This window comes from Parahaliea mediterranea (assembly GCF_003402235.1).
Lineage (GTDB): Bacteria > Pseudomonadota > Gammaproteobacteria > Pseudomonadales > Halieaceae > Parahaliea > Parahaliea mediterranea.
Genome location: NZ_QEWO01000001.1, coordinates 1,255,894 through 1,309,432, shown reverse-complemented (window position 1 = coordinate 1,309,432; position 53,539 = coordinate 1,255,894). Strand labels below are relative to the sequence as shown.

General features: G+C 64.4%; 42 protein-coding genes (1 of these 42 cut by a window edge). 17 read left to right on the top strand and 25 right to left on the bottom strand.

Features of this window, described 5'->3' with window-relative positions; translation table 11 throughout:
• Window positions 1–636 (top strand): peptide-methionine (S)-S-oxide reductase MsrA (msrA, locus tag DDZ17_RS05515; protein ID WP_116364993.1); only part of this gene is annotated, 636 nt, incomplete at its 5' end.
• Between the two features lie 52 nt (window positions 637–688).
• Here the strand turns inward: msrA and DDZ17_RS05510 are convergent.
• The 5 genes from DDZ17_RS05510 to DDZ17_RS05490 all read right to left on the bottom strand — a co-directional run bounded on the left by DDZ17_RS05510 (window position 689) and on the right by DDZ17_RS05490 (window position 12,440).
• Window positions 689–3,835 (bottom strand): HD domain-containing phosphohydrolase, encoded by a 3,147-nt coding sequence (locus DDZ17_RS05510; RefSeq protein ID WP_116364892.1) that lies wholly within the window; start codon window positions 3,833–3,835, stop codon window positions 689–691.
• Entirely contained in the window at window positions 3,835–5,235 is a 1,401-nt protein-coding gene (locus DDZ17_RS05505; protein ID WP_116364891.1) for a carbohydrate porin, read from the bottom strand. The genes DDZ17_RS05510 and DDZ17_RS05505 overlap by 1 nt, the downstream gene beginning before the upstream one ends.
• A complete protein-coding gene (locus tag DDZ17_RS05500) occupies window positions 5,225–8,350 on the bottom strand; it encodes an HD domain-containing phosphohydrolase (RefSeq protein ID WP_206613445.1) in 3,126 nt (1,041 codons plus the stop codon). Before DDZ17_RS05500 ends, DDZ17_RS05505 begins: the two co-directional genes overlap by 11 nt.
• Window positions 8,351–8,612: 262 nt before the next feature.
• The gene (locus tag DDZ17_RS05495; RefSeq protein ID WP_116364889.1) at window positions 8,613–10,952 is read right to left on the bottom strand and encodes an Ig-like domain-containing protein; all 2,340 of its coding nucleotides are present in this window, start codon (window positions 10,950–10,952) and stop codon (window positions 8,613–8,615) included.
• 264 nt (window positions 10,953–11,216) lie between these two features.
• Window positions 11,217–12,440 (bottom strand): Nramp family divalent metal transporter, encoded by a 1,224-nt coding sequence (locus DDZ17_RS05490; RefSeq protein ID WP_116364992.1) that lies wholly within the window; start codon window positions 12,438–12,440, stop codon window positions 11,217–11,219.
• Window positions 12,441–12,575: 135 nt separating this feature from the next.
• Between DDZ17_RS05490 and DDZ17_RS05485 the strand changes: the two genes are divergently transcribed.
• The 4 genes from DDZ17_RS05485 to DDZ17_RS05470 are packed head-to-tail and all read left to right on the top strand — an operon-like array spanning window position 12,576 to window position 15,166.
• Window positions 12,576–13,436 carry a glycosyltransferase gene (locus DDZ17_RS05485; RefSeq protein ID WP_116364888.1) on the top strand — a complete coding sequence of 287 codons (861 nt, stop codon included), beginning with the start codon at window positions 12,576–12,578 and terminating at the stop codon, window positions 13,434–13,436.
• A 50-nt stretch (window positions 13,437–13,486) separates the two neighbouring features.
• Window positions 13,487–14,251 carry a hypothetical protein gene (locus DDZ17_RS22255; protein WP_157976466.1) on the top strand — a complete coding sequence of 255 codons (765 nt, stop codon included), beginning with the start codon at window positions 13,487–13,489 and terminating at the stop codon, window positions 14,249–14,251.
• Window positions 14,248–14,751: a ribosomal protein S18-alanine N-acetyltransferase gene (gene rimI / locus DDZ17_RS22250; RefSeq protein WP_157976465.1), complete on the top strand. Its 504-nt coding sequence runs from the start codon at window positions 14,248–14,250 to the stop codon at window positions 14,749–14,751. Before DDZ17_RS22255 ends, rimI begins: the two co-directional genes overlap by 4 nt.
• A gap of 13 nt (window positions 14,752–14,764) precedes the next feature.
• A complete protein-coding gene (locus DDZ17_RS05470; protein ID WP_116364885.1) occupies window positions 14,765–15,166 on the top strand; it encodes a hypothetical protein in 402 nt (133 codons plus the stop codon).
• Between the two features lie 74 nt (window positions 15,167–15,240).
• On the opposite strand, the gene DDZ17_RS05465 is transcribed toward DDZ17_RS05470, so the two are convergent.
• The 7 genes from DDZ17_RS05465 to metG all read right to left on the bottom strand — a co-directional run bounded on the left by DDZ17_RS05465 (window position 15,241) and on the right by metG (window position 23,137).
• The gene (locus DDZ17_RS05465) at window positions 15,241–15,954 is read right to left on the bottom strand and encodes an electron transport complex subunit E (protein WP_116364884.1); all 714 of its coding nucleotides are present in this window, start codon (window positions 15,952–15,954) and stop codon (window positions 15,241–15,243) included.
• Window positions 15,954–16,616, bottom strand: a complete 663-nt coding sequence (gene rsxG / locus DDZ17_RS05460) for an electron transport complex subunit RsxG (protein ID WP_116364883.1) — start codon at window positions 16,614–16,616, stop codon at window positions 15,954–15,956. Before rsxG ends, DDZ17_RS05465 begins: the two co-directional genes overlap by 1 nt.
• Window positions 16,616–17,659 (bottom strand): electron transport complex subunit RsxD, encoded by a 1,044-nt coding sequence (gene rsxD, locus DDZ17_RS05455; RefSeq protein ID WP_116364882.1) that lies wholly within the window; start codon window positions 17,657–17,659, stop codon window positions 16,616–16,618. The genes rsxG and rsxD overlap by 1 nt, the downstream gene beginning before the upstream one ends.
• On the bottom strand, window positions 17,659–19,710 hold the full coding sequence (gene rsxC, locus DDZ17_RS05450) for an electron transport complex subunit RsxC (RefSeq protein WP_116364881.1): 2,052 nt from the start codon (window positions 19,708–19,710) through the stop codon (window positions 17,659–17,661). Before rsxC ends, rsxD begins: the two co-directional genes overlap by 1 nt.
• Window positions 19,707–20,318, bottom strand: coding sequence for an electron transport complex subunit RsxB (gene rsxB / locus DDZ17_RS05445; protein ID WP_116364880.1), 612 nt, complete (start codon window positions 20,316–20,318; stop codon window positions 19,707–19,709). The genes rsxC and rsxB overlap by 4 nt, the downstream gene beginning before the upstream one ends.
• A gap of 28 nt (window positions 20,319–20,346) precedes the next feature.
• Entirely contained in the window at window positions 20,347–20,925 is a 579-nt protein-coding gene (rsxA, locus tag DDZ17_RS05440) for an electron transport complex subunit RsxA (RefSeq protein ID WP_116364879.1), read from the bottom strand.
• A gap of 145 nt (window positions 20,926–21,070) precedes the next feature.
• Complete coding sequence (gene metG / locus DDZ17_RS05435; protein WP_116364878.1) at window positions 21,071–23,137, bottom strand: methionine--tRNA ligase; 2,067 nt, start codon at window positions 23,135–23,137, stop codon at window positions 21,071–21,073.
• A 223-nt stretch (window positions 23,138–23,360) separates the two neighbouring features.
• Here metG and apbC point away from each other — a divergent pair, with 223 nt between their 5' ends.
• Both apbC and dcd read left to right on the top strand, forming a co-directional pair.
• On the top strand, window positions 23,361–24,179 hold the full coding sequence (apbC, locus tag DDZ17_RS05430) for an iron-sulfur cluster carrier protein ApbC (protein WP_116364991.1): 819 nt from the start codon (window positions 23,361–23,363) through the stop codon (window positions 24,177–24,179).
• Between the two features lie 18 nt (window positions 24,180–24,197).
• A complete protein-coding gene (gene dcd / locus DDZ17_RS05425; RefSeq protein WP_116364877.1) occupies window positions 24,198–24,764 on the top strand; it encodes a dCTP deaminase in 567 nt (188 codons plus the stop codon).
• A gap of 82 nt (window positions 24,765–24,846) precedes the next feature.
• On the opposite strand, the gene DDZ17_RS05420 is transcribed toward dcd, so the two are convergent.
• Genes DDZ17_RS05420 through purM form a run of 3 tightly spaced genes read right to left on the bottom strand, consistent with a single transcriptional unit; the run spans window position 24,847 to window position 27,300 of the window.
• A complete protein-coding gene (locus tag DDZ17_RS05420; protein ID WP_241505791.1) occupies window positions 24,847–25,572 on the bottom strand; it encodes a DUF3108 domain-containing protein in 726 nt (241 codons plus the stop codon).
• Window position 25,573: 1 nt separating this feature from the next.
• Complete coding sequence (purN, locus tag DDZ17_RS05415) at window positions 25,574–26,260, bottom strand: phosphoribosylglycinamide formyltransferase (RefSeq protein ID WP_116364875.1); 687 nt, start codon at window positions 26,258–26,260, stop codon at window positions 25,574–25,576.
• Window positions 26,257–27,300: a phosphoribosylformylglycinamidine cyclo-ligase gene (gene purM / locus DDZ17_RS05410; RefSeq protein ID WP_116364874.1), complete on the bottom strand. Its 1,044-nt coding sequence runs from the start codon at window positions 27,298–27,300 to the stop codon at window positions 26,257–26,259. The genes purN and purM overlap by 4 nt, the downstream gene beginning before the upstream one ends.
• A 176-nt stretch (window positions 27,301–27,476) precedes the next feature.
• On the opposite strand from purM, the gene DDZ17_RS05405 reads away from it, so the two are divergent.
• From DDZ17_RS05405 to DDZ17_RS05390, 4 genes are all read left to right on the top strand, one after another.
• The gene (locus tag DDZ17_RS05405) at window positions 27,477–28,538 is read left to right on the top strand and encodes a DUF2066 domain-containing protein (RefSeq protein WP_157976464.1); all 1,062 of its coding nucleotides are present in this window, start codon (window positions 27,477–27,479) and stop codon (window positions 28,536–28,538) included.
• Window positions 28,523–29,605 carry an AI-2E family transporter gene (locus DDZ17_RS05400; protein WP_116364872.1) on the top strand — a complete coding sequence of 361 codons (1,083 nt, stop codon included), beginning with the start codon at window positions 28,523–28,525 and terminating at the stop codon, window positions 29,603–29,605. Before DDZ17_RS05405 ends, DDZ17_RS05400 begins: the two co-directional genes overlap by 16 nt.
• An 8-nt stretch (window positions 29,606–29,613) precedes the next feature.
• Window positions 29,614–30,315, top strand: coding sequence for a DnaA regulatory inactivator Hda (gene hda / locus DDZ17_RS05395; RefSeq protein WP_116364871.1), 702 nt, complete (start codon window positions 29,614–29,616; stop codon window positions 30,313–30,315).
• A gap of 171 nt (window positions 30,316–30,486) precedes the next feature.
• Window positions 30,487–31,509 carry an OmpA family protein gene (locus DDZ17_RS05390; RefSeq protein ID WP_116364870.1) on the top strand — a complete coding sequence of 341 codons (1,023 nt, stop codon included), beginning with the start codon at window positions 30,487–30,489 and terminating at the stop codon, window positions 31,507–31,509.
• Between the two features lie 7 nt (window positions 31,510–31,516).
• Here the strand turns inward: DDZ17_RS05390 and DDZ17_RS05385 are convergent, their stop codons facing one another.
• Genes DDZ17_RS05385 through DDZ17_RS05375 form a run of 3 tightly spaced genes read right to left on the bottom strand, consistent with a single transcriptional unit; the run spans window position 31,517 to window position 33,937 of the window.
• Window positions 31,517–32,302, bottom strand: a complete 786-nt coding sequence (locus DDZ17_RS05385) for an amidohydrolase (protein WP_116364869.1) — start codon at window positions 32,300–32,302, stop codon at window positions 31,517–31,519.
• Window positions 32,290–33,435: a methionine aminotransferase gene (locus tag DDZ17_RS05380; protein WP_116364868.1), complete on the bottom strand. Its 1,146-nt coding sequence runs from the start codon at window positions 33,433–33,435 to the stop codon at window positions 32,290–32,292. Before DDZ17_RS05380 ends, DDZ17_RS05385 begins: the two co-directional genes overlap by 13 nt.
• 25 nt (window positions 33,436–33,460) lie before the next feature.
• Window positions 33,461–33,937 carry an Lrp/AsnC family transcriptional regulator gene (locus DDZ17_RS05375; RefSeq protein ID WP_116364867.1) on the bottom strand — a complete coding sequence of 159 codons (477 nt, stop codon included), beginning with the start codon at window positions 33,935–33,937 and terminating at the stop codon, window positions 33,461–33,463.
• 125 nt (window positions 33,938–34,062) lie between these two features.
• Between DDZ17_RS05375 and DDZ17_RS05370 the strand changes: the two genes are divergently transcribed.
• Together DDZ17_RS05370 and DDZ17_RS05365 are read left to right on the top strand one after the other, a co-directional pair.
• Window positions 34,063–37,563, top strand: coding sequence for an indolepyruvate ferredoxin oxidoreductase family protein (locus DDZ17_RS05370; RefSeq protein WP_116364866.1), 3,501 nt, complete (start codon window positions 34,063–34,065; stop codon window positions 37,561–37,563).
• A gap of 45 nt (window positions 37,564–37,608) precedes the next feature.
• Window positions 37,609–38,679, top strand: a complete 1,071-nt coding sequence (locus tag DDZ17_RS05365; RefSeq protein WP_116364865.1) for a Glu/Leu/Phe/Val family dehydrogenase — start codon at window positions 37,609–37,611, stop codon at window positions 38,677–38,679.
• A gap of 14 nt (window positions 38,680–38,693) precedes the next feature.
• Here the strand turns inward: DDZ17_RS05365 and DDZ17_RS05360 are convergent, their stop codons facing one another.
• From DDZ17_RS05360 to DDZ17_RS05345, 4 genes are all read right to left on the bottom strand, one after another.
• Window positions 38,694–39,500, bottom strand: coding sequence for a queuosine precursor transporter (locus tag DDZ17_RS05360; protein ID WP_241505790.1), 807 nt, complete (start codon window positions 39,498–39,500; stop codon window positions 38,694–38,696).
• Between the two features lies 1 nt (window position 39,501).
• Complete coding sequence (locus DDZ17_RS05355) at window positions 39,502–40,203, bottom strand: SDR family oxidoreductase (RefSeq protein ID WP_116364864.1); 702 nt, start codon at window positions 40,201–40,203, stop codon at window positions 39,502–39,504.
• A gap of 57 nt (window positions 40,204–40,260) precedes the next feature.
• On the bottom strand, window positions 40,261–41,385 hold the full coding sequence (locus DDZ17_RS05350; RefSeq protein ID WP_116364863.1) for a Rieske 2Fe-2S domain-containing protein: 1,125 nt from the start codon (window positions 41,383–41,385) through the stop codon (window positions 40,261–40,263).
• Between the two features lie 111 nt (window positions 41,386–41,496).
• The gene (locus DDZ17_RS05345) at window positions 41,497–42,666 is read right to left on the bottom strand and encodes a hypothetical protein (protein ID WP_116364862.1); all 1,170 of its coding nucleotides are present in this window, start codon (window positions 42,664–42,666) and stop codon (window positions 41,497–41,499) included.
• A 193-nt stretch (window positions 42,667–42,859) separates the two neighbouring features.
• Here DDZ17_RS05345 and DDZ17_RS05340 point away from each other — a divergent pair, with 193 nt between their 5' ends.
• A complete protein-coding gene (locus tag DDZ17_RS05340; protein ID WP_116364861.1) occupies window positions 42,860–43,342 on the top strand; it encodes a 6-pyruvoyl trahydropterin synthase family protein in 483 nt (160 codons plus the stop codon).
• Between the two features lie 9 nt (window positions 43,343–43,351).
• Here the strand turns inward: DDZ17_RS05340 and prlC are convergent, their stop codons facing one another.
• Window positions 43,352–45,385 carry an oligopeptidase A gene (prlC, locus tag DDZ17_RS05335; protein ID WP_116364860.1) on the bottom strand — a complete coding sequence of 678 codons (2,034 nt, stop codon included), beginning with the start codon at window positions 45,383–45,385 and terminating at the stop codon, window positions 43,352–43,354.
• Window positions 45,386–45,447: 62 nt separating this feature from the next.
• Here prlC and DDZ17_RS05330 point away from each other — a divergent pair, with 62 nt between their 5' ends.
• Entirely contained in the window at window positions 45,448–47,502 is a 2,055-nt protein-coding gene (locus tag DDZ17_RS05330) for a S9 family peptidase (protein ID WP_241505789.1), read from the top strand.
• Window positions 47,503–47,562: 60 nt separating this feature from the next.
• Here the strand turns inward: DDZ17_RS05330 and DDZ17_RS05325 are convergent, their stop codons facing one another.
• On the bottom strand, window positions 47,563–48,882 hold the full coding sequence (locus DDZ17_RS05325; RefSeq protein ID WP_170150155.1) for a DEAD/DEAH box helicase: 1,320 nt from the start codon (window positions 48,880–48,882) through the stop codon (window positions 47,563–47,565).
• A gap of 137 nt (window positions 48,883–49,019) precedes the next feature.
• Here DDZ17_RS05325 and DDZ17_RS05320 point away from each other — a divergent pair, with 137 nt between their 5' ends.
• Together DDZ17_RS05320 and DDZ17_RS05315 are read left to right on the top strand one after the other, a co-directional pair.
• Window positions 49,020–50,933, top strand: a complete 1,914-nt coding sequence (locus DDZ17_RS05320; protein WP_157976463.1) for a metallophosphoesterase — start codon at window positions 49,020–49,022, stop codon at window positions 50,931–50,933.
• A gap of 64 nt (window positions 50,934–50,997) precedes the next feature.
• Window positions 50,998–52,365 carry an NTP/NDP exchange transporter gene (locus tag DDZ17_RS05315; RefSeq protein ID WP_157976462.1) on the top strand — a complete coding sequence of 456 codons (1,368 nt, stop codon included), beginning with the start codon at window positions 50,998–51,000 and terminating at the stop codon, window positions 52,363–52,365.
• On the opposite strand, the gene DDZ17_RS05310 is transcribed toward DDZ17_RS05315, so the two are convergent.
• Window positions 52,332–53,539, bottom strand: partial view of an ATP translocase gene (locus DDZ17_RS05310; RefSeq protein WP_116364855.1) — the 3' portion only. 433 nt of this gene lie beyond the right edge of the window; only the last 1,208 of its 1,641 coding nucleotides appear in the window; its start codon lies off the right edge, out of view; the stop codon is at window positions 52,332–52,334. The two genes, DDZ17_RS05315 and DDZ17_RS05310, sit on opposite strands and share 34 nt — an antisense overlap.

Here is a 53,539-nt window from a genome sequence, read left to right as displayed (position 1 = left end):
GCATTACCCAGCCGAGGGACGATGCAGCTTGGGATATCCCGGATTCTGCCGGTTTCCCAACACGTCCGGAACGACACAATCCGGAATGAAACCCACCGCGGTTTACGGATTATTAAGCGAGACAACAACGAGTGGCAGAAGAGGGGGAGTGCAGCGATGAAAACAGCCTATTTTGCCGGCGGTTGCTTCTGGGGTGTGGAGCACCTGATGCGGCAACAAGATGGTGTGCTGGATGTGGTGTCAGGGTACATGGGCGGGCACCAGGACAACCCGAGCTATCGCGAGGTCTGCAATAAAACGACGGGCCACCTGGAGGCGGTGGAGGTCAGCTATGATCCTGAACGGGTGGATTATGAAACGCTGGCCAAGCTGTTTTTTGAGATTCATGACCCGACCCAGATGGATGGTCAGGGCCCGGACTTGGGCGAGCAGTATGCCTCTGCCGTTTTTGTTGATGGCGACGAAGAGCGCGCGACGATTGAAAAGTTGATCGGCATTCTCCAGGGCAAGGGGCTGAAGGTGGCGACCAAGGTGCTGCCGCTTTGCCGTTTCTGGAAGGCCGAGGAGTACCACCAGAATTACTATGCGAAGACCGGCAAGGAACCCTACTGCCACTTTCATACACCAAGGTTCTAGGGCCGAGGTGCCAGCTCTAAAGCCCTAACCCCAGGGATAAAGGCCCTGGGTTCTAGGCATTGCGCAGATAGCGGGATGTTTCCACCGTATCGATTTGCTCGGTGGGCAGGTAGCGTTTTGCGTATTCCAGGTAGACTTTTTTGCGGATGAACAACTCGAAGCTGTCGCGGTCGATGTGGTTGTCCTCCACCATCTTGTGCAGGATGTCGATGGCCACGCTCACCGGCTTGGCCTTTTTGTAGGGCCGGTCGGCGGCGGTCAGGGCCTCGAACACATCGGCTACCGCCAGCAGCCGCTCGGGCACGCTCAGCTCGGAGCCGGGTAGCCTGCGCGGGTAGCCGGTACCCTTCATGGTTTCGTGGTGGGTGGAGGCATAGCGCGGTACGTTCTTCAGCTCGTCCGGGAAGGGCAGGCTCTCCAGCATCTTGATGGTGCTGATCATGTGCTCGTTGATCTTGAAGCGATCCTCCGCCGTCAAGGTGCCGCGGGAGATGGACAGGTTGTAGATTTCCCCCAGGTTGTACAGGTGCTCGGGCACATCCATGCGAATGCCGTATTCGGGGGGATACTGGGTGCTGCGCTGGTGGTGGATGATGTGCTCCGGGCGGTCCGCCAGCAGCGGCTCGGTGGCCGGCAGCGGGGGGCAGTGCAGGGGCTGGCGCTGCTCTTCCACCGGGGACAGGCCAAGGCGGTTGTCGAAGTGGCGCTGCCAGGTGATGCCGGCAATCTGGCGCAGGCGGGCCTGGGCCTCATCGCCCAGGAATTCACCGCCCACGTTGCATTCGGCAACAAAGCGGAAGTCATCCAGCAACTGCTGCTGGGCGGCTGCCAGTGCGCTGCGGTGGGCAGGCTCCTGGGCGGGGGCGTCCAGGCAGGCCTTTAAGTAAGTGATTTCGGCATCGCGCCACAGCACTTCAAAACGGGTGCGCACTTCGTGAATGCGGTTGTAGATGGTCTCCAGTTTGCTGCCCTTGTCCACCACGTGTTCCGGGGTGGTGATTTTGCCGCAGTCGTGGAGCCAGGCGGCGATGCGAAATTCCCGCCACTGCTCCTGGGAGTCGAGTTTGAAGTCGGCAAAGGCGGGCATTTGAGAGTCGGAGGCATGGCGGGCCAGCATCAGGGCCAGTTCTGGCACCCGTTCACAGTGGCCGCCGGTGTAGGGTGATTTATCGTCGATGGCCTGGGCGATAAGGCGGATGAAGGCATCCATCAGCTCCCGCTGGGCCGCTTCGTGGGCCTGGATGGCCTGCACCATGCTGTACATCGAGTCCGAAAGCTCGTCGATTTCCTTAATGCGAGAGGGGTAGTGCACGACATCGTCATACTGCCGCCGGCGCACTTTTTCGTTCTCCCTGGCCAGGTGTTTGATGGGCTCGACAATCGGTGCGGCAAAAACCCAGGAGAAGGGCAGTAACAGCAGCAGCATGATCCCGGTCAGCAGCATCGAGAGCCAGACCTTCTCGTTGTAGGGGGCAAAAACCGCCTGTCGGGGCACCAGCACGCCGAGGTACCAGCGGCTGTTCTCAAGGCTGAGCAGGGGCTCGACGTAGGTAAAATACGGGGTGTTTCGATAGTTGGCCGGCAGCAATCGGGCCTGCTGGCTGGCGTCGTTTGCCGCGGAAACCATAAGGTCCAGCGGGACAGTGCCGGCTTCGGTGTTTTCCGTCTGGTGGCTGGCATCGGTCAGCCACTTGGCGGCCAGGGCCTGACGCTGCGCGGGACCAATGGCGGCAATGGCACGGCTTAGCAGCCGCTCCAGTTGCCGCTGTCCGGGTTGCACCAGCATCGACATCTGATCGGGCACCGGATGGCCACTAAAATCCAGGTTGCTGTGGTACTTAAGCCCGCTGATGTAATAGTGGCTTTGGACGTAGCGGAGAATGGGTTCGTTATCCAGCGTCGCGAACACATCCCCATCACGCACCCGGCGCAGGGAATCCGCCGGGCTGTCGGTATCGACGATCACGATGTCCGGGAAGTGCTCGCGCACCATGCTGGCCACCGCCCAGCCCTTGGGGATGGCTATCCGCTTGCCCGCCAGCGCTGCCAGGGATGCTACCGGTGGTTTGTCGGAGGTGGTGACCAGTGCCAGGGGCAACTGGATAAAGCTGTCCACCACTTCACCCCACTGTCGGTTCTGCGCGGTAATGCCGATGGGCTGGAGAATATCCAGGGCGCCTTCGCGAAATTCGTTGACCAGTGACGGCCAGGTCATGCCATTCACAAAATTAAATTGCAGGCCGGTCATGGCGCTGATCAGCTCGATGACATCAATCGCGTAACCCCGGGGCTCGCCAAGCACTGCGTAGTCGATGGGGGGCCAGTCCATTTCGTTGGAGACGCTCAGCGGGGGCAGCCGCTCAACCAGGCTTTGCTCTTCGGCACTGAGTGCGAAGGCCGGCACGGGGATGTTGGCCAGGTTGTCCTGATGGCGCAGGGATGAGGCGATCAGGGCTCCCTGCCTGTCGTAGAGGTACAGCTCGCTGCCTGTTGGCAGATCCTGCTGCTGCAGGCTGTCGGACACTGCGGCCAGGGTGCGGTCGATGGCCACCACCACCTGGCTGTCGGCCACGCGCGCTGAGGTGGTCTGCCCCGGGGCGCCCAGGTGGGCAAACAGGTAGGGGGCGCTGTGGTAGGCCCCGGGGCTGGCCAGCGCCTGGCGGTACCAGTCGCGGTTGCGGGCGTCGTAATCTGTGGCCTCTGCGCGGGTAGCGCGTACCTGCCAGTGTTCATCGAGGTAGGTGAAGTGCCGTTGCCGTGCGGCGCCATTGCCGCGGATTTCAATCACCACCCAGCGGTCGCTGACGGTCGCCAGCAGATTATCGCGGGTGTTGGCGCTGTGATTCAGGTTGACCAGTTCCAGCAGACTGCCGTCTTCCCTGCCAATGTACAGTCCATACAGGCCGTTGGCGTGCTGGAGTGTGCGCCGGAACAGCTGCAGTTGTTCCTCGTGGCCATTGGCCTGTAGCAGTTTGGCGTTATTCGCTAGCAGGCGAATCATGGAATCTGTGCGCTCAAGGGTTGCGTTGAGTTCCAGTGCGATGCTGTTGGCGCTGGTGGTATAGAGGTTGGTGGCAGCTGAGCGTGCGAGGGATTGGCTGAAATAGTACTGCAGGCCAAGGGCAATACCTGCGGTGATGAGGGTGGCCAGCACAAATATGGTGACCACCGCAACGCGGATGGGGATACGAAAAGCCATCAATAGTAGTAGCCGAGGTTGATATTGAAGCGGTAGTCCCAGCGGTTGTTGCCGGATATGCCAAAGTCATTGACGGTATCGATGCGGGTGTAGTCGTCACCCCGATTGCCAATAAAGTAGTTGCCGCTGGAATAGGCCAGCTCGCTGTAGATGTACCAGCCCCCGCGCGCCAAGGCGGCGCCAATGACCGCCAATTGGCTGTCGTTGAAGCGCTCTTCATCCTTCACAATGCTGCTCCATTCTAGGTAGGGGCGAATTGAGTCCAGCCACGCAATGCCCGGTGTGCGCATTTTGTAGCTGATGGACACGGCGGGCACCCAGGCTTTGGCGGCCACTGGCCAGGCAAAGTCGTAGGCGCCCATGGGAATCAGCGTGTCACTCTGCCAGGGGTTGTCTGCGCTGATATGGTATTCGTAGCGGCTTGTTTGCAGGCCAATGGTGAGGTCGCCGATATTCTGTACCAGGTGCAGCGACGCCGCCCAGTGCTCGCCGTCATCTACGCCGGTGCCTTCCAGGCCGCCGTACTGCAGCGATGCCCCCAACGCCGTATCCCCAAGGCTGGAGCGAAGATAGCGGATGAGACGCAGGTTGTACTGGTCGCTTTCCCGAAAGCCATTGCGCGGCCCACCGAAATTGACATTGCCCTCGCTGTCGATGCTTTCGCGCCAGCGCACGACGTCGTACCCATAACGGGTGCTGTCTGCACTGCGGCCGGAAAAGCTCGGTTCGTTGTGCACGTAGTAGGCGGCATCGAAGGCGTAATTGTTACCGGCATAGCTGTACTTCAGGCCGAGGTCCGGGTCGTCGGCAAGGCCCACGTAGTAGTGCTGGTCGAAGAAGTAGCTTTGGCTGATGCCGTAGGGGCCGGCCCCGAACGGCACCCGATTCACGCCCGCTTCCACATGGCTTTGCGGCGACAGACGGTAGCCGAGCCAGCCCGTGTGCAGGAAGTTGTAGTTCTGGCCGCTGCCGGCGGGATACCAGCGGTACTCCAACTGGCCAATGAATGGCCCCTGTTCAAGGGCCATGTTGATGCGGAAGGTGTCCAGTTCGATATTGCCGCCATGGCCAGCGCGGCTGGGGCCGTTATCATAGCCTTCATAACTGCCGTAAACGTAGTTCACGCGCAGGGCGCCGCCAATGGTGAGAGGGCCGATGGCAAACCCGGCGTTGGCTTCGCGATTGCGCTGCAGTTCCGCGCGCAGCACATCGGATTCCTCCCGGGCCAGGCTTTCGGCATGCCGGGCGGCCTGTAAATCCTGCTCCGCCGCGCTAAGGCGCGCCTGCAGGTCGGCAACGCGAGCCTCCAGTTCGCTGATGCTCTGTGCCTGCAGTGGGCCCGGCAGGCCGTAGCAGGCTACAAGGCTAGCGAGCGTGACTGAGCGCAGGTTATGGCGCACGACGCAGGTATCGTGTGCGGTCCACCTCGTCAATCTGCTCCGGCGCCAGATAGCGCCGTGCATATTCCAGGTAGACTTTTTTGCGGATGAACAACTCGAAGCTGTCGCGGTCGATGTGGTTGTCCTCCACCATCTTGTGCAGGATGTCGATGGCCACGCTCACCGGCTTGGCCTTTTTGTAGGGCCGGTCGGCGGCGGTCAGGGCCTCGAACACATCGGCTACCGCCAGCAGCCGCTCGGGCACGCTCAGCTCGGAGCCGGGTAGCCTGCGCGGGTAGCCGGTACCCTTCATGGTTTCGTGGTGGGTGGAGGCATAGCGCGGTACGTTCTTCAGCTCGTCCGGGAAGGGCAGGCTCTCCAGCATCTTGATGGTGCTGATCATGTGCTCGTTGATCTTGAAGCGATCCTCCGCCGTCAAGGTGCCGCGGGAGATGGACAGGTTGTAGATTTCCCCCAGGTTGTACAGGTGCTCGGGCACATCCATGCGAATGCCGTATTCGGGGGGATACTGGGTGCTGCGCTGGTGGTGGATGATGTGCTCCGGGCGGTCCGCCAGCAGCGGCTCGGTGGCCGGCAGCGGGGGGCAGTGCAGGGGCTGGCGCTGCTCTTCCACCGGGGACAGGCCAAGGCGGTTGTCGAAGTGGCGCTGCCAGGTGATGCCGGCAATCTGGCGCAGGCGGGCCTGGGCCTCATCGCCCAGGAATTCACCGCCCACGTTGCATTCGGCAACAAAGCGGAAGTCATCCAGCAACTGCTGCTGGGCGGCTGCCAGTGCGCTGCGGTGGGCAGGCTCCTGGGCGGGGGCGTCCAGGCAGGCCTTTAAGTAAGTGATTTCGGCATCGCGCCACAGCACTTCAAAACGGGTGCGCACTTCGTGAATGCGGTTGTAGATGGTCTCCAGTTTGCTGCCCTTGTCCACCACGTGTTCCGGGGTGGTGATTTTGCCGCAGTCGTGGAGCCAGGCGGCGATGCGAAATTCCCGCCACTGCTCCTGGGAGTCGAGTTTGAAGTCGGCAAAGGCGGGCATTTGAGAGTCGGAGGCATGGCGGGCCAGCATCAGGGCCAGTTCTGGCACCCGTTCACAGTGGCCGCCGGTGTAGGGTGATTTATCGTCGATGGCCTGGGCGATAAGGCGGATGAAGGCATCCATCAGCTCCCGCTGGGCCGCTTCGTGGGCCTGGATGGCCTGCACCATGCTGTACATCGAGTCCGAAAGCTCGTCGATTTCCCGAACGCGGGAGGGGAGCCGGTTTACGGCATCATAGTGTCGCAGGCGAATTTTGTCGTTTTCCAGCGCCAACTGGCGAATTGGGTGAACGATGGGTGAAGCAAACGCCCAACACATCGGCAACAGCAGAATGAACAGTCCGCCGGTGATGATCGCAGACAGCTTCACCTTTTCCAGGAATGGGTCAATGATGGCGGCCTGCCGTACCAGTACCCCGAAATAGAACTGGTCACTGCCAGCTGCCACCGACGGCGACACAAACAGGAAATGGGGCTCGCCCTCGTGCATCACTTCGCGCAGGGTGTCGAACAGGTGGGGAGACTGGATGAGGGAGATCATCGTTTCCATGGGCACCGCCCCGGCGCTGGCATTATTGCTGCCGCCGGAATAGTCCAGCCAGCGGTGATTGAGTTCTTCGCGCTGGGCTTGGGTAATGCCGGCAATGGCGCGGTTGAGCAGGGGCAGGGCCGGGGCCAGGCGCTGGCTGGCGAGCATGTGCAGGCTGTCGGGCACGGGACCGGCGCCAAGTCCGATGTTGCTGTGGTACTGCAGCCCGCTCAGGAAGTAGTGCTGTTCGATGTAGCGCAGGATGGCCTCGTTATCGAGTGCTGCGTCCACGTCGCCGTTGCGCACCAGGCGCATGGCCGCCAGGGTACTGGAGGTTTCTACAATGCCGATCTGGGGAAAGCGTTCGCGCACGATGGGAATCACCGACCAGCCGGCGGGAATGGCCAGCTGCCGGCCGGCAAGCTCAGATAGGCTGCCAATGGGCTTTTGCCCCTGGGTCGTCACAATGGCGTAGGGCAGGGTGAAGTAGGCGTCGGAGGCCTCGCCCCACTGGGCGTTGTCGCCCGTCAGCAACACTGAATGCAGCAGGTCGATACGCCCCTCGCGAAACCGCTCCACCAGTTCCGACCAGGTGTAGCCATTGACGAACTGAATGCTCAGCCCCAACTCGTCTGCCACCAGCTGAACAAGGTCGATGGAATAGCCACGGGGTTGCCCGGTCAGGGCGTAGTCAAAGGGCGGCCAGTCCATCTCGTTGGACACGGTGATGGGCGAGAGGGATTTGAGCAGGGCACGCTCCTCCCGGTTTAGCGTCAGTTGGCCCCGGGCGGCCAGCGCGTTTTGTGCCTGCGGGCGGGCTGAGGTGCCCATCACCGTGCCGTCGGCGCGGTATATATAAATGTCGCCAAAGGCGGAGATCTTCTGCTGTCGCAGCCAGTTGGAGAAGGACTCCAGGGTGAAGTCCAGGGCGATCACGGTGTCGCTGTTGCCCACCCGCCGCGACACGGTGCGCCCGGGCACACCAAGCTGGGAGAACAGGTACACGTCGGTGCGGTGCAGTGCCCCCTGGTTTTCCATGGCCTTGAGGTACCAGTTGCGGGTGCTGGGGTCATAGTTCGCCGGCTCGCTACGGCGTACCCGTTCGGCCAGCTCGGTATTGAGGTAGTGGTAGCTGCGCGAAGCGCCCTCTGCTCCCTGTGTAACCTTGATCAGCAGCCAGCGGTCGTCGGGTACGGCCCGGTGAATACGGCGCAGGTCGGGCTGTGCTTCAAGGTTCACCAGCTCCACAAAATGACCGTCGCCGCGGCCGATGTAGATGCCATAGAGCAGCGGGTTGGCAATGAGGGCCTGGGCAAACGCCTGCAACATACGCGCTTCGTCATTGCCGGTGAGCAGGGTGTCATTTTCCGCCAGCAGGTTGAGGGCAGTGGCATTGCCGATGGAAAAGTTCATCTGCTCCGTCATTAAGGTGCCGGAGGCGAGGGTGAACAACTCGGTGGTGGCTTCGCGAGCCAGTTGGCGGCCAAAGTAGTACTGCAGGCCGATGGCCAGGGCAGCGGTCAGCAACGTGGCCAAGATGAAAATCAGTACCACGGTCATCCGGATCGTGATCCTGATACTACCCAGCCTGAGTTCCATTTGAGCTCCGGAGAAGATTCCGAGGGGATTGGGTAACTAAAGCAGATTTTGCGGGAAAGTCACGCTGCTATTACCTGTTCGTAATATTTATCTGCGGAAGTGTCGGCCAGGCCCGAATCGACCAGCTGTTGTGGTGCTGGAGCAGCCCCGATAAAAAAGGCCACGTGGAATGCACGTGGCCTTTGGCGAGGGCCTGCCCGGTAAGTGAGGAGGCCCTGGCGTGTTAGCAGCTTGGGTTGTTCGGGTCCGCCGGCGCGGGCTGCGGCGCGTCGTTGTCCCAGCCGCAGGTGTACAGCACGGACTCCGCGGCGCCGCTATTGGCGGGTGACAGGGTCACCCGCAGGGTGTCGGTGCCGGACTCCCGTGCACAGCCCTGGGGGGTTTGCGAGCCGTCGTTGTCGCCGCTGCTGGTCAGTACACCGAAGGATGCGCCAAATGCGCCTACGCCAGTGGTGTTGGTCACCGTGAAGGAGTCTTTGGAGACCTGGCAGCGCCCATCGGTAGAGGCGATGGTCACCGTGGAGCCGGCCGGCGGGCGGCCGTTGAACAGATCTGAAATGTAGACCTGGTAGCTGCTGCCTTCGACCGTGCCCTGCTGCACCGCAGAACCCCGTGCCAGCTGGAACTGCCAGCCATCGAAGGTATCGCCAGCGGACAGTATCAGTACGACATCATCGTAAACGTTCAGCAGGGTGCGGCTACACCACACGCCGTCTCCTTCAGGAGGGCAAAGCAGACCGTTGTACAGGGCCGGGTTGGCGTTGCTGTTGTAGCTGCCATCGCTGTTGAAATCCACAAAGGTTTCTTCCGAGCCGGAGAGGCACTGCAGCGAATCGGGGTTGGGGCAGCCGGACAGGGCGGGGGTGTAGAAGCCGTCTTCATTGTGGTCGATGAAGGCCTCTGGCAGGTTGGCGAACAGGTCGCGCTCTTCTTCGTCCATCACGCCATTGCCGTTGCGATCGACAAAGGACTCCTCGCCCACCGCCGTAACAAGCACGGTGGAGCGCCCGCCGCGGACATTGCCCAGGTCATCCGGACAGGGACCGTAGGCGCCGCCCAGGCTGGGGCAGCGGGTGTTGCTGATGGTTTTGATCGCATCCTGCGCATCGGGCAGGGTGGGCACACGCGGTTCGCCGCTGGTCCAGAGCACGTCGCACTGGCCTTCCGGGGGCGGGGTGGCGCCGCCGCAGGCGGGTATCGACGCGGCCCGCTCGCCGTTGCGCTCGCCGGTAACGCACGATGGATCGATCGTGCCGTACTCAGTGGTAAAGATCGCGCTGGTGCCGTTGGGTACGGGGTTGTTGAATTTGTCGGCCATGCGCACGGTCAGGCAGCGTTGAACGCCGTCCATGGAGAAGCCGTTCTCCACCACAAAACTGCCTTCCACCGACAGGCTGATGGAGTTCTGGTCGGGCAGGCCGGTACTCACGGTCAGAATATCGGACACGGTCGAGAGGGTCTGGCCGCTGCCATCGCCCGCCAGTACCGAGGCAATCACTCGCACCACCGTGGAGACATCACCGGAGAACAGGGTGACCTGCACCAGGCCTTCGTCGTCGCTGGTGTCGGAACTGGGGGACAGCGCCAGGCCGCCCACGGCGGTGCTGAGGGAGAAGTTGACATCGACGTTGGGCAGCGGGTTGTTGCTGGAATCAATCACCTGAAAGGTGACAGTGGAGGATTCCTGCCGGCTGCTGCCGCCGCCGGTGCCTTTTAGCACGATCAGGTTGGGTTCGGCGCTGACGAAGGTCAGGCTGTTGGCGCGGGGGGAGCCAATATTCAGGGTGGTAAATGCCTGGCCCTGGCCGCTGTTAATGGTGGCGGTGATCTCGTCGGCGCCGGCGCAGTCGATGGCGGTAAAGGTGGTGGATACGCTGCCGGTGGTGGTTTCCAGGGGGCTGGCCGGTTCGAGGGTGGCTTTGCCGGTGGCCAGGCAGTTGCTGCGCAGGGTGATCACTTCAGGGCTGGTGGCGCGCTGGCCGGCTTCGTCCACAATGTCCACAAAGACTTCCGCCGAGCCGCGATAGACCAGGTCGGAACCCGGGTGCACGCCGATTTCGTTTTCGATGAACAGGCCGTTGCTGTCAAAGTGGCCCAGCCGCAGTCCGGCGGCGCCCACCTGGTAGTTCAGGGTCTGGGTGGTAGTTGTACCGTCGTCATTGGTAACGCTGGCGGTGATGGTGCCGGCGCCGGTTTCCCCTTCGGCCTGCAGGCTGAACACAGCGTAACCTTCTGCATCGGTGAGGGCGGTTGCCTGGTCGAGCACGCCGATGCTGGCCTCGGCGGATACCACCGCATCGGTAATCACCGCCCCGTTCGGACCCTTGCGAGTAACCCTGGCTTTCAGGGTGGCGGGCATGGAGGTGGTCACGGTATTGGTGCTGTTGCCGTCGGCGTCTTCTAGGCCCAGGGCCAGGAAGTAGGCATCGTCGGAGCCATTGTCAGGGATGAAACCGCCGCCGCCATCGCCACCGCCGCCACCCCCACCGCAGGCGGTGAGCAATGTGGCAATGGCAAGCAGTGCCGAAACACGGCTGAAGAAACTGGCATAGCGAGTAATCATTATCTTCCCCTTGCGCCCGCTGTTATTGAGCTCTTATGGCGTCCTGATGATCAAAACCGGCCCGCCGACCCTAAACGGCCGGGCCTGTAGCCCCGTGATATTGCCGCCACAGATTAACATGGATATCCCATAAAAACGCGATGGATAACATGGCGATACGGACTTTTTGTGATTTTCTTCCGAAAGCCCGGAAGGGCGCTGTGGCAGGTTCGAAAGCGGCCCGGGGATGAGCGGGAACCAGCCGGGCCGCTACCGGCCCGGGCGCTACACCAACCCGGCTACGCCCAGCAGCTTGACGGCCCCAAGGCCAAAGGCCACCGCCACCACCAGCGCCCCCAGCAGGTTGGCCAGCGGCCCATTGGTGAATTCGCCCAGCAGCTTGCGCTGGTTCATTACCACCAGCAGGAAGACCGCTACAATCGGCAGCAGGAAGCCATTGGCCACCTGGGCAAACAGGATGGCAGCCAGGGGTTTGCTGCCGAAGGCGGCAAAGGCGGTGCCGGTGGCCAGCACCAGCAGGCACACCAGGCGAAAGCCGGTGGCGTTCAGCTCGTTGCGCCAGCCCAGGGCGCCGCATACCGCAAAGGCCGCCGCCAGGGGCGCAGTTATGGCGCTGGTCAGGCCCCCGGCAAACAGCCCCGCGGCAAACACGTAGCGCGCCCAGGTGCCCAGCAGTGGTTCCAGTTGCAGGGCGAGCGACTCGCTGGTGTAGGCGGCGCCAGTGCCAAAAAAGGCCACCGCGGCGGTGCTCAGGATGGCCAGGGTGATCAGGCCGCCAACACCGATGGACAGGCCCGTGTCCCAGCGGGCTTCACGCAATGCCTGACCGGTGGGCAGGCTGGCCGGCCACTTCTCGCGCACCGCGTTGGCGTGCAAAAACAGGTTGTATGGCACAACGGTGGTGCCCACCAGGGCGATCACCGTCATGATGGAGCCCGGCGGCAGGGTCGGCTTCAGCATGCCTTCGAGCATGGCGGCCGGTGCCGGGGCCACCTTCCAGGCGGTGAGTAAAAACACTGCGCTCATCAACAGCACCAGCACAATCAGGGCGGATTCCAGCACCCGGTAACGGCCGCTGTATAAAAGGGCGGCCGCCGCCAGGCCAATTACCACGGCCCACAGGCCGTTGCCGGCGGGGCTCACCAGGGCCAGGGCCAGGGCTGCGCCGGCGATATTGCCGGCTTCATAGGCGGCATTGCCAAAGCCAACGGCAGCGACAACCAAAAGCACCGCTGCCCGGCCCAGAATGGGGCTGTGGAAGTAACTGCGCAGAGCCTCGGCCAGCCCGGCCCGGGTCACCAGGCCCAGGCGTGCCGCCATCTCCTGCAGCACGATGGTGGCAAACAGGGAAAACAGCAGGGCCCACAGCAGGGCAAAGCCAAAATGGGCGCCGGCGCTGCTGGCAGTGGTGATGGTGCCGGGCCCGATAAAAGCGGCGGTCACCAGTAGCCCGGGGCCGAATTTGCGCAGGAAGCCGTTTGTAGCCATGAAAATGCCAATCGGGTGAAAACCGTGCGCCGATAGTAGCATCCTTGCTGCTGCCAGCGCCTGTTGCTGACCGCGCCTTTCGTGCGCCGCGGCTATGCACGCCGCGCCGTTACTTGGCCGGGGTGACCTGCTACCATGCGCGCCATGCCGACGCCCGCCAATCCCGCTGCTCCTTCAGTTCTTACGGTGTCTCTGGTGTTGTACCAGAGCGACGTTGCATTGCTAGCAGCGACCCTGGCCAGCCTGGAGCAGGCGGTGGCGCAGGCCGGCGCCAGTGGGGTGCTGGCTACGCCGGTGACGGTGACGGTGGTGGACAACGCCTCGCCGGCAGGCTATCGCCAGCAGGTTGAGCCGCTGCTGGCGCGCGACCCGGCCCTGCTGCAGTGCCAATGGCAGCAGGCCTCGGCGAACCTGGGCTTTGGCGCGGGCCATAACCGTGTGCTGGATGGGCTCGACAGTGACTGCCACCTGATTCTCAACCCCGATGTGGAGCTGGCCTCGGACGCCCTGCAGCAGGCGCTGGCGGCGCTGTATGCGGCCCCGGAAATTGCGCTGATGGCCCCGGCGGTCAGGGGCAGCGACGGGGGCATTGAATTTTTGTGCAAACGCTATCCCTCCCTGCTGGTGTTGCTGGCGCGTGCCAGCGGCCAGGCCTGGCTGCACCGCCTGCTACGGCGCAGCGTGGCCAACTACGAAATGCGCGAGCTGGCCCAGGCCCGGGAATTGCTGGACGTGCCGTTGGTCAGCGGCTGCTGCATGGTGCTGCGTACACAGGCGTTGCAGTCGGTAGGCGGCTTTGACGAACGCTTCTTTATGTACTTCGAAGACTTCGACCTTTCCATCCGTGTGGCTGGGCTGGGGCGAGTGGTGTTCAACCCGGCCATGCGCATCGTTCACCACGGCGGCTATGCTGCCAGCAAGGGGTGGCGGCATATCCGGCTGTTTTGCCGCTCGGCGGCGACCTTCTTTAACCGCTACGGCTGGCGCCTGCTGTAGGGCGGGCAACAAAAACTGGTAGACTGGCGCTTTACGCCAGCAGCCGGACCATGCAGCAAGCCCACATCATTCGCCAGCAGGCCTATCTCGATGCACTCGGCATTGCCTGCCACGTCTCGCGCCGTGATCTGCCGGGGGCGGCGCCAAGCCAGCGCCAGGTGGTGCAGGTGGCCGCGCCGGTGGCGCATGGCTCCCTGGCTGGCCAGAGGGCTGAGCCGGCGGTGCCGGCATCCGGCGACGTGGCCGCCAGACTGCGCCCCGGGGCGCCTTCGGCGATACCAGAGGCCATCACCGAAGCCTTCAAAGACAAACCCGATACCGGCCGCCGGCAACCAGATCCCGTCGACAGCCAGCCCGAGCCACGGCCAGCGCCGGCGTCGCCAGTGGTGCGCTTTACCCTGTGCGCGGCGGTGGCGGGCCACTGGCTATGGCTGGAGGCGCTGCCGCGCGCCGTGCTGGCGCGGGATCAGGTGCAGCTTATACAGGCGATGGCACAGGCGCTCGGCGCGCCGGGCGCGCCCCAGGTTGCCCAGTTCGACTGGCCGCCGCACAACAACCACCAGCTGGATTTGGGCGAAGCGGCGGCGCGCGCCGCGCTGCATTCGTTTCTGGAGCGCCAGGTGGCCGAGCGCGGCTGTCGCGCCCTGATTGTGCTGGGCGAGGGCGCACTGGCCCACCTGGGCGAAGCTCGCCCTGCCGGGGCAGACTGCGTGATTGCGCCGGCCAGCACCGCCGACATGCTGGCCGACCCTACCCTCAAGCCTCGCGTCTGGGAAGCTATTCGCCCGCTGCGCCGGGTGACACCGGCGCAATGACCGTGCAGCTGCGCCGGGCCCTGCCCGCCGATGTGCCGGCGATGGCGGCCATCGACGCCGCGGTGTCGCCCTCGCCCTGGTCGGCCGCCCAGTTTCTTGATGCCCTGCAGGCTGGTGCCCGCGGTGAGTTCGCCTGGGTGGCAGAGGCCGATGGGGCCGTGCAGGGTTTTGTGATCTGCCAGCGCATTCTCGATGAACTGAATATCCATAACGTGGCGGTGGCGCCGGTGGCTCAGCGTCGCGGCCTTGCCCGCTGCCTGCTGCAACGGGTGCTGGACGATGAGCATCCGCCGCCCCGGTGCTGCCTGCTGGAAGTGCGGGCCTCCAATGTGGCCGCGCTGGCCCTGTACCGGGGCCTTGGCTTTAGCGAAGATGGTCGCCGGCGAGATTATTACCCGACTGCGAACGGCCGCGAAGACGCGGTGCTGATGTCGCTGCAATTGTCGTCAGAACTGTCGCCACAACTTTCGCCACAACTTTCACCACAACCGTCGTCATAACCAGGAGCAGAACGTGAACGTGCTTGAAACCGAATGGTGGAGCCTGTTGATTCCCCCGGAGTGGTGGGCCGAGGCCGAGGATGACACCATTCTGGTGGGGGATCTCGATGACGTTGGCTGTATTGAAATCAGCACCCTGCACAAGGAAGCCGGTGCCTTTGAGGCGGCGGAAGTGGCGGGTATTGCGCGCGCGGAAAGCCCCGACGCCGGCGAGTGGCGCAGCGTCACCCGGGGCGACTTCAGCGGCGTGCACTGCGCCTTTGTGGAAGAGGGTGCGGCGGTGCGCGAATGGTACCTGGCCAGCGGGGCCATGCTGCTGTTTATTACCTACAGCTGCGACGAAGAGAACCGCGGCATGGACGATGCCGCGGTGGATGAGATTCTGGATACGCTGCTTGTATTGAACCGGGACTGAGCTGCTCGGCCACCCCCAGCGGCCCCGGGGAAGGCAAACCCTCCAGCGCGCGACCGGAGGTGCCCATCGCGCTGCTAGGAAATGGTCCCGGTAACCCGCACCCGCTTGGAGCCTTTCACCGGTTTGTCTTTCAGGGCGTCCTGGCGGCGCTTGATCTGGCTGTCGATCAGGTTTTTGCCGGCAATGATCAGCCCGGTGAAGATAAAGGCCCCGGGCGGCAGAATGGCCAGCAGGAAGGCCTGGTAGTCCTCAACCAATACCCACTGCCAGCTGGCGGCCGATGGCCCGAACAGCAGGTCCATGTTGGCGAACAGGGCGCCGGTGCCCAGCAGTTCCCGCAGCGCGCCCAGCAGCACCAGAATGACGCCAAAGCCCAGGCCCATCATCAGCCCGTCGCACATGGCCAGGGGCAGGGGGTTCTTGCTGGCGTAGGCGTCGGCGCGGCCGAGGATCACGCAGTTGGTGGTGATCAGCGGCAGGAAAATCCCCAGAATCTGGTACAGCTCGTAGGTGAACGCCTGCATCAGCAGCTCAATGCAGGTGACTGCGGCGGCGATGATCATCACAAACACCGGCAGGCGCACCGCATCGGAAACCACGTTGCGAATCAGTGACACCGCCGTGTTGGAGCACAGCAGCACCAGCGTTGTGGCGGCGGCGAGCCCGAGGGCGTTGACCACGCTGCCGGTGACGGCCAGCAGCGGGCACAGGCCCAGCAGTTGCACAATGGCCGGGTTGTTCTTCCACAGGCCATTGAGGCTGAGTTCGCGATAGTCAGAAGCGGCCATTACTCGGCTCCCTGATCGTGGCTGTGTGCGGCGCTGCCCTCGGCGGCGCCGGCATCGGCAAACAGGCTGTCGTGATGGGCGCGGGCGTACTCCAGCGCGCCTTTGGTGGCGGCCACCACCGCCCGCGGGGTAATGGTAGCACCGGTGAACTGGTCGAAGGCGCCGCCGTCCTTTTTCACCGCCCAGTTCTCGGCGGCCGGCTTCTCGAGCGAGCGGCCGTTAAAGCCAAGTACCCAGTCGGATTTGTTCAGCTCAACCTTGTCGCCAAGCCCCGGCGTTTCGCGGTGGTTGAGTACCCGCACCCCGGCCACGCTGCCGTCGCGGTTGACGCCCACAATCAGCTCGATGGCGCCGGAGTAGCCGTCCGGTGCGGTGGCGGGCAGGATGATGGCCACCGCCTCGCGCCCCTGGCGGGCGATGTAGGCGGGCTTGCCCTGTTTCAGCCCCAGCGCGCCGGCGGCGATGGTGACGGTGTCGTCGAGCATGTTGTTGTCGTGGCGCTCGTCGGGCACGATTTCCAGCAGGGCCTTTTCCTCTGCCTGGCGCTGGGCGGCGGTGATGCGGTCCCGGGTGGCGAGGTAGGTGCCGGCAATCAGCACCGTAGTCACCACGGCGAACAGCCCCAGCAACAGGCTGTTGCGGCTGATGGACTGGCCCAGCATCAGCCTTCCTCCCGCTTTTGCACTTTGCGGTGGCCGTAGGTGCGCGGCTGGGTGAAGTGGTCGATGAAGGGAGCGGCAAAGTTCATGATCAGCACCGAAAAGGCAACGGCGTCGGGGTAATTGCCCCACACCCGGATCAGGTACACCAGCAGGCCGGCCAGGGCGCCATAGACCAGTCGCCCGCGCACTGATACAGCTGAGGTGACCGGGTCGGTGACAATGAAGAATGCGCCGAACATGGTGGCCCCGCTCAGCAGGTGAAACAGGGGCGAGCCACCGCTGGCGGAACTGCCGCCGTCGTAGAACAGCGCTGCCATCAGCGCCAGCACGGCCAGAAAGGCCAGCGGCGCGTGCCAGGTGAAGATGCGGCGGTACAGCAGCCACAGGCCGCCCGCGAGAAAGGCGATGTTGGCCCACTCCCAGCCGATACCGGCCCAGCGCCCGAAGACCGGCTCGCTCGCCCACAGGTGTTCGATCAGTAGGCTGTTGTTCTGCTTGAGCACATCCAGCGGTGTGGCGGCGGTAACGCCGTCAAAGGTGGCGGGGCTAAAGCAGGCCCGCAGTGCCTCCAGCACGCCGGGCACGCCCGCCGCCTCGCCCACGCCGAGGGGGGCCTGCCAGGTGGTCATCTGCACCGGGAAGGAAATCAGCAGCACCACATAGCCCACCATGGCCGGGTTGAAGGGGTTGTAGCCCAGCCCGCCGTACAGGTGCTTGGCCAACAGAATGGCCGATGCCATGCCCACACCGATCAGCCACCAGGGGGAATAGGGGGGCAGGGCGATGCCCAGCAGCACGGCGGTCACCAGGGCACTGCAGTCGCGCAGGTAAAAGCCAAGCTCGCGGCCGCGCAGGGCCAGGGCCAAGCTCTCGAAGACCAGTGCCAGCAGGGCGGCCCACAGGATGTTGACCAGGGTGCCAAAACCGAAGAAGTGGGTAAGCACAATCACCCCGGGCACGGTGGCCAGCAGCACCTGCTGCATCACCTTCGGGGTGCTGGCGGGGCCGTGGGCGTGGGGGGAGGTAACGCGCAGCAGGGCCATCAGGAGTGCTCCGCCGCTGCGAGGTCGCTCTCAAGGGCGCTGATCTTCTCTTGCAGGCGCTCCACGGTGGCAGCCAGTGCCTCCACGATTTTCTCCTCTTCACCGGCTTCCCGGCTCTGGGCCAGGCGCTGCTCGGACTTGGCCAGTCGCTGGCGCAGGCTCTCGAGCTGCTTGCGGGCTTTTTCTTCGGGGCTCATGTCCGCTTCTGCTGCGCGGGCGGCGCGGGCCTTTTCAATCGCGGCCTCGGCGGCGCTCTTGGGTTTGTCGGCGGGCTCCACAGCAGGGGCAGCACCGGCCTGGCTCGCCAGATAATCGGCCAGCGCCTTCTCGGCCGCTTCGAGTTTGCTGCGGGTCTTGTCGACGCCGGCCTGCAGGGCGCCCACCAGGTCGGAGCCTTCGGCCCTGGCCTGCTCCAGTTTGGCGCTGGCGGTCGCCAGGCGCTTGCGGGTTGTGGCGACGGCCTTTTCCAGCGTGTCCAGTTCGCTCTCGCTGCCCGCCGCCTGCTGCTGGGCGGCTTTTTTCGCCTTGGCGCGTTCAATGGCGGCCTGGATGGGATCGGCATCTGCGGCGGCGCCACCGTCGCCGGCGCTGTCGCTGGCCGCCTGTTGGGAGCGCGCTTCCGCCGCTTTTTTGCGGGCGACGCGCTTGGCTTCTTTTTCGGCTTCTTCCCGCGCCAGGCGTTCCTGGCGGGCCTCGAAGCGAATGCGCGACTGTTCGGATTTTTCGTGGTCGCGGCGCTGCTGCAGGATGTCGGCCTTGGACGCCCGGTAGTACTGCACCAGCGGAATGTTGCTGGGGCAGGCCCAGGAACAGGCGCCGCACTCAATGCAGTCGAACAGGTTGTGCTCTTCGAGCTTGTCGTATTCCTTGCCCCGGGCAAACCAGAACAGTTGCTGGGGCAGCAGGCTGGCCGGGCAGGCCTCGGCGCACAAGCCACAGCGGATACAGGCCTGGGCCGGCGGCGGCGCGGGCAATTCACTGGCGCTGGGAGCCAGCAGGCAATTGGTGGTTTTCACCACCGGCACCGCGGTGTCTGTCAGGGTAAAGCCCATCATGGGGCCACCCATCACCAGGCGCTGGTTGCGCTGCGGGGCAAAGCCCGCCAGGTCCAGCAGGTGCTGCATCGGCGTACCCAGCAGCACGCGGAAGTTACCGGGCCGGGCCACTGCTTCGCCGGTCACGGTGGTGATGCGCGACAGCAGGGGGCGGCCGTGGATGATGGCATCCACCACCGCCACGGCGGTGCCGACGTTCTGGCACACCACGCCCACATCCGCCGGCAGGCCACCGCTGGGTACCTGGCGGCCGGTGAGAATCTCGATCAGCTGCTTTTCGCCACCGGAGGGGTACTTGGTGGGGAATACCACCACCTCGATACCGGTGCCCTCGGCGGCGGCCTTCAGGGCCCTGATGCCCTCGGGCTTGTTGTCCTCCACCCCGATCAGGGTGTCTTTGGGCCCCACGATATGGCGCAGAATTTCGGCGCCCGCCACGATGTCAGCCGCGTGCTCGCGCATTAGGGCGTCGTCGGCGGTGATATAGGGCTCGCACTCGGTGCCGTTGATGATCAGGGTATCGATGCTGGCGCCGGGCTTTTCCTTCAGTTTGACCGCCGAGGGGAAACCGGCCCCACCCATGCCGGCAATGCCTGCCTCGCGGATATGCTCCAGCAGGTCGGAGGGGCTTTCGCCCTCGTAGTTTTCCAGCCCGCGGTGGGGCAGCCATTCATCCAGGCCGTCGCAGTCAATGACAATACAGGGGGCATGGAAACCCGACGGGTGGGGAATGGCCCGCGCCTCGATGGCCACCACCGTGCCGGAGGTGGGGGCATGCTGGGGCACGCTGACAAAGCCCGCGGCCTCGGCGATCACCTGGCCCTTCAACACCCGCTCGCCAATGGCAACGATGGGGCTGGAGGGGGCGCCGATATGCTGGGACAGGGGCACCACCAGCTGCGCCGGAATGCCGGCATCGCGAATGGGCTCGCCCAGCGACTGGTGCTTGTTCTCCGGCGGGTGGATGCCGCCGTGAAAGTCGAAGATTTTTCTCATGCCGCGCGGTCCGCCGTCGCGTCGGTGGCAATAATGTCGACGTTGGCGCGGCCGAGTTCCGGCAGCTTCCAGTGCCAGGTCTGCAGGCTTTCTTGCTGGGGAATCATGTCAATGCAATCCACCGGGCAGGGTTCCACGCACAGGTCGCAGCCGGTGCATTCGCTGGCGATCACGGTGTGCATCTGTTTGGCGGCGCCGAGAATGGCATCCACCGGGCAGGCCTGGATGCACTTGGTGCAGCCAATGCACTCGTCTTCGCGGATGAAGGCCACCGCCTTTACTTTTTCTTCGCCGTGCTCTTCGTCCAGCGGAATGGCTTCCACGTCCAGCAAGTCCGCCAGGGCCTGGATGGTTGCCTCGCCACCGGGGGGGCACTTGTTGATGGCCTCGCCCTCGGCAATGGCCTCTGCATAGGGGCGACAGCCCGGGTGGCCGCACTGGCCGCACTGGGTCTGGGGCAGGATGGCGTTAATCTGGTCGGCGATCGGGTCGCCCTCGGTCTTGAAGCGCACGGCGGCAAAACCGAGCACGGCGCCAAACACCAGCCCCAGGCCCACCAGGGCAAACAGGGCGGCCAGCAGGGGGTACTGTGCGATCAACTCAAACATGCTTCGCTTTCAACTCAAACATGCGTCGCTAGACCAGCCCGGCAAAGCCCATAAAGGCCAGCGACATCAGGCCCGCCGTTACCATGCCGATGGCGGCGCCCTTGAAGGGAATGGGCACATCCGCCACGGCAAGGCGCTCGCGCATGGCGGCGAACAGCACCAGCACCAGGGAGAAGCCCACCGCGGCGCCAAAGCCATAGAACAAGGACTGCAGGAAGTTGTGCTCTTTGTTGATGTTGAGCAGGGCCACGCCCAGCACCGCACAGTTGGTGGTGATCAGGGGCAGGTACACGCCAAGTACCCGGTGCAGCAGGGGGCTGGACTTGCGCACGACCATCTCGGTGAACTGCACCACCACGGCAATCACCAGAATAAAGGAAATGGTGCGCAGGTATTCGAGCCCGAGGGGGGCCAGCAGGTAGTTGAATACCAGATAGCTGCAAACCGACGCCAGGGTGAGCACAAAGGTGGTGGCCGCCGACATGCCCATGGCGGTTTCCAGTTTGTTGGACACGCCCATGAAGGGGCACAGTCCCAGGAACTGTACCAGCACGAAATTGTTGACCAGGATGGCCCCGATCAACAGGATGGAATAGTCAGCCAACATTGTATGGGTGCTTGTCTGTCGCCGCGTTGTTGTCGCGTGTTTGCCGCGTCTGTTTATAGGTTGTCGTCAATCAACTAATGGTAAGTAGTTCGCCGGCCCCGGACAACTTGCGATTTGGCATAAGCTCATAACAGGGGCTGGTGGTTTATTTAACCTGCATGCCCACGGTTGCGCCGCTGTCGGGGGTGAGCAGGAAAATATCCTCGCCGCCGGGGCCGGCGGCCAGCACCATGCCCTCGCTCAGGCCAAAGCGCATCTTGCGCGGCGCCAGGTTGGCCACCATCACCGTCAGCCGGCCGACCAGGTCCTGCGGTGCGTAGGCGGCCTTGATGCCGGCAAACACCTGGCGTTGCTCATCGCCCAGGCTCAGCGTCAGGCGCAGCAGCTTGTCGGCACCCTCCACATGATCGGCGGCGATGATTTGCGCCACCCGCAGGTCTACTTTGGCAAAGTCCTCAAAGGCAATGGTGTCGGTGGCGGCAGGCGCCTTGCTCGCTTTGCCCGGCTTGCCGGCATCCTGACTGGCGGGGGCGGTTTTGCCGACGGCTGCGGCGGTGGCCGGCGCCTCTTCGCGGCTCGCATCCACCATGGCCTCGATCTGCTTGGGGTCGATGCGGGTGATCAGGGGCTGGAATTTCTCCAGCCTGTGGGCGGTCAGCGGGGCGCTGAGGGCGGTCCAGTCGAGGGAGGTGTTGAGGAAGGCCTCGGCCTTCTCGGCCATCGCCGGCAGTACCGGCTTCAGGTAGGTCATCAGCACCCGGAACAGGTTGATGCCCACGCTGCACACGGCGTGCACTTCGGCCTCGCTGCCTTCCTCCTTGGCCAGCACCCAGGGCTTTTTGTCGTCGATGTACTGGTTGGCGCGATCCGCCAGGGCGATAATCTCGCGAATGGCCTTGTTGAATTCGCGGCCCTCAAAGAGCGCGGCAATGGTGTCACCGGCGTCGATAAAGTCCTGCACCATGGCCGGCTCGGCGCAGTCGGCGGTGAGAGTGTTGTCAAAGCCCTTGCGCAAGAAGCCCGCGCAGCGACTGGCGATGTTCACTACCTTGCCCACCACGTCGGCGTTTACCCGCTGCACGAAGTCTTCAAGGTTGAGGTCGATGTCGTCCACCGAGGCGGCCAGTTTGGCGGCAAAGTAATAGCGCAGGTACTGGGCATCCAGGTGCTGCAGGTAGGTGCTGGCCTTGATGAAGGTGCCGCGGCTCTTGGACATCTTGGTGCCGTTCACCGTCAAAAAGCCGTGGGCGTAGATGGCGGTGGGCGTGCGCAGTTCGGCCGAGTGCAGCATGGCCGGCCAGAACAGGCCGTGGAAGTTGATGATGTCCTTGCCGATGAAATGGTACAACTCGGCCTGCGAATCCTTCTGCCAGTAGCTGTCGAAGTCGATGCCTTCGCGCTCGCAGTAGTTCTGGAAGCTGGCCATGTAGCCGATGGGGGCGTCCAGCCACACGTAGAAGTATTTGCCCGGCGCGTCTGGAATCTCGAAGCCGAAGTAGGGGGCATCGCGGCTGATGTCCCACTCCTGCAGGCCGGCGTCCAGCCACTCGCGCAGTTTGTTGGCGATCTGCGGTTGCAGGGTGCCGGAACCGGTCCAGTCCTTGAGCATGTCGGCAAAGTCCGGCAGGGTGAAGAAGAAGTGCTCGCTCTCCTTTTCCACCGGGGTGGCGCCGGACAGGGCGGAGACCGGGTCGATCAGCTCTGCCGGTGTGTAGGTGGCGCCGCAGGCCTCGCAGTTGTCGCCGTACTGGTCGGCGGTTTTGCACTTGGGGCAGGTGCCCTTGATGAAGCGGTCGGCCAGAAACAGCTGTTTTTCCGGGTCGAAGGCCTGGGTGATGGCGCGGGTGGCGATGTGGCCGTTGGCCCGCAGGCGCTTGTAGATTTCCTCGCTCCAGGCGCGGTTTTCCGGCGAGTGGGTGCTGTAGTAGTTGTCAAAGCCGATCAGAAAGCCCGCGGTGTCGCGCTCGTGTTCCTGCTGCACCCGCTGGATCTGCTCCTCGGGGGTGATGCCGAGCTTCTCGGCGGTGAGCATGATGGCGGTGCCGTGGGCATCGTCGGCGCACACGTAGTGGCAGCGGTGGCCGCGGGATTTCTGGAAGCGCACCCAGATATCGGTCTGCACCATTTCCAGCAGGTGACCCAGGTGCAGCGAGCCGTTGGCGTAGGGAAGGGCGCTGGTGACCAGAATGTCGCGGGTGCTGTGCTCAGCCATTGTCTGCCTGTGGGTGCGGTAAAAAAAGGGGCGCCACTATAGCGCTTTTGCCCGCCCATTTCACGCCGGACTTGTGCTGCAAGGCCAGTACTGGCGCGGCTTTTACGGGGCCGGCGCCAGTGCCGCCATTGTTGGAGCCCGGGTGGGCGCGTATACTGCCGGCCTTTGTCCAACCGACCCCGCTGCTGCCCTTTTGCAGCTGGGCCGCCAGCGGATTGCCCCCATGAACCAGATCAAACACATCATCGCCGTCGCCTCCGGCAAGGGCGGTGTCGGCAAGTCCACCACCGCGGTAAACCTCGCCCTGGCCCTGCGCGCCGAGGGCGCCGAGGTGGGCCTGCTGGATGCGGATATCTACGGCCCCAGCCAGCAGCGCATGCTGGGCCTGGCGGAGGGCACCCGCCCGCAGCAGGCCGACGGCGAACGCCTGCTGCCGGTGCAGGCCCACGGCTTGAAGACCATGTCCATGGGCTACCTGGCCGGCGAGCGCACGCCGATGGTGTGGCGCGGGCCAATGGCCGGCAGCGCGCTGGCGCAGATGCTGGAGCAGACCGCCTGGGGCGCGCTGGACTACCTGGTTATCGACATGCCTCCCGGCACCGGCGATATCCAGCTGACCCTGTCGCAAAAGGCCACTGTGGCCGGCGCGGTGATTGTCACCACGCCCCAGGACATTGCCCTGCTGGACGCCCGCAAGGGCATCGAGATGTTCCGCAAGGTGGATGTGCCCATTCTCGGCATTATCGAGAACATGGCGGTGCACGTGTGCAGCCAGTGCGGCCACAGCGAACACGTGTTCGGTGCCGAGGGCGGCCGCCGGGTGGCGGCCGACTACGGTGTGCCCCTGCTGGCCAGCCTGCCGCTGGCCCTGTCCATTCGCGAGCAGACCGACGCCGGCAACCCCACCGTGGTGTCGCACCCGGACTCCCCCGAAGCGGCGGCCTACATCGACGCCGCCCGTGCCATCGCCGCCACGCTGGCCGCCCAGGCGGCCGGTGGCGGGGTGCAGCAGTTCCCCAATATCAGCATCAGCGACGACTGACACAGGAGTAAAGCGCGCGTGAGTATCAAGTCAGACAAATGGATCCGTCGCATGGCCGCAGAGGCCGGCATGATCGAGCCCTTCGCGCCGGGCCAGGTGCGGGCGGACGGCGACCGCCGGTTGATTTCCTACGGCACGTCCAGCTATGGCTACGACGTGCGCTGCTCCAACCAGTTCAAGGTGTTCACCAACATCAACTCCGCCACCGTCGACCCGAAGCACTTCGACGAGCAGAGCTTTGTGGATGTGGAGGGCGAGGTGTGTGTGATTCCACCGAACTCCTTCGCCCTGGCCAGCACCGTGGAGTACTTTCGCATTCCGCGCAATGTGCTGACCATCTGCCTTGGCAAGTCCACCTATGCCCGCTGCGGCATTATCGTGAACGTGACGCCGCTGGAGCCGGAGTGGGAGGGGCATGTCACGCTGGAGTTTTCCAACACCACGACCCTGCCGGCGAAGATTTACGCCAACGAAGGTGTGGCGCAAATGCTGTTCTTTGAATCCGACGAGGTCTGTGAAACAAGCTACAAGGATCGTGGTGGCAAGTACCAGGGCCAGCGCGGGGTGACCCTGCCCAAGGCCTGAGCGCGCCGAATAGGGTGTAAGAGTGGGGAGTGGGCGGGGCGGCGTTGTGTGCCCCGCCTAAGGCCGGCTGGCGTGCTGGCGGCTAGTTGTCCGCGTCGCTGCCTACCGGAACGCCGTCGATGCTGGCCTTGGTCAGCAGCACTTCCACCGGCTTGTCATCCTCGACATGCACGGTTTTCACCATCAGGTAGTCCCAGTCCGGAGCCACCCAGATTTCCGAGCTGCGATCCGGGTCGTCGTGCAGGCGGGCAAAATGCAGGGTTTTTACCGGCCCTACGGCGGTCTCGACGGTTTCTTCGCCGACAAATTCAATCTTGTAGTCCTTCACCTTGCGGCCGTCGGCCACGGTGATGACCAGGTCATCCCGCGGATTCGGGTCGCTCAGCATCAGCAGGCGCAGGTGCTCCTGCTGGCTCAGGCGGTCGAGGGTGCCGGGCTTGTTGGGCAACTCGTACCACTCGCCCTTGTACAGGCTGCGCAGGGTGTCGGCGCCGGGGGTGATGTGTACCTCGCGGCGCCGGTTGATCAGCCCGGTGCCCTGGTACACATAGGATTTGGGAATCACCTCGCCTTCGCGCACGCTGAACACCGCCACCTCGTGAAAGCCCGCCACCAGGATTTTGCCGCCGTTGGTGAGGGTGTAGCCGCCCTCGCCGTCACCTTTTAACTCGCGGTGCAGGGTGAGGTGCATGCCCAGGGCGCTGGTGTCGTATTCGGCGGTATAGGAGCGCAGGCTGTCCACGGCGGCTCCCAGCAGCGGTGTGAGGCCGAGGACGGCCCCGGTCAGCAGTGCGAAGATCCGGGCCAAGCTAGCCTGCGACCTCGTCGAGGCCCGGCCGGTAGGCGAGGCCGGTGTCCGGTAATCGCTCTCCATCGAGAAACGCTCCTTGCTCACTCAGCGCCAGCCGCCCCTGCACGAACCAGCGGGCGGCCAGCGGATAGATCTTGTGCTCCTCAACAATCACCCGCGCCGCCAGGGTGTCGGCGGTGTCGCCGCGCTGGATGGGTACCCGTGCCTGCAGAATCGGCGGGCCGCCATCGAGTTCCTCGGTGACAAAGTGCACGGTCACGCCGGCTTCACTGTCGCCGGCGTCCAGCGCGCGCTGGTGGGTGTTGAGACCCGGATACTTTGGCAGCAGGGACGGGTGAATGTTCAACAGCCGGCCCCGGAAAGCGGTAATAAACACAGAAGTCAGGATGCGCATGAAGCCGGCCAGGATCACCAGCTCCGCCCCGGCCTCGCGCAGGCGGGCCACCATGGCGGCGTCGAAGGCCTCGCGGCTGTCGTAGTCGCGGTGATTGACCACTGCTGTGGCAATGCCCGCCTCGCGGGCGCGGGCCAGGCCCGCGGCGTCGGGGTTGTTGCTCAGCACCAGCGTGATGTTGGCATCCAGCTGGCCGACGGCCACGGCTTCTATAAAGGCCACCATGTTGGAGCCGCGCCCGGAAATAAGAATGGCAACGGGCAGGGCAGGGCGTGCGGTGGTCTGGCTCATGCCGTGCCCAGCTCTACCCCGTGTTCGCCCGGCTCAATGTGGCCGATCTGCCAGGCCGACAGGCCGCTGCCGGCCAGTGCCGCCAGGGTGGCGTCTACATCCGCCGGCGCCACACAGAGCACCATGCCCACGCCGCAGTTGAAGGTGCGGTACATTTCGCGGGTTTGTACATTGCCCTGCTGCTGCAGCCAGCTAAATACCGCTGGCCACTGCCAGCTGGCGGTGTCGATGTGGGCGCGGCAGTTGTCTGGCAGCACCCGCGGCAGGTTCTCCAGCAGGCCGCCACCGGTGATGTGGGACAGGGCCTTCACCCGCACCTGCTTGAACAGCGCCAGCAGGGGTTTGACGTAAATGGTGGTGGGTTCCAGCAGGGCGCGGCCGAGGGTGGTGTCCCCCAGGGGCTGCTGCAGGTCGGCGCCGCTGACCTCGATGATCTTGCGAATCAGGGAATAGCCATTGGAGTGGGGGCCGGAGCTGGCAATGCCCACCAGCACGTCGCCGGCGGCCACGCTGCTGCCGTCGATGATCTCGTCTTTTTCCACCACGCCCACGCAGAAGCCGGCCAGGTCGTAGTCCTCGCCCTCGTACATGCCGGGCATTTCGGCGGTTTCGCCGCCCACCAGGGCGCAGCCCGCCAGCTCGCAGCCGCGGCCAATGCCGGTCACCACATCCACGGCGGTGTCCACATTGAGGGCGCCGGTTGCGTAGTAGTCCAGAAACAGCAGTGGCTCGGCGCCAGCCACCACCAGGTCGTTGACGCACATGGCCACCAGGTCGATGCCAATGGTGTCGTGAATGCCAAGATCCATCGCCAGGCGCAGCTTGGTGCCCACCCCGTCAGTGCCGGAAACCAGTACCGGCTGGCGGTAGCCCGCCGGCAGTTCGCAGAGGGCGCCGAAACCACCGAGGCCACCGAGCACCTCGGGGCGGGTGGTCTTTTTGGAGACGCTCTTGATGCGCTCGACCAGTGCATTGCCGGCGTCGATGTTAACGCCGGCGTCCTGGTAACTGAGGGAGGGCGCGCCCTTGTCTGTGCTCATGCGGTACGGGTCCGGTATTGGGAATCTGGAGGGCCCGCTATTCTAGCGGTATTGCCCCGGCGATACACCCCGCAGGGGCAATTGTTCACACAAGTGTCGCCGCGCCGAACTCGCGTCTTCAGTTGTCATGCGGGGCTGCTACAATGCAAGCCTTGCCGAGTTTTGCGGGGAAATCTGTGATCAATCTGTTGCGGCGCCATGGCGCCTTGCTGCTGCTGGGCCTTGCCCTAGCATTGCCCACCGGGGCCGGGGCGGAAGTAGTGAAGGACCTTTACACCGGGCAGGCGCCGGTGGCCGACCGCAGCCAGAAGGCCCTGGCCCAGGCGGCACAGGAGGCGCTGTCCCAGGTGCTGGTGAAGGTCTCCGGCAGCACCGAGGTGCTGGAGTTGCCGGGCATCCCGGCGGCATTGAATAACGCCATGTCCCAGGCCCAGCAGTTCTCCTATGCCCGCACCGACGACCCGGATCAGCCCCTGGCCGCCCGCTTTGAGTTCAGCCAGGGCTGGGTGTCGGGCTTGTTGCGAGAGGCCGGCGCGCCCCTGTGGACGGCCAACCGGCCTTCGGTATTGCTGTGGCTGGTGCAGGACTCCCCGCAAGGGCGACAGTTCGTCAACCGCGAAACGGCCCCGGAGCTGGTGCGCAAGCTCGAAGCGGATTTTCGCGCCCGCGGGGTGCCCCTGCGTTTCCCCCTGTTTGATCTGGCCGATGCTGCGGCCCTGTCGCCGGCCCAGGCCTGGTCGCTGGGCGAGGTGGCGCTGCGCCAGGCCTCCGCCCGCTATCGCAGCGACAACATTCTGGCCGGTCGTTTGAGTGAGCTGTCCGGCGGCCAGTGGCTGGGAGACTGGGCCTACTTTACCGATAAGGACCGGGTTGACCGCAGCGCTTCGCCGGAAAGCCGCGAGGACTTCCTTGGCGCCGGTGCCGCGCTGGTCGCCGAGACCATGGCGGCACGCTACGCCGTGGCCGCCGGGGCGGCGCCGGCCACCGGTACCGCCATGACCGTGAGCAATGTGCGCAGCTACGCCGATTACGCGGCGATTGTCTCCTGGCTGGAGGGCCTGGAGCTGGTTGAGCAGGCGCGCGTGGAACACATCAGCGGCGACCGCCTGCAGCTGCGCCTGAGCGCCCAGGCCGATGCCGGCCAGCTGGCCGCGCTGATCCAGCTGAACAAGCGCCTGGTGCCGGCCACCGCGCCGGGCGCCACCGATGAGTTGAGGTATCAATGGCAGAACCCGTGACCGCCGGCCCCCTGGGGCCGCGCCGCTGGCCCTGGCTGCTCGCCGTTCTGGTGGCGCTGGGTCTGGCCTTTTACCTGCTGCAACCGATTTTGCTGCCCTTTGTGCTGGGCGCCCTGATTGGCTACCTCGGCGACCCCCTGGTGGATATGCTGGAACGGCGCGGCATGGGGCGTGGGCTTGGCGTGTCGGTGGTGTTCCTGATCTTCACTGCCCTGCTGGCCATCGCCCTGCTGATTGCCATTCCGGCGCTGATTCACCAGATAGATGCCCTGGTGCGCAAAATTCCCGATATCTACCGCTGGATCACCGACACCCTGCTGCCCTGGCTGCAGGCCCGCTTCAGTGTGCCGGTGTCGGCCCTGCCGGAAATCGACTGGACCTCGCGTCTGGCGGAGAACTGGCAGTCGCTGGGCAAGGCCACCGCCTCGACCCTGCGCCGCATTACCGGCTCCGGCGCTGGCCTGCTGGCCGGCATCTTCAACCTGGCCCTGGTGCCTGTGGTGGCCTTTTACCTGATGCGCGACTGGGACATCCTGATGGCCAAAATCCTGCGCATGGTGCCCAAGGCCTGGCAGGAGAACACTGCGCTGATGGTCGGCGAGGCCGATGAGGTGCTGGGCGCCTTCATTCGCGGGCAGCTGCTGGTGATGCTGGCCCTGGGGGTGATCTACAGTATCGGGCTCAGTGTTGTCGGGGTGCAGCTGGCCCTGGTGCTGGGCATGGTGGCGGGCCTGGCCAGCATCGTGCCCTATCTCGGCTTTATTGTGGGTATTGTCAGCTCCCTGCTGGTGGCCTGGTTCCAGTTCCACGAAGTGAGCGCCCTGCTGCTGGTGGCCCTGGTGTTCGGCATCGGGCAGGTGCTGGAGTCGGTTGTGCTCACGCCAATCCTGGTGGGGGATCGCATCGGGCTGCACCCGGTGGCGGTGATTTTTGCATTGATGGCCGGTGGCCAGATTGCCGGTTTTGTCGGCGTGCTGGTGGCCCTGCCGGTGTCGGCGGTGATCATGGTCTTTTTGCGGCACGCGGTGGCGCATTACCGGGCCAGCGACCTTTACACCGGGGAATGAGCGTGTCCATGGCAGCTTCCGGTGGGCATCAGCTTGCCCTCAACGTTCAGTTGCGTGACGACGCCACGCTCGACAACTTCCTGGCGACAGAGGCGGTGGCGCCGCTGCTGCCCCAGCTGCGCCGCCAGCTGGAGGACTCCGGCGAGCCGGTGATCTTCCTGCATGGCGCACCCGGCAGCGGCAAATCCCACCTGCTGCAGGCCAGCTGCCACCTGGCGCCGCAGGGGGCCCTGTACCTGCCCCTGGGCGAGGTTCTGGATTACACGCCGGACGCGGTGCTGGCAGACATGGAGAACCTGGCCCTGGTGTGCCTGGACGATGTGCAGCGGGTGGCCGGAAATGATGACTGGGAGCAGGCGCTGTTCCACTTTTTCAACCGCGCGCGGGCGGCGGGATGCCGCCTTTTGCTGGCCGCCAACGCCGCACCGCGGCATTTGGCAGTCCAGTTGGCCGACTTGCGCTCGCGCTTGGGGTGGGGAATCGTTTATCATCTGCCGGACAGCGACGATGAGCACAAATGTCGGGTGCTGGCTTTCAGGGCCGCTCGCCGCGGCCTGCAGCTGCCGCCCGAAGTGGCCCGCTTCATAGTCGCCAGGGCGCCACGGGCACTGCCAGAACTGCTCGATATACTGGCTTTGCTTGACCGTCATTCCCTCGCAGAGCAGCGAGCGCTGACGGTGCCCTTTGTCAAACGGGTGCTGGACTGGTAGCGGTGGCGCGTCGGTGCGCCGGGTTTATTCCCGGCAAAGTGCGCAAAAATCACCGTAAAAATTCCACCCCAACTTTATTAGAAAGTTCAAAAATCACTGCTATATTGAAGTGACGTAGGGTCGCGCGACTAGGCTCGGGCGTGCGTATTTTTGATCAGGAGATGTGTAACAATGAAAAAACGAATTCTTTCCCTTGCGGCCGGTGCAGCGCTGGCCTCGGTGCTGGCGGTGCCCGCATCCGCCGATGTACCCATTACCATTAACGGGGGGATCGGTCAGTGGTATTTCGACAATGACCGCAATATCGACGATACCGCAACGCCCTGGGTGAGCCTGGAGTACGCCTTTGACGATAACTGGGCGGCGGAAATCTTCTACGCAGAAGATGAAACCAACACCAACGGTGTTGACGTCGATGTCTCCACCTGGCAGCTGGACATGCTGTACTACGGCGGCAGCTACATCGGTGGCGGCAACCGCGTGCGTCCCTACCTGGCCTTTGGTGGTGGTGAGATCGACTTTGAAGTCGACGACACCGGTGTGGATTCTGTCGAAACCGTGCTGAATGCCGGTGCCGGTATCCGCTACATGCTGACGCCCCGTTTCGGCGCCCGCCTGGAAGCCCGTCTGGTGCACAGCCTGGACGAGAGCGAGAACGACCTGCTGCTGAGCGCAGGCCTGAACTACTACTTCGGTAAAGTGAAGGAAGACACTCCCCCGCCGCCTCCGGCGCCAGTGGATTCTGACGGTGACGGCGTAACCGACGACAAAGACCAGTGCCCCGGCACCCCGGCTGGTACCCGCGTCGACGCCAACGGCTGCCCGCTGCCGGTTGAGCGTGTTGCTTCCATCAAGCTGAAGGTGAACTTCGACTTCGACTCCAGCCAGGTGAAAGAGCAGTACTTCAACGACATCGGCGAGCTGGCCAACTTCCTCAAGCGCTTCGACGATGTTGACGTGCAGTTGGAAGGCCACACCGACAGCGTGGGTCCGGACGACTACAACCAGAAACTGTCCCAGCGTCGTGCCGACGCCGTGAAAGACATGCTGGTTAACCAGTACGGCATCTCCGCCAGCCGTATCAAGCCGGTCGGCTATGGTGAGTCCCAGCCGGTTGCCACCAACGACACCAAGGATGGCCGCGCGCAAAACCGCCGCACCATGGCCACCCTGGAAGTGACTTACGAAGAGTAAGTAACGCTCACCGGAGGGTGATGCCCGTCAGCTGGAAGCCATCGGCATCCAGCTGGCAGGGAAAGCCCTCCCGGTACCTGAGCAGAGCGGCACCGTCCAACACAGCGTTGGCGGTGCCGTTTTTATTTTCCGGGTCAACAAGCATGTTGCCCTGGGCGTCGATGGCCAGGCTGTCGCCGCTGTAATCCAGGCCTTTGGCATCGCTGCCGATGCGGTTGACCCCCACCACGCAGGCCTGGTTTTCGATAGCGCGCGCCTGCAGCAGGCTGCGCCAGTGCAGGCGCCGGGCCGCGGGCCAGTTGGCCACATAGACTGCCAGGTCATAGTCGCCGGTGTTGCGGCTGAACACCGGGAAGCGCAGGTCATAGCAGACCTGCAGCAGGATGCGCCAGCCACGCCAGTTCACCACCACCCTTTCACTGCCCGGTGCGTAGCGCTTGTGCTCGCCGGCCATGCGAAACAGGTGCCGTTTGTCGTAATGCTGGCAGCCGTCGGGGGTGGCAAACAGCATGCGGTTGTACACCGCCTCGCCCACCTGCACGGCGATGGAGCCGGTGATGGCGCAGTTGCGCACCCGCGCGGTCTGCAGCAGCCACTGTTCCGTGTCGCCCCCGGGCGCTTCGGCATTGGCCAGGGCGTTCATGGAAAAGCCTGTGGTGAACATCTCCGGCAGTACGATCAGGTCGGTATTGTTGGCGATGCCGGCAATCACCTCGTCAAACTGGCGGCGGTTGTCCTCGGGGGCCTCCCAGGCCAGTTCGCACTGGATAAGGCCTACCTTCAGATCCTGCATAGTACCTCCGCGGCCCGCAGCAGCTGTTCGTCCTGCTTGGCAAAGCACAGGCGCAGAAAATGCTGCTGTGGCGGGGCCTGGTAAAAAATGGAAATAGGAATGCTGGCAACGCCGACCGCTTCGGTCCAGCGTTCGCACAGGTGATGATCGGGCTCATCGCTGATGTCGCTGTAGTCCAGCAACTGGAAATACGTGCCGGGGCTTGGGCGCAGACGAAAGCGGGAGGGCGCCAGGGCCTGCTGCAGCAGATCCCGCTTGGCCTGGTAAAAGCCCGCCAGCGCAGCGGGGTAGTCCGGTTCGGCCGCCATGAAGTCCGCCAGCGCCAGCTGCACCGGTGTCACGCCCACAAAGCAGTTGAACTGGTGCACCTTGCGCAGCTCCGTGGTGATGGCCGCCGGGGCCACGCAATAGCCGGTTTTCCAGCCCGTGACACCGTAGGTCTTGCCGAAGGAGTACACCGCCACGCTGCGCGCCCGCAGGGCCGGGTATTGCAGCACGCTGTGGTGGTGCTGGCCGTCGTACACCAGGTGCTCGTAAACCTCGTCGCTCACCACCAGCAGGTCGTGCAGCTCTGCCAGTGCCTGCAGGGTTTCCAGGTCGGCGTGGCTGAGCACGGCGCCGGTGGGGTTGTGGGGGCTGTTGATGACAATCATGCGGCTGCGAGCTGACAGCGCCCCGGCCACGCGATCCCAGTCGATGGCAAAATCGTGCTCTGCCAGCGGCACATGCACTGCCCGGCCGCCGGCCAGCCGTACCGCGGGCTCGTAGCTGTCGTAGCACGGGTCCAGCAGAAGCACTTCGTCGTCACGCGCCACCAGCGCCATGATCGCGCAAAAAAGGCCCTCGGTGGCGCCGGGCACGATGGTGATTTCATCGACCGGGTCGGGCCGCACCCCGCGAAAGCGCTGCAGCTGCAGGGCCACCTGCTCGCGCAGGGCGGCTTCGCCGATCATCGGGGCGTACTGGTTGTGGCCGGTGAGTGCATGGTGGGCCAGGGCCTGGCGCAAGCCCTCGGGGGCCGGGAAGTCCGGAAAGCCCTGGGACAGGTTGATGGCGTTATGCTCCCGCGCCAGGGCAGACATGCGGGTGAAGATGGTGGTGCCGACATCCGGCAGCTTGCTGTGCAGGTTCATGGCGTCCTTTGGCCGGTGGCGCGACTTACAGCTGGGTATCCAGCGGCAGCTCGGTGCTGTTTTTGATCTCGGTCACCGCCATATGGGAGTGCAGCTCGCGGATCGCCGGGCTGGCGGTCAGGGTGTTGCGCACAAACTCCTCGTAGTGGCGGATGTCCCGGGTGACGATCTTCAACATATAGTCCCATATCCCGGTCATGGTGTAACACTCCATGACCTCCGGGTGGCGCACGATCTCCTCTTCAAAGCTCATCAGGTTCTGGCGCCCGGTGGAGGTGAGGTTAATGGTGGCGAACACCACGACCTCCATGCCGAGGGCGTCCCTGTCCAGCAGGGCCACGCGGCGCTGGATGATGCCCTCCTGCTCCAGCCGGTTGATGCGGCGCCAGCAGGGGGACTGGGACAGGTTCACCCGCTCGGCGACCTCGCCGGTACTGAGGGTGGCGTCCCGCTGCAGCAGGCGGAGGATGTCCAAATCCTGTTTGGCCAGGGAGTTAGGCATATTAACCTCAAAAAACTCAAAGAGTGCATAATCTATGCATTCTAGGGTCGGTATCGGCTATAGATCAAATAACAATTCCTATACTTCTAGGTGACACTATGCCGATACAAAGAGGTGAGTTAACGATGACTTCCCACGGCAACACCGCTGTTCGCAAAGTATCACTGGACGACAAGTACGCACTGGATGCGACCCGGGCCTACATGACCGGTATCGAGGCGCTGGTGCGCCTGCCCATGTTGCAGCACCAGCGCGACCAGCGCCGGGGCTTGAATACCGCGGCCTTTATTTCCGGCTATCGTGGCTCACCCGTTGGCGGAGTGGATCAGGCCATGTGGCGGGCCAAGCCCTGGCTGGACAAGCACAATGTGGTGTTCCAGCCCGGGGTGAATGAAGACCTCGCCGCCACCGCCGTGTGGGGCAGCCAGCAAACCAATCTGTTTCGCGGCGCCAAATACGATGGTGTGTTTTCCATGTGGTATGGCAAGGGCCCGGGCGTCGATCGCTCCATGGATGTGATCAAGCACGCCAATGCCTTTGGCACCAGCCGCTACGGCGGCGTGCTGGCGGTGGCCGGCGACGACCACGCCTGTAAATCCTCCACCCTGCCGCACCAGAGCGAACACATGTTTATCGGCGCCTCGGTGCCGGTGCTGAGCCCGGCCAACGTGCAGGAAGTGCTGGACCTTGGCGTCTACGGCTGGGAGCTGTCGCGCTACTCCGGCTGCTGGGTGGCGCTGAAGGCCATCACCGAGAACATGGATTCGGCCATTTCCGCCGACATTGACCCCAACCGCATCGACATTGTCATTCCCGAGGAATTCCAGCTGCCGGCGGACGGCGTGCACGCCCGCTGGCCAGACAAGCCGCTGGAGCAGGAACTGCGGCTGAACAAGTACAAGATCTACGCCGCCCGCGAATTCGCCCGGGTCAATGGCCTCAACCGCATTGTGGTGGACAGCCCCAACGCCCGCTTTGGCATCATCACCTCCGGCAAGGCCTATCTGGACGTGATGCAGGCCCTGGAGGACATGGGGATCGACGCCGCCGTGGCCGCCCAGATCGGCCTGCGGGTGTACAAGGTTGGCATGCCCTGGCCGCTGGAGCCGCGCACCACCCATGAATTTGCCGAGGGTCTGGAGGAAATCCTGGTGGTGGAGGAAAAACGCTCCATCATTGAGGATCAGCTCACCGGCCAGCTCTACAACTACCCGGTGGCCGCCCGCCCGCGGGTGTTCGGTGAATTCGACGAAAACGGCCGCGACCTGCTGCCCAACCTGGGCGAGCTGACGCCGGCCATGGTGGCGCTGGCCATCCACAGCCGTATCCGGCGTTTTTTCCAGTCGCCACTGATGGATGAGCGCATCGAGTGGATCAACCGCAAGGAGGCCTCCCTGGCCACCCCGCGGGAAACCATCGAGCGGGTGCCGCACTTCTGCTCCGGCTGCCCGCACAACACCTCCACCAAGGTGCCCGAGGGCAGCCGCGCCCTCGGCGGCATTGGCTGCCACTACATGGCTACCTGGATGCCAGACCGGGAAACCCACACCTTCTCCCAGATGGGGGGCGAGGGGGTGACCTGGATCGGGCAGGCGCCGTTTACCGAAACCAAACACGTATTCCAGAACCTGGGTGATGGCACCTACTTCCACAGCGGCCTGCTGGCCATACGCGCCGCCGTGGCTGCCGAGGTGAACATCACCTACAAAATCCTCTACAACGATGCCGTGGCCATGACGGGCGGCCAGCCCATCGACGGGCCACTGAGTGTCAGCGACGTGATCCGCCAGGTGAGCGCCGAGAATGTGCGCCGCATCGCCCTGGTCAGCGACAACCCCGATGCCTGGCGCGGTGAAATCTCCGGCGTGGCCGGCTTCAGCCTGCACCACCGTGACGAAATGGACGCTCTGCAGAAGGAACTCAGGGACTACACGGGCACCTCGGTCATCGTCTACGTGCAGACCTGCGCCGCCGAAAAGCGCCGCCGGCGCAAAAAAGGCAGCATGGCGGACCCTAACAAACGCCTGTTTATCAACGATGCGGTGTGCGAGGGCTGTGGCGATTGCAGCGTAAAATCCAACTGCCTGTCGGTGCTGCCAAAGGAGACCGAACTCGGCCGCAAGCGGAAGATTGACCAGAGCTCCTGCAACAAGGACTACAGCTGCGCCAACGGCTTTTGCCCGAGCTTTGTGTCCGTGATCGGCGGCAAACTGCGCAAGCCTGGCGGCATCGGCGACGACAGCCAGGTGGTGTTCGACCCCTTGCCCGCGCCGCAGCTGCCCTCCCTTGAGCGCCCCTGGAACACGGTGGTGACCGGGGTTGGCGGTACCGGTGTGCTGACCATTACCGCCCTGGTGGCCATGGCCGCGCACATCGAAGGCAAGGGCTGCGCCACCATGAATCAGACCGGTCTGGCACAGAAGTTTGGCGCTGTGGTGAGTCACGTGCGGGTGAGCCAGAACCAGGAAGACATCAAGGCCGTGCGCATTCCCGCCGGCGAGGCGGACCTGCTGCTGGGCTGCGACCTGGTGGTTACCAGCACCTACGAAGCCATGGGCAAGGTGGCCCAGGGCCGCACCCATGCGGTGGTGAACGAGGCGGAAGTCCCCACCTCGGCCTTCATCCTGGATCCGGACGCCAAATTCCCCACCCAGTCCATGAAGGACAAAATCAGCACCGAAGTAGGGGAAGACACCCACTTTATCGATTCCACCCGGATTGCTACCCAATTGCTGGGTGACTCCATCGCCTCCAACCTCTTTCTGCTTGGCTTTGCCTGGCAGCGCGGCACCGTGCCGGTGTCCGCCGAGGCGCTGGAGGAAGCCATCGAGCTGAACGGTGTGGCGGTGTCCTTCAACAAGGCCGCCTTCTTGTGGGGGCGCCGTTGCGCCCACCAGCCCGACAAGGTGCTGGCACTGGTGGATCAGCTGGCGCCGGCGCCCCAGCCGCGCCTTGAGTCCGTTGACGAGATTGTGGCCGACCGCATGCAGCGCCTGACCGAGTACCAGGACGCCGCCTACGCCGAGCGCTATCGCGCGCTGGTGGAGCGTGTGCGCGGAAGCGACCCGCGCGCCGCAGCGGCCAATTCCATCAGTGTTGCCGTGGCCCGTAACCTGTTCAAGCTGATGGCCTACAAGGATGAGTACGAGGTGGCCCGCCTGTACACCGATGGCAGCTTCCAGAAAAAGCTGGCCCAGCAGTTCGAGGGCGATTACGAGCTGCGCTTTAACATGGCGCCGCCCCTGTTCAGCAAGCGCGACCCGAACACGGGCCACCTGATCAAGCAGGAATTCGGCCCCTGGATGATGAGCGCCTTTGGCTGGCTGGCCAAGTTGCGCCGCCTGCGCGGCACGCGCCTGGACATCTTCGGTTACACCGCCGAGCGCAAGCAGGAGCGCCAGGACATTGCCGACTACGAAGCGATACTGGATACCGTGCTGGGCCAGCTCACCGCCGACAACTACGACGCAGCGCTGGAATTGGCCCGGCTGCCCGCCAGGCTGCGTGGCTTTGGCCATGTGAAAGATCGCAACCGGGCCAACCTGGAGCCGCGCAAACAACAACTGCTCGCGCAACTGCGCGGCGAACCCCTTGCCGCGGCGGTGAAAATCGTCGACGCGGCTTGATGCCAACCCCAACCAACCCCTGACTGAACCCACCGAGGAATGGCGATGAGTGTGTTTTCTGCCCCGGCCTTTGACCAGCACGAGCTGGTGTCTTTCTGCTCCGACAGCGACAGTGGCCTGCGCGCCATTATCGCCGTGCACAACACCACCCTGGGCCCCGGTGTGGGTGGCTGTCGAATGTATCCCTATGCCAATGATGACGACGCCCTGCACGATGTGCTGCGCCTGTCCCGGGGAATGACCTACAAATCGGCCCTGGCCGGGCTGCCCCTGGGCGGTGGCAAGTCGGTGATTATCGGCAATCCGCACCGCGACAAAACACGCGAACTGCTGCTGGCGATGGGCGATTTCGTCAACTCCCAGAGCGGACGTTACGTGGCGGCGGAAGATTCCGGCACCGGCGTGGCCGACATGCGGGTGATGGGCGAGCGCACCCAGTGGGTAAGCGGTCTGGAAGATAATGAATTTGGCGGCGACCCGTCTCCCAGCACCGCCTGGGGTGTGTACCTGGGCATGCGCACCGCAGTGCGCCACCGGCTGGGCGCGGATAACTTCAAGGGCCTGAAGGTCGCCATCCAGGGGCTTGGCCACGTGGGTTACTACCTCGCCCGCCACCTGCGCGCCGACGGCGCCACCGTTTACGGCGCCGATGTGAACAGCCAGAACCTGCAGCGCGCCGTCAGCGAGTTGGGGGTCATTGCCGTGGATGTGAAGGACATTCTGCAGCAGGCCGTGGACATTGTTGCACCCTGCGCCATGGGCGCCATCCTCAACGAGCAGAGCATTGGCCAGCTGCGCGCGGGCATTGTCTGTGGCGCCGCCAACAACCAGCTGGCCACACCCGCCGATGGCGACCACCTGCGCGATCTGGGGATTCTCTACTGCCCGGATTTTCTGGTGAACGCCGGCGGCATCATCGACGTGCATCACCAGCGCGCCGGCTCGGCGGAGGCGCAGAAGCGCGAGCATATTGCCCGCATCGAGGGCTCCCTGGCGGAAGTGCTGCGGCGCGCCGACGAATGCCACAGCTCCACCGAGGCGATTGCCGAGCAACTGGCAGAGGAGTACCTGGCGCAAAAGCGAGCACAACCGCCAGCTCTGGCGGCCGTAAGCTGATACGCCCCTGAGGCCTAACCGGCGGGCGATGCTGCGGCCCCGCCGGGCACCGCGTACTCACCCTCACCCAATTGCAGGTAGCGCTTCAGGTAGCGCACTGCCAGGTAGAACGGCCCGGTGTCCAGCAGGGCCACCGCCGCCTTGAACAGGTAGTTGCTGCCGATCAGCACCAGCAGGGCCTGAAAGGCAATGTCGCCGCGCAGGAAGGCCGCGCCAAAGGTCACCGTCACCACCATTACTGAATCCACCATCTGGCTCATCAGCGTGCTGAAGTTGTTGCGCACCCACAGGTACTTGCCCCGGGTGACCCGTTTCCAGAAGTGGAACAGCTGCACGTCGCAGTACTGGGCCGCAATGTAGGCCAGCATGGACGCAAACACTGCGCCGGAGGTGGTGGCGTAAATCAGCTGGTACAGGCCGACACTGCCATCGACCACATCGCCATTGGGCAGGGCCACGGGCGCTGCCAGCTGCAGTATCTGCCAGGGCGGCATCTGGCCGGCCGGCACCGATGGAATGGCATCGCCAAGAAACAGGATGGCCAGAATCAGGAAGTTCAGGCCAAGCCCCACGCTGACCAGGAAGTTGGCCCGGGCCTTGCCGTACAGCTCGCACACCAGGTCGGTACAGAGAAAGGTCAGGGGGTAGGGCAGCACGCCCACCGCCAGTGCCATCGGCCCGATCTGGATAAAGCGGGTGATGCCGATCACGTTGAGCAGGGTCATGGCCGCCAGGAAGGTGCCCGCCAGCACCAGAAAGACCCGCTCGCGGCGCTCCTGCAACAGGGCCGGTGCCAGGGCCCCGGCGGGGCCGTTGGCCACCTCAGCTTTCCCGCTGGCCAAGGTTGGCGTGCAGCACCGCGCCGTTGATCACCGGGTTGTGATGGGCCCAGTACAGCAGCTCGGCAATCTCCGCCGGCTCGATCAGGCGGTTGTAGCTGTTCATGGCGGAGATGGCCTGCACAATGGTCACGTCCTCACCGATGTGCGTGCGCAGCATCTCGGTGTCGGTAAAGCCCGGGCAAACCAGCGCGGTGTGGATGCCGCTGCCCATCAGGTCCTGGCAGCTGGCGCGCATCATGCCGAGCTGGGCGTGTTTGCTGAGTACGTAGCTGAAGGAGCCGGGCACGGCTTTCTCCGCCAGGGTGGAGCCCACATAGAGCAAGCTGGAGCCCGCCGGCAGCGCCGGCAACAGGCGCTGGTTGATGCTGTTAATGGCCACCACATTGGTTTCCAGCACCGCACGCAGGCTGTCGCTGGCGCAGTCTGTTGCGCTGTCTTTGCGCATCTGGCTGGCATTGTGAATGAGGGCGACGCTGTCGCTGTCGGCGATGGCCGCACCGAGCGCGTCGCAGCATTTTGCAATGTCGGCATCGCTGGCGAGATCGCACACAAGATTTTCAACCCCGGCCTCCGGGCAGGCCCGGCGGGCCAGGTTGAAGACCTGATAGCCCTCGGCAATAAAGCGCGCAGCGGTGGCGCGCCCGATGCCGACACTGGCGCCGGTGATGATGGCGGTTTTCATGGTGGTGCTTCCTGCAGATAATTCGCACCGCAGTATGCCGCCTACCTGCCCGCTGATTCAAATGGCCCGGGCTTTGCCGAAGGCCTTGGGCGCGGGTGGATAGCCGGCGCGGCCAAAGGAGGGGAAGTCGGGCGCCGGCGCCGGCAGCCCGGTGACCCGGTGTACGCCGTCGATCGCCGCCTGAATGCCCTCGACATCCGGCCTGTTGGCATAAAACTGCTGGTGCCACTGCCGGCCTTTGTCAAAGGGGCCGTCGGTTTTTACCTGCATGATTTTCAGGGCGGGCCGTTTGTTGCGCCAGACTGAGAAGTCCGCCGCCAGGGCGTTGAGGGCTTCCTGTTGGGCCTGTTGTGCCCGGGCTTTGTCCTTCACGGTTGGCGTGTCGTGACCGGCGTCGAACAGCAGGCCATGCCAGGCGTGGATAACGCCATCGTCCACCGGGGTGGTGGCGATGAACTGCACCGTCTGGGTGCCGGCAAAGGCCTGCCGCGACAGGAGAATGCCGGGGCCGGTGTACCAGGTGATGGTTTCCAGAAAGGCGTTGTAGTCGTGGTGGTAGCCGCCCTGGCGCTGGATGTAGTAATGCCCCTGGAACTCGTTCTCGTAGATCTCGCAGGGCGCCCCGTGGGTCGGCCCCAGGTGGCGAACGTCCGCCATGTTGTCGAGAATTTCCTGCGGGTGGACGGCCATCTCGCCGCAGTCGTCCAGGGTCCATTGAATCCAGCGCGGCTGATCCCACTCGGGTAGCTGCGGCGCTGAAAACAGGGGCGGTTCGGCGTTGTCGTCGTACCAGGCCATGATGCAGCCCAGCTGCTCGACAACCGGGTAAGTCCGGATGCGGGCGCTTTTCGGGCAACGCCCGTCAAGGTAGGGGATGTCATCGCACTCGCCATCGGCATTGAATCGCCACCCGTGGTAGGGGCAGCGAATGGTGTCGCCCTCGATCTGCAGGCCGCTACTGGCGAGCGCGGCGGATTCGCTGGCCGCCAGGTGGGTGCCCATGTGCGGGCAGTAGGCGTCCATGAGAATGGCGCGCCCGGATTCACCCCGGTACAGCGCCAAATCGCGGCCCCAGAATCGCAGGGCGAGGGGTTTGCGGGTCAGGGACTGGCTGCTGGCAATAACGAACCAGCCTCGCGGGAATGCGGCCGGGCCCAGGGCGTACTCTTTTGTTGTGGCCATGTCAGGCTCCTTGGAATGCGGTAGGACAATGCCACGGCAGTGGCAGCCTCATCTTCCAGGGAAGGCGACCCCGCGGCTTCTGCAAACCCGACTAGTCCGATCGGACGAGTCTTACAGGGCGGCGGTGGCGCGGTTGACGGCGCTGACCAACTGCGACTGGCTGGATACCGCCAGCTTGACGAAGATGGAGCGCAGGTGGGCGCGGCCGGTGTTGAGCTTCATGCCCAGCTGCTCGGTAGCGCGGCCCAGGGTGAGCCCCCGCGACAGCAGCAGCGACAGGCGCGCTTCGGTGGGGGTGAGGCCAAGGGCATTGGCCAGTGCCGGCGCCTCGTCGGTTGTAGCGGCGTCGGCGTTCGCCTCCGCAGGATGGGCGCCGCGCAGGCGGGAGAGCTGCACCCAGCAGCGCACCCCCGGCATCGACAGCGCCGATGCCGTACCGGCAGCGCAGCTATCGATAGCATCGGCGGCATCGACAGCCGGCCGCAGGGCCAGGCCCAGGGGCTCGGTGCTGTCTTCCAGGCGCAGGAACTCCACTGTGCCGGGTGTGTTGGGGGCCCGCGTCGCCAGGCAGGTGGCGAGCGCCTGGTCAAAGGCGCCCTGCGCATTGCGCTGGCGAAAATGCAGGCGCGGGCCGCGCAGGGTGAGTTGCGCGTGGGCGCGCAGCATGTCCCGGGCAATGTCACTGGCATACATGACCTCGCCCTGACGGTTGAGGGCGAGGGTGCCGAGAGACAGGCGGCGCAGCGTGCGCTGGTGCTCTTGCAACTGCTGCTGGTCGAGCCCCAGCTTCAGCTTGAGCAGGAAGGCGCGGTGCAAATGGCCGGCCAGTTCCTGCAGCAATTGGCACTGTGCGCTGCTGAAACCGCCGCCGGACGGTGAACGGCCCACGCGCAGGCGCAATCTGCCGTAGGGCTCGCAGCGCCGGTCGACACCGGCAAAATAGTGCAGGCCGGCGGGGGCAACACACTCCCGATAAAAGGCGCTGCCGCGCCAGTCGGCATCGGCCACTACCTCTTCGATGCGCACCACCGTGCCATCGGGCAGGTCGGCAAAGGGATCCTGTGCATACAGCGACTGCCGGTAGCGGTCGATGGATGCATTGCAGCCGCCGGCATACAGCAGCTGGGGCTGGGGTGTTTCGCCGAGGGCGTCGACCATCAGGCAGGCAGTGTCCGCCGACAGCGTGGTTTGCAGCTGCGACAGCAGTTGCGGCCATCGCGCATCATCCAGCACGCCGTCGTAGACGTATTCCAGCAGTACTGACAGAGCCTGTTGCGCCATGCGTTGCTCCCAGAGTGTAGGGGGCAGTGTACGGCCTTTGCCCGGCAACAGAACGGTGCCGGGCGCAGGCATGGGCCTGGGTCCACTGGCTTGAACTGTTTTAGGCCCCGCCCCCAAGCGCGGCCAAAGCCTGCCCTTGCCATCACCAGGGCCAGCCGCAACAATGGTTGGCCCCCGCAAGCGGAACCCTGTCATGGAGCGACTGACAACACTCTACATCGACAAAGAAAGCCACAAATTCTCGGCGGCCCACTACACCATTTTTGGCGCCGGCGAGCGCGAGCGCCTGCACGGGCACAATTACTCGGTGTCGGCGCGTATTGTGGCGCCGATGGGCGACAATGGGTTTTCCGCTGATTACAACGTGTACAAGGGCCGCATCAAGCAGCTTTGCGACGAGCTGGATGAATACATGCTGCTGGCCGGCGAATCACCCCACCAGCAGATCAGCGAGGACGGGGGCTATTTTCGTGTCCGCTTTGCGGATGACGACATGCTGTTTTTGCGCAGCGATACCCAGGTGCTGCCGATTCGCAATGCCACGGTGGAGGAGTTTGCCCACTACCTGCTGGGCAAACTCCTCGCGCTGTCGGCGGGGGAGGATTTGCGCGAGGTGGAGGTTTGCGTGGCCTCCGGCCCGGGCCAACGGGGCGGGGCGGTGTGGGTTGCGCCCTGACTGGCCTGATCAGGCGGCAATGCCGCTGTGGCGCAACAGCGCGGCGGTATCCGGCGCCCGGCCGCGGAAGTCCACAAACAACTGCATGGCATCCACGGAGCCGCCCACGGCAAGCACCTTGTCGCGAAAGTCGGCCCCGGTCGCCGGGTTGAAGATGCCTTCTTCCTCGAAGCGCGAATAGGCATCCGCCGAGAGTACCTCCGCCCACAGGTAGCTGTAGTAGCCCGCCGCGTAGCCGCCGGCAAAAATGTGCGAGAAGCTGTTCTGGAAGCGGTTAAAGGCCGGCGGAACCACCACGGCAACCTCGCGGCGCACCGCGTCCAGCAGCCCCTGCACCGATGGCGGGTTATCCAGCGACCACTCCCCGTGCAGACGAAAGTCGAACAGGCCAAACTCCAGCTGGCGCACCATGAACATGGCGGACTGGAAGTTCTTCGCCGCCAGCATCTTGTCCAGCAGTTCCCGGGGCAGGGGCTCGCCGCTCTGGTAGTGGCCGGTGATAAAGGCCAGCGCCTCGGGTTCGTAGCACCAGTTCTCCAGGAACTGGCTGGGTAGCTCCACGGCGTCCCAGGCCACGCCGTTAATGCCGGATACCGCCGCCACCTCCTGCTGGGTGAGCATGTGGTGCAGGCCGTGGCCAAATTCGTGGAAGAGGGTGGTGAGCTCCTGCTCGGTCAGCAGCGAGGGGGTGTCGCCTACCGGCGCGGTAAAGTTGCACACCAAAAAGGCGACCGGCAGCTGCAGTTCGCCCTGGCGACGCCGGCGCACCCGGCAATCGGCCATCCAGGCGCCGCCGCGCTTGTCGCTGCGAGCGTACAGATCCAGATAGAAGCGGGCGATGGCCTTGCCCTGCTGGCGCAGTTCGAACAGGCGCACATCCGGGTGGTAGTGGTCGAAGTCGTCGATCTCGGCCACCGCGATCCCGTACAGCCGGCCCACCAGCTCAAACAGCCCCGCCAGCACCCGGTCCACCGGCAGGTAGGGGCGGATTTCCTCCTGCGATACCTGGTAGCGGGCCTGCTTGAGCTTTTCGGCGTAGTAGGCCACGTCCCAGGCCTGCAGGGTCTGTACCCCGTGCTCGTCGCGGGCGTAGTCACATAGCTCCTGCCATTCGCGCTGGGCCTGGGGCCGGGCCCGGGCGGCCAGGTTCTCCAGGAAGTCGACCACCTGTTGCGGGCTGTCGGCCATTTTGGTGGCCAGCGACAGCTCGGCGTAATTGTCAAAGCCCAGCAGCTGTGCCAGTTCCAGGCGCAAATCAAGGATTTCGCTGATCAGCGGGCTGTTGTCCCAGCGGCCGGCGTTCGGGCCCTGGTCGGAAGCGCGGGTGCTGTTGGCGGTGTAAACCTCCTGGCGCAGGGCGGCGTTGTCGCAGTAGGTGAGCACCGGTTGTACCGAGGGAAATTCCAGGGTCAGCAGGTAGCCGGATTTGCCGGCCTGCTCGGCGGCCTGGCGCGCGCTGGCCAGCGCCGTGGCGGGCAGCCCGGCCAACTCCTCGGCGCTGGCTTGGCGGGTCCAGGCCTTGGTGGCGTCCAGCACGTTTTCGCTGAAGGTGCTGCCGAGTTCCGACAGGCGCTTTTTCAGCTCACCGTAGCGTTGCTGCTGCGCCGCCGGCAGGGCGACACCGGCCAGGCGAAAGTCCCGCAGGGCGTTGTCCAGGGCCTTGCGCCGGGCCGGGTCCAGGCCCGCGTAGCCGGGGCCGTCGGCCAGCTGCTGGCAGGCCTGGTACAGGGGCCGGTGCTGCCCCATCCAGGTGCTATACTCCGACAGCAGCGGGAGGCAGCGGTTATAGGCCTCCCTCAGGTCTTGGGAATTCATCACGCCATTCAAATGCGAAACCGGCGCCCAGGCGCGCTCCAGGTCGTCATCCAGTTCCTCGATGGCCTGCAGCGTATTGTCCCAGGCCGGCGTTTGCCCACTTTGCAGCAGGGTATCGATGGCCGTCTTGTTGTGATCCACCAGTGTCCGGACTGCCTCTTCCACGTGTTCGGTGCGAATGCGGGAAAAGGGCGGCAGCAGGTGGTATTCAAGCAGGGGGTTGGACATGACGGAGAAGGGCACAGTGATGAATGGGAGGCCATGGTAACCGAACTGAAAAGGGAGAAGGAATGAATCGCCAACAACCGATGAACTGCTGGCAGGTCCTGGCCGCCATGGCCAGCGCGGCGCTGTGTGCCGGAAGCGCCCTCGCCGCGCCGGTGTTTGCGCCGGAGGATGTCTTCCAGCTGCGCTATGCCAGCCACCCGCTGGTGGACAGCGAGGGCGAGCGCGCCCTCTACCTGCGCCACAGCATGGACATCATGAAGGACCGATCTCGCAGCAACCTGTGGCTGGTGGATATCGACTCCGGCCGCGAGCAGCCACTGACCAGCGGCCCGAACAATATCAGCGGTGCAGTGCTGTCGCCGGACGACAGCCGGGTGGCCTATATCAGCAAGGACGATGTGGGCTCGCAGATTTTTGTCAGCTGGCTGGACAGCCCCCGCAGCGCCCAGCTCACCCGCCTGCCGGAAAAGGCCAAGAACCTGGCCTTTTCGCCCGATGGCAAATGGCTGGCCTTTGCCATGCGTGTGCCCCGCGACGCCCCGGTGATGGGCAAGTTGCCCGCCAAGCCCGAGGGGGCCGAGTGGGCGGCGCCGCCGGTGGTGGTGGAGCGCAGCGTTTATCGTAACGACGGCAGCGGCGACAAGCCCGAGGGCTACACCCATGTGTTTGTGATGCCCGCCGATGGCGGCAGCCCGCGCCAGCTCACCCAGGGGGATTTTCACCACGACGGCAGCATTGGCTGGTCGGGCGATGGTCGCGCCCTGTACGTGTCTGCCAATCGCAACGCCGATTGGGCCACCGATGTCTCCAACACCGATATTTACCGCATCGATGTCGCCAGTGGTGAATTGACCGCCCTCACCGAGCGCAAGGGGCCCGATGGCGACCTGGCGGTCTCCCCGGATGGCAAGCGCATCGCCTGGACCGGCTGGGACGATCGGCGCATGGGCTACCACCGCAACCGCCTTTACGTGATGAATCGCGATGGCAGCGACAAGCGCGAGCTGCTGGCAGATCTGGATCGCAACATTGTCGACCCCCAGTGGTCCGCCGATGGCCGCGCCATTTACTTCCAGTACGACGACAAGGGCGCAACGGTGCTGGCCGCCACCAACCTGTCTGGCAAGCTCACCGAACTGGCGCGGGACCTGGGCGGCACCGCCCTCGGCCGCCCCTATACCGGCGCGGGTTTTGCGGTGGGTGGGGATGGCGTGTACGCCTACACTGTGGGCTCGCCGGCCTTTCCGGCGGAGCTGGCGGTGGGCGAGAGCGGGCGCAATCGCCAGCTCACCCGGCTGAATGACAACCTGCTCAAGTACCGCGACCTGGCCCCGGTGCAGGAGCTGTGGGTTAAGTCCAGCTTTGACCAGCGCGACATCCAGGCCTGGGTGGCCCTGCCGCCAGGCTTTGACCCGGCCAAGCGCTATCCGCTGATCCTGGAGATCCACGGTGGGCCCTTTGCTACCTATGGCCCTCATTTCGCGGCGGAAATCCAGCTCTACGCCGCGGCGGGCTACGTGGTGGTGTACGCCAATCCCCGGGGCAGCACCAGCTACGGCGAGGAATTTGGCAACCTGATTCACCACAACTATCCCAGCCAGGATTACGACGACCTGATGAGTGTGGTGGATGCGGTGATTGCCAAGGGCTACGTGGACCCACAGCAGCTCTACGTTACCGGCGGCTCCGGCGGCGGGGTGCTCACCGCCTGGATTGTGGGCAGCACCGATCGCTTTCGCGCGGCGGTGGTGGCCAAGCCGGTGATTAACTGGACCAGCTTTGTGCTCACCGCGGACATGTCGCCCTACTTTGCCCGCTACTGGTTCGACAAAATGCCCTGGGAAGATCCCGAGACCTACTGGCAGCGCTCGCCCCTGTCCCGGGTGGGTAACGTCACCACGCCAACCATGCTGCTGACCGGCGAATCGGACCTGCGCACGCCCATGCCCGAGACCGAGCAGTACTACCAGGCGCTCAAGCTGCGCGGGGTGGATACGGCCATGGTGCGCATGCCGGGGGCGTCCCACTCCATCTACAAGCGCCCCAGCCAGCTGATTGGCAAGGTGGCGGCGATTCTGGAATGGTTTTCACGCTACGGGCCAGCGCAAGAGGGCTGATTACCCGGCGAGCGGGCGAGTCCATGGATGATGGGCTCGCCCGGTACACGCTATAGCGCCTTATTTTTTCTTCATCAGCGGTCCGGTGCCGTCATTGCCCCCGGCGGTGGATTTGGGCCGCTTTGGTTTGCCCTTGTTTTTTGCATCCCGCGCCCGCTGCTTGGCTTTGGCCTCGCCCTTGGCGGGTTTCTTTTTCTTGCTGCCCGCGGCCTTGCCCGAGCCCTTGGCTTTTTTTGGCCCGCTGTACTTGGCCTTGAGACCGGGCAGGGCGCGCTGCTCAAAATCCATGTTCAGGTAACGCTGGATGCTGATCATCAGGTTCCACTGGCTGGCTTCCACCAGTGAAATGGCCACCCCGCTGGCGCCGGCGCGGCCAGTGCGGCCGCAGCGGTGTACGTAGTCATCGCCGGAGTGGGGCAGGTCGTAGTTGATAACGGTGTCGATGTCAGGCACGTCCAGCCCGCGCGCCGCCAGGTCGGAGGCACACAGCACCTGGATTTTGCCCTCGCGAAAGGCGGCCATCACCCGCTTGCGCTCTTCGGTGCTCATCTCGCCGTGCAGGCAGTCCGCCTTCAGGCCGTTGTGGGCCAGCAGGCCCGCCAGCCGTTCGGCGCTGCGGCGTTTGTTGGCGAATACCAGGCTGCGCCGCCCTTCGTTCTGCGCCAGCAGGGCCAGCAGCAACTGGTTCTTGTGCTCGGTGCTGTCGGCCAATATACGCTGGTGGTGGATGTTGGCCTGGGCCTGACGCGGCGGGTCCACGGCAATGGTTTGCGGCGCGTTGAGCAGGGTGTTGCTGAGCTCCCCCAGACCCTTGGCTTTCAGGGTGGCGGAGAGCATCAGGGTCTGGCGGGCAGGGTTGCAGGCATCGGTAATTTTCAGCACATCCTCGCGAAAGCCCATTTCCAGCATGCGGTCTGCCTCGTCCAGCACCAGCACCTTCAGGGCGGCGAGGTCGGCACTGCCTTTTTCGCAGTGCTCCAGCAGTCGCCCGGGAGTGGCGATGACAACTTCGGGGTTTTTGCGGAACTGGGCCTTCTGGTACTTGAAGTCGGCGCCGCCGGTCAGCGCCATGCACTGCAGGGGCGACTTGGCGGTCAGCTGGCGGCAGCTTTTCAGCACCTGGCGCGCCAGTTCCCGGGTGGGCACCAGCACCAGGGCCAGGGTGCCCGCCTGACGCGGCGCTGTTTCCTCTAGCAGGCGTTGCAGGGTGGGCAGCAGATAGGCCAAGGTCTTGCCGCTGCCGGTTGCCGCGCTCACCAGCAGGTCGCTGCCGGTGAGTGCGGCGGGAATCACCTGGGCCTGTACGGGGGTGGGCGTTGCCAGCGCCAGTTCATCCAGGGCGAGGCGCAGTTGGCGATCAAGGGGGAGCTCTTGCAGCACGGTAGGCATTCCAGTCAGGCGGGTGGGCTATTCTAACGTAAGTCGCGACGCGGCGGCGGGCACAGTGCGGCAATCTCATCTAGACTGAGGCGGTCGCCGGGCATAAAACCAGAAGACAGAATGAGGGGAGCAGCGTGTTGAAAGGCAAGCGAATCGGCATTATCACCGCCCTGTTGGGGCTGGCCGGCCTGCTGGCGGCCACCGCCCAGGCCGCGCCGGACTACACCTTCGAGACCGACAGCCGGGTGGTTGCCTTTGCCGATGTGCATGGCGCCTACGACGACTGGACTCGCCTGCTGCGAGAAGTGCAGGTGATCGACCAGCAGAACCGCTGGATCGGCGGTGGCGCCCACCTGGTATCCACCGGCGATCTAGTGGATCGGGGGCCGGGTTCACGGCAGGTGGTTGAGTTGCTGATGCAGCTGCAACAGCAGGCCCGCGCCGCCGGCGGTGATGTGCACCTGACCCTGGGCAATCACGAAGTGATGGTGATGACCGGTGACCTGCGTTACGTGTCTGCGGAGGAATACGCCGCCTTCGCCGCCGATGAAAGCCCCGCCGAGCGGGAGGCCCTGTGGCGGGACTACCGCAAGGTCAACCCCGGTGGCGACGAGGCAGAGGTGCGAGCCGTATTCGAGCAGCAGTATCCCCCCGGCTATGTGGCCCTGCGCAAGGCCTTCTCGCCCGGTGGCGCAATCGGCGACTGGCTGCTGCAGCAGCAGTTTGCGGTGAAGGTTAACGACAGCGTGTACATGCACGGGGGCATCGCCAAAAACCCGGCGTTCAATTCCCTGGAAGCGCTCAATGAAAAAATGCTGAGCGAGCTGCGCGACTTTCTCGACAACATGGGCAAGCTGCGCGCCGCCGGGGTGATGCCCTGGCACGTGGGCTACCACGACCGGCTGACCTACCTGAACGCCCGCGCCGAGGAATTTGCCGCCGCCAACCCGCGCACCCGTGCCGACTGGTTTGACCCGCTACAGGCCGTGTTCGACGCCCAGACCGCCTTTGTATTCAGTGACGACAGCCTCAACTGGTACCGGGGCTCTGCCCTGTGTCATCCCTACGCCGAAAGCTGGAACACCGAGGTGTTCCTGAAAAACGTGGGCGCACAGCAGCTGGTGATCGGCCATACCCCGACCCACGGTGAGGTCCAGTCGCGCATGGATGGCAAGGTGCTGCGCCTGGATACCGGCATGCTCAACAGCGTTTACAAGGGTCGGGCGTCGGCCCTGGTGAGCGAGGGTGGCGAGCAGTTCGTGCATTACCTGGGCGAGCCGCAGCGGGCCGCGCCGGTGCCAGAGCAGCGCGACCTGGCCATGGAACTGTCGGGCATGAGCGATGCCGAACTGGAGCAGTTCATGCAGAGCGCGCCGGTGGTGGCGGTGGAGGACATTGGCACCGGCATCACCAAGCCCAAGCGGGTAACCCAGGAGCAGGACGGCAAAAGCAACGATGCCGTTTTTAAGTACGAAGATACCGACCCCGGCCTGCAGAACAAAACCCACTACAGTATTCGCACCGCCGACGACAGCGACCGCTACGTGTACGATGTGGCGGCCTACAAGCTGGACCGCCTGCTGGGTTTGAACCTGGTGCCCACCGCGGTGATCGGCCAGGTGGAAGGTACCGAGGGCGCCCTGTCTGACTGGGCCGACAATACCATCAACGAACGCGACCGGCTGGAGCAAAAGCTGCCCTTTAACAGCTATTGCCAACAGTCCGAGCAGTACCGTCTGCGCTTTGTGTTCGACATTCTGATTCACAACGATGACCGCAATCTCACCAATATCCTGTGGACCAAGGACGGCTACATGCTGCGCTTCATCGACCACAGCCTGGCCTTCCGCTCGCGCGACAAGCGGCCCAAACAGTATCGCAAAGTGGATCTGCGGGTGTCGGATCTGCTGATCCAGCGCCTGCAGGCGCTGACTGCCGAGCAACTGCAGGCGGAGTTGGGGGCGTATCTTCACCCACGCCAGATCGAGGCCATTCTCAAGCGCCGCGATTTGATCGTGAAAGAGGCGGTGCGCACCGCCGACCCGTCCTGAACCCGCACTGCGGCGGGGTCACCCCCGCCCGCCTGCGCCCCCCGCCAGAGCGATGAAGGACGCCATGACCCATCCCCTGCAGGCCTTTATGGACGTGCGCCGCGGCGAGTGGCCTCTGGCGCTTGCCATGCTGAGTTACTTTTTTCTGGTCATCACCAGTTTCTGGATTCTCAAGCCCCTGAAGAAGGGCCTGTTTATCGAGTACTACGACGCCAGCGGTTTCAGTCTGCTGGGGATGAACTTCAGCGCCGCCCAGGCGGAACTGCTGGCCAAGGTGCTCAACATGGTGGTGGCCTTTGTGGCGGTGGTGGTGTTCAGTGCCCTCAGCCGGCACCTGCGGCGCGAGCGCCTGAGTTTTGTGTTCTGCGGCTTCTTCCTGCTGTGCTACGCACTGTTCGGTCGCTGGCTGTCGCACCTTGGCGATGGCACGGTGTGGAGCTTCTATCTGTTCGGCGATTTGTTCAGCACCCTGATGGTGGCGACCTTTTTCGCCTTCCTCAATGATGCCGTCTACCCGGAGACGGCCCGCCGCCTCTATGGCCTGGTGGGCCTCGGGGGGGTGGCTGGCGGGGTGTTTGGTTCCACCATTGTGCGGGTCAACATCGACAACTTTTCCTATCCAGGGTGGCTTGGCATTTGCGCCGTGCTGGCGGTGCTGATGGTGGTGGCGGCCGCGGTGGCCGGGCGCTATGTACAGGTGCCGGCCGCGGCGAGCGAGCCGGCACGGCCGGCCCAGGCTCGGTCAAAGACTCAGCCCGCGCCCGAGCCTAAACCAAGAACCCGGCGGCACGGCCCGGCCACCGAAGGGGCGGCCCTGGTGTTTCGCTCCCGCTACCTGATGGCGGTGGCGGCCATTGTGGGGCTGTACGAGGTTATCTCCACCATTGTGGATTTCCAGTTCACCGCGACGGTGGCCCACTACCTCAGCGGCCCGGCCATTGGCGCCCAGTTTGCCCTGGTGTTCTCCATTACCAACTGGGTGTCGCTGCTGGTGCAGCTGTTCCTCACCGGGCTGGTGATGTCGCGCTTTGGCGTGGGGCTGGCGCTGCTGGTGCTGCCCTGCACCATTGCCATGGGGTCGGCGGCCTTTCTGGTGTTCCCGGCGCTGTGGGTGGGCAGCCTGCTGAACACGGCGGATAACGGCTTCAGCTACTCCATCAACCAGTCCGCCAAGGAGGCCCTGTACGTGCCCACCACGCCGGCGGAGAAGTACCGGGCCAAGGCCTTTATCGATATGTTTGTGCAGCGCTTTGCCAAGGCGGTGGCGGTGCTCATCAGCCTGGGCCTGACCTACGCCTTTGGCGATTTCAACAGCCTGCGCTACCTGAGCCTGGTGACGTTGCTCCTGCTGGTGGTGTGGGTAGCGGCGGCGCGCTACGCCGGCCGTGTGTTCCGTGACTACGAGGAGGCCAGCGACACGCCGGCGCCGTAAATCACGTTAAAGCTCACTTCCGCCTCCAGCCCGTCGAAGTCGCGGGCCACCACTTTGATGCGCAAGTGGCCGCTGCTGTCGTCCGGCGGGTGAAAATGAAAGCGGCGCTTGAGGCTGTCGAAGGTGACCCACTGGGGAAGCCGCTCGCCGTCGTCGCACTGGGCGCGATAACGCAGGGCGTCGCCCACGTCGGGGTCGATGAAGGTGTCCTCCGCCAGTTGCAGGCGGGTCAGGCTGCCGGCGGGAATGACCATGTCATCCAACTGGTCGGTGGCCACCGGCGGGTGGTTGGCCAGACTGCGGGCGGCGTCCTCACGGTGGCGCCGGCCAATGCCGATGGACACCAGTAACAGCGCCACTGCCAGCAGGGCGTTGATCAGCACAAAACCCTGCAGCGCCAGGCCCAACAGCGCACTGGCCAGAAAGACAAAGCCCCCCGACAGCACATCACCCAGGCGGAAGAAAAACGTGTCGATGGTGTGCTTGCCGACGTACTTCTCCTCCCGCCGCACCGGCAGGAAGAGGGCGTGGCGGGTGGTGGTTTCCAGCGAGTAATTCACGCTGTTTTCCAGCATCAGGGCGGCCCTGACCACTGCCAGCACCGGCACCAGGGCGATCAGGCTGTAGCTGGCGATCATCAGCACCGGCAGCACATAGAGCGCACCGGCAATGCCGATTCTTTTATAGATGCGCGATACCAGAAAAAGCTGGATCAGAAAGCCGAGGGCGGTGGTGAGGAACAGGTAGCGAGCGTAGAAGGTGGTCAGGTAGTCATCCGCCTCGCGGGGGGCGAGGGTGCGGCTGTGTTCGGTGACAAAGCTGGCGAGGATGTACTCGCCGTTGGTGTTGATCAGGTTCAACAGAATCACCAGCGCCGCTATCAGGCGCAGGGTGGCGCTGTTCCACACCACCAGAAACCCCTGCGCCAGTGGATAGGCGGGGCTGGGCGCCGGCTGAATGTCGGCGATGGCGGCAGAGCCTTGGGGCACCAGGTGGCCGGTGGCGCCGGCCAGCCCCGCCGCCAGCAACAGCAGCAAAGCCGCCAGCAGCATCACCCCGCCGTGGCCGATGTGCCCGTCCACGTCGGCCGAAACGCCGGAGCCGATCAGGGCTCCCAGGGCGCCGGCGGCGGCAATCAGCGGGAAGATGCGCTGGCCGGAGCGCAGGTTGAACA

Coding starts and splice junctions, on each gene's coding strand:
- DDZ17_RS05390 (WP_116364870.1), top strand. CDS start 30,487: ATGAAAAAACGAATTCTTTCCCTTGCGGCCGGTGCAGCGCTGGCCTCG.
- rsxD (WP_116364882.1), bottom strand. CDS start 17,659: ATGGCCCTGCTGCGCGTTACCTCCCCCCACGCCCACGGCCCCGCCAGC.
- rsxG (WP_116364883.1), bottom strand. CDS start 16,616: ATGCTGGGCCAGTCCATCAGCCGCAACAGCCTGTTGCTGGGGCTGTTC.
- apbC (WP_116364991.1), top strand. CDS start 23,361: ATGAACCAGATCAAACACATCATCGCCGTCGCCTCCGGCAAGGGCGGT.
- DDZ17_RS05495 (WP_116364889.1), bottom strand. CDS start 10,952: ATGATTACTCGCTATGCCAGTTTCTTCAGCCGTGTTTCGGCACTGCTT.
- hda (WP_116364871.1), top strand. CDS start 29,614: ATGGCAGCTTCCGGTGGGCATCAGCTTGCCCTCAACGTTCAGTTGCGT.
- DDZ17_RS05330 (WP_241505789.1), top strand. CDS start 45,448: ATGAATCGCCAACAACCGATGAACTGCTGGCAGGTCCTGGCCGCCATG.
- rimI (WP_157976465.1), top strand. CDS start 14,248: ATGACCGTGCAGCTGCGCCGGGCCCTGCCCGCCGATGTGCCGGCGATG.
- purM (WP_116364874.1), bottom strand. CDS start 27,300: ATGAGCACAGACAAGGGCGCGCCCTCCCTCAGTTACCAGGACGCCGGC.
- DDZ17_RS05385 (WP_116364869.1), bottom strand. CDS start 32,302: ATGCAGGATCTGAAGGTAGGCCTTATCCAGTGCGAACTGGCCTGGGAG.
- metG (WP_116364878.1), bottom strand. CDS start 23,137: ATGGCTGAGCACAGCACCCGCGACATTCTGGTCACCAGCGCCCTTCCC.
- DDZ17_RS22255 (WP_157976466.1), top strand. CDS start 13,487: ATGCAGCAAGCCCACATCATTCGCCAGCAGGCCTATCTCGATGCACTC.
- purN (WP_116364875.1), bottom strand. CDS start 26,260: ATGAGCCAGACCACCGCACGCCCTGCCCTGCCCGTTGCCATTCTTATT.
- DDZ17_RS05510 (WP_116364892.1), bottom strand. CDS start 3,835: ATGGCTTTTCGTATCCCCATCCGCGTTGCGGTGGTCACCATATTTGTG.
- DDZ17_RS05355 (WP_116364864.1), bottom strand. CDS start 40,203: ATGAAAACCGCCATCATCACCGGCGCCAGTGTCGGCATCGGGCGCGCC.
- DDZ17_RS05340 (WP_116364861.1), top strand. CDS start 42,860: ATGGAGCGACTGACAACACTCTACATCGACAAAGAAAGCCACAAATTC.
- DDZ17_RS05365 (WP_116364865.1), top strand. CDS start 37,609: ATGAGTGTGTTTTCTGCCCCGGCCTTTGACCAGCACGAGCTGGTGTCT.
- prlC (WP_116364860.1), bottom strand. CDS start 45,385: ATGTCCAACCCCCTGCTTGAATACCACCTGCTGCCGCCCTTTTCCCGC.
- DDZ17_RS05345 (WP_116364862.1), bottom strand. CDS start 42,666: ATGGCGCAACAGGCTCTGTCAGTACTGCTGGAATACGTCTACGACGGC.
- rsxB (WP_116364880.1), bottom strand. CDS start 20,318: ATGTTTGAGTTGATCGCACAGTACCCCCTGCTGGCCGCCCTGTTTGCC.
- DDZ17_RS05500 (WP_206613445.1), bottom strand. CDS start 8,350: ATGACCGTGGTACTGATTTTCATCTTGGCCACGTTGCTGACCGCTGCC.
- DDZ17_RS05400 (WP_116364872.1), top strand. CDS start 28,523: ATGGCAGAACCCGTGACCGCCGGCCCCCTGGGGCCGCGCCGCTGGCCC.
- DDZ17_RS05490 (WP_116364992.1), bottom strand. CDS start 12,440: ATGGCTACAAACGGCTTCCTGCGCAAATTCGGCCCCGGGCTACTGGTG.
- DDZ17_RS05380 (WP_116364868.1), bottom strand. CDS start 33,435: ATGAACCTGCACAGCAAGCTGCCGGATGTCGGCACCACCATCTTCACC.
- DDZ17_RS05370 (WP_116364866.1), top strand. CDS start 34,063: ATGACTTCCCACGGCAACACCGCTGTTCGCAAAGTATCACTGGACGAC.
- DDZ17_RS05350 (WP_116364863.1), bottom strand. CDS start 41,385: ATGGCCACAACAAAAGAGTACGCCCTGGGCCCGGCCGCATTCCCGCGA.
- DDZ17_RS05465 (WP_116364884.1), bottom strand. CDS start 15,954: ATGGCCGCTTCTGACTATCGCGAACTCAGCCTCAATGGCCTGTGGAAG.
- rsxA (WP_116364879.1), bottom strand. CDS start 20,925: ATGTTGGCTGACTATTCCATCCTGTTGATCGGGGCCATCCTGGTCAAC.
- DDZ17_RS05375 (WP_116364867.1), bottom strand. CDS start 33,937: ATGCCTAACTCCCTGGCCAAACAGGATTTGGACATCCTCCGCCTGCTG.
- rsxC (WP_116364881.1), bottom strand. CDS start 19,710: ATGAGAAAAATCTTCGACTTTCACGGCGGCATCCACCCGCCGGAGAAC.
- DDZ17_RS05315 (WP_157976462.1), top strand. CDS start 50,998: ATGACCCATCCCCTGCAGGCCTTTATGGACGTGCGCCGCGGCGAGTGG.
- DDZ17_RS05485 (WP_116364888.1), top strand. CDS start 12,576: ATGCGCGCCATGCCGACGCCCGCCAATCCCGCTGCTCCTTCAGTTCTT.